This is a genomic window from Psychrobacter sp. 1U1 (genome assembly GCF_051847535.1).
Taxonomy (GTDB): domain Bacteria; phylum Pseudomonadota; class Gammaproteobacteria; order Pseudomonadales; family Moraxellaceae; genus Psychrobacter; species Psychrobacter saeujeotis.
Genome location: NZ_JBPYDD010000009.1, coordinates 1 through 57,671 on the forward strand (window position 1 = coordinate 1; position 57,671 = coordinate 57,671).

The 57,671-nt window shown below is 42.5% G+C and carries 42 protein-coding genes and 1 pseudogene (1 of these 43 running past the window's edge); 27 read left to right on the forward strand and 16 right to left on the reverse strand.

Annotated features, from left to right (window positions below):
• Positions 1–115: 115 nt before the first annotated feature.
• Both ACS8FB_RS12520 and guaA read right to left on the reverse strand, forming a co-directional pair.
• On the reverse strand, positions 116–1,228 hold the full coding sequence (locus tag ACS8FB_RS12520; protein ID WP_439263343.1) for an SH3 domain-containing protein: 1,113 nt from the start codon (positions 1,226–1,228) through the stop codon (positions 116–118).
• A gap of 252 nt (positions 1,229–1,480) precedes the next feature.
• The gene (guaA, locus tag ACS8FB_RS12525) at positions 1,481–3,100 is read right to left on the reverse strand and encodes a glutamine-hydrolyzing GMP synthase (RefSeq protein WP_439263345.1); all 1,620 of its coding nucleotides are present in this window, start codon (positions 3,098–3,100) and stop codon (positions 1,481–1,483) included.
• A 294-nt stretch (positions 3,101–3,394) separates the two neighbouring features.
• Between guaA and ACS8FB_RS12530 the strand changes: the two genes are divergently transcribed.
• Positions 3,395–3,913: a cupin domain-containing protein gene (locus ACS8FB_RS12530; protein ID WP_439263347.1), complete on the forward strand. Its 519-nt coding sequence runs from the start codon at positions 3,395–3,397 to the stop codon at positions 3,911–3,913.
• 31 nt (positions 3,914–3,944) lie between these two features.
• Positions 3,945–5,828 carry a BCCT family transporter gene (locus tag ACS8FB_RS12535; RefSeq protein WP_439263349.1) on the forward strand — a complete coding sequence of 628 codons (1,884 nt, stop codon included), beginning with the start codon at positions 3,945–3,947 and terminating at the stop codon, positions 5,826–5,828.
• 190 nt (positions 5,829–6,018) lie between these two features.
• On the opposite strand, the gene ACS8FB_RS12540 is transcribed toward ACS8FB_RS12535, so the two are convergent.
• On the reverse strand, positions 6,019–7,191 hold the full coding sequence (locus tag ACS8FB_RS12540; RefSeq protein ID WP_439263351.1) for a MalY/PatB family protein: 1,173 nt from the start codon (positions 7,189–7,191) through the stop codon (positions 6,019–6,021).
• A gap of 345 nt (positions 7,192–7,536) precedes the next feature.
• On the opposite strand from ACS8FB_RS12540, the gene ACS8FB_RS12545 reads away from it, so the two are divergent.
• Complete coding sequence (locus tag ACS8FB_RS12545) at positions 7,537–8,355, forward strand: hypothetical protein (protein WP_439263353.1); 819 nt, start codon at positions 7,537–7,539, stop codon at positions 8,353–8,355.
• Positions 8,356–8,753: 398 nt separating this feature from the next.
• On the opposite strand, the gene ACS8FB_RS12550 is transcribed toward ACS8FB_RS12545, so the two are convergent.
• Together ACS8FB_RS12550 and ACS8FB_RS12555 are read right to left on the reverse strand one after the other, a co-directional pair.
• Positions 8,754–9,701 carry an AEC family transporter gene (locus tag ACS8FB_RS12550; protein WP_439263355.1) on the reverse strand — a complete coding sequence of 316 codons (948 nt, stop codon included), beginning with the start codon at positions 9,699–9,701 and terminating at the stop codon, positions 8,754–8,756.
• A gap of 94 nt (positions 9,702–9,795) precedes the next feature.
• A complete protein-coding gene (locus ACS8FB_RS12555) occupies positions 9,796–10,599 on the reverse strand; it encodes a crotonase/enoyl-CoA hydratase family protein (RefSeq protein WP_439263357.1) in 804 nt (267 codons plus the stop codon).
• A 185-nt stretch (positions 10,600–10,784) separates the two neighbouring features.
• Between ACS8FB_RS12555 and ACS8FB_RS12560 the strand changes: the two genes are divergently transcribed.
• On the forward strand, positions 10,785–11,450 hold the full coding sequence (locus ACS8FB_RS12560; RefSeq protein ID WP_439263359.1) for a LysE family translocator: 666 nt from the start codon (positions 10,785–10,787) through the stop codon (positions 11,448–11,450).
• Between the two features lie 65 nt (positions 11,451–11,515).
• Entirely contained in the window at positions 11,516–12,538 is a 1,023-nt protein-coding gene (gene rlmF, locus ACS8FB_RS12565) for a 23S rRNA (adenine(1618)-N(6))-methyltransferase RlmF (protein ID WP_439263361.1), read from the forward strand.
• Between the two features lie 99 nt (positions 12,539–12,637).
• Here rlmF and ACS8FB_RS12570 read toward each other — a convergent pair whose 3' ends face one another.
• From ACS8FB_RS12570 to dnaA, 5 genes are all read right to left on the reverse strand, one after another.
• On the reverse strand, positions 12,638–13,246 hold the full coding sequence (locus ACS8FB_RS12570) for a manganese efflux pump MntP (RefSeq protein WP_439263363.1): 609 nt from the start codon (positions 13,244–13,246) through the stop codon (positions 12,638–12,640).
• A 146-nt stretch (positions 13,247–13,392) separates the two neighbouring features.
• Positions 13,393–15,966: a DNA topoisomerase (ATP-hydrolyzing) subunit B gene (gyrB, locus tag ACS8FB_RS12575; protein WP_439263460.1), complete on the reverse strand. Its 2,574-nt coding sequence runs from the start codon at positions 15,964–15,966 to the stop codon at positions 13,393–13,395.
• A gap of 532 nt (positions 15,967–16,498) precedes the next feature.
• The gene (gene recF, locus ACS8FB_RS12580) at positions 16,499–17,710 is read right to left on the reverse strand and encodes a DNA replication/repair protein RecF (RefSeq protein WP_439263365.1); all 1,212 of its coding nucleotides are present in this window, start codon (positions 17,708–17,710) and stop codon (positions 16,499–16,501) included.
• A 134-nt stretch (positions 17,711–17,844) separates the two neighbouring features.
• Positions 17,845–19,020, reverse strand: a complete 1,176-nt coding sequence (gene dnaN / locus ACS8FB_RS12585; RefSeq protein ID WP_439263366.1) for a DNA polymerase III subunit beta — start codon at positions 19,018–19,020, stop codon at positions 17,845–17,847.
• A 316-nt stretch (positions 19,021–19,336) separates the two neighbouring features.
• The gene (gene dnaA / locus ACS8FB_RS12590; protein ID WP_439263368.1) at positions 19,337–20,782 is read right to left on the reverse strand and encodes a chromosomal replication initiator protein DnaA; all 1,446 of its coding nucleotides are present in this window, start codon (positions 20,780–20,782) and stop codon (positions 19,337–19,339) included.
• A gap of 567 nt (positions 20,783–21,349) precedes the next feature.
• On the opposite strand from dnaA, the gene rpmH reads away from it, so the two are divergent.
• The 8 genes from rpmH (at position 21,350) to ACS8FB_RS12630 (ending at position 28,856) form a co-directional block, all read left to right on the forward strand.
• A complete protein-coding gene (gene rpmH / locus ACS8FB_RS12595) occupies positions 21,350–21,484 on the forward strand; it encodes a 50S ribosomal protein L34 (protein WP_007394757.1) in 135 nt (44 codons plus the stop codon).
• A gap of 186 nt (positions 21,485–21,670) precedes the next feature.
• Positions 21,671–22,042: a ribonuclease P protein component gene (rnpA, locus tag ACS8FB_RS12600; RefSeq protein ID WP_439263370.1), complete on the forward strand. Its 372-nt coding sequence runs from the start codon at positions 21,671–21,673 to the stop codon at positions 22,040–22,042.
• A gap of 1 nt (position 22,043) precedes the next feature.
• Positions 22,044–22,418 (forward strand): membrane protein insertion efficiency factor YidD, encoded by a 375-nt coding sequence (gene yidD / locus ACS8FB_RS12605; RefSeq protein ID WP_439263372.1) that lies wholly within the window; start codon positions 22,044–22,046, stop codon positions 22,416–22,418.
• 216 nt (positions 22,419–22,634) lie between these two features.
• Positions 22,635–24,314 (forward strand): membrane protein insertase YidC, encoded by a 1,680-nt coding sequence (yidC, locus tag ACS8FB_RS12610; protein WP_439263374.1) that lies wholly within the window; start codon positions 22,635–22,637, stop codon positions 24,312–24,314.
• Positions 24,315–24,528: 214 nt separating this feature from the next.
• Positions 24,529–25,980 carry a tRNA uridine-5-carboxymethylaminomethyl(34) synthesis GTPase MnmE gene (mnmE, locus tag ACS8FB_RS12615; RefSeq protein WP_439263376.1) on the forward strand — a complete coding sequence of 484 codons (1,452 nt, stop codon included), beginning with the start codon at positions 24,529–24,531 and terminating at the stop codon, positions 25,978–25,980.
• Between the two features lie 96 nt (positions 25,981–26,076).
• Positions 26,077–26,535 carry a transcriptional regulator NrdR gene (nrdR, locus tag ACS8FB_RS12620; protein WP_058369796.1) on the forward strand — a complete coding sequence of 153 codons (459 nt, stop codon included), beginning with the start codon at positions 26,077–26,079 and terminating at the stop codon, positions 26,533–26,535.
• Positions 26,536–26,702: 167 nt separating this feature from the next.
• Entirely contained in the window at positions 26,703–27,758 is a 1,056-nt protein-coding gene (gene ribD / locus ACS8FB_RS12625) for a bifunctional diaminohydroxyphosphoribosylaminopyrimidine deaminase/5-amino-6-(5-phosphoribosylamino)uracil reductase RibD (RefSeq protein ID WP_439263378.1), read from the forward strand.
• A gap of 423 nt (positions 27,759–28,181) precedes the next feature.
• On the forward strand, positions 28,182–28,856 hold the full coding sequence (locus ACS8FB_RS12630) for a riboflavin synthase (protein WP_439263380.1): 675 nt from the start codon (positions 28,182–28,184) through the stop codon (positions 28,854–28,856).
• A 74-nt stretch (positions 28,857–28,930) separates the two neighbouring features.
• Here the strand turns inward: ACS8FB_RS12630 and ACS8FB_RS12635 are convergent, their stop codons facing one another.
• The gene (locus tag ACS8FB_RS12635; protein WP_439263382.1) at positions 28,931–31,789 is read right to left on the reverse strand and encodes a response regulator; all 2,859 of its coding nucleotides are present in this window, start codon (positions 31,787–31,789) and stop codon (positions 28,931–28,933) included.
• Between the two features lie 490 nt (positions 31,790–32,279).
• On the opposite strand from ACS8FB_RS12635, the gene fmt reads away from it, so the two are divergent.
• The 9 genes from fmt (at position 32,280) to ACS8FB_RS12680 (ending at position 43,856) form a co-directional block, all read left to right on the forward strand.
• Positions 32,280–33,326: a methionyl-tRNA formyltransferase gene (fmt, locus tag ACS8FB_RS12640; RefSeq protein WP_439263384.1), complete on the forward strand. Its 1,047-nt coding sequence runs from the start codon at positions 32,280–32,282 to the stop codon at positions 33,324–33,326.
• A 40-nt stretch (positions 33,327–33,366) separates the two neighbouring features.
• Positions 33,367–34,947, forward strand: coding sequence for a transcription antitermination factor NusB (locus tag ACS8FB_RS12645; protein WP_439263386.1), 1,581 nt, complete (start codon positions 33,367–33,369; stop codon positions 34,945–34,947).
• Between the two features lie 187 nt (positions 34,948–35,134).
• Entirely contained in the window at positions 35,135–36,556 is a 1,422-nt protein-coding gene (thrC, locus tag ACS8FB_RS12650) for a threonine synthase (RefSeq protein ID WP_439263388.1), read from the forward strand.
• Positions 36,557–36,906: 350 nt separating this feature from the next.
• Entirely contained in the window at positions 36,907–38,004 is a 1,098-nt protein-coding gene (locus ACS8FB_RS12655) for a LysM peptidoglycan-binding domain-containing protein (RefSeq protein ID WP_439263389.1), read from the forward strand.
• Positions 38,005–38,036: 32 nt separating this feature from the next.
• A complete protein-coding gene (gene dprA / locus ACS8FB_RS12660) occupies positions 38,037–39,272 on the forward strand; it encodes a DNA-processing protein DprA (RefSeq protein WP_439263391.1) in 1,236 nt (411 codons plus the stop codon).
• 158 nt (positions 39,273–39,430) lie between these two features.
• The gene (locus tag ACS8FB_RS12665) at positions 39,431–40,078 is read left to right on the forward strand and encodes an L-threonylcarbamoyladenylate synthase (protein ID WP_439263393.1); all 648 of its coding nucleotides are present in this window, start codon (positions 39,431–39,433) and stop codon (positions 40,076–40,078) included.
• Positions 40,079–40,307: 229 nt separating this feature from the next.
• Entirely contained in the window at positions 40,308–41,270 is a 963-nt protein-coding gene (locus ACS8FB_RS12670) for a TIGR01777 family oxidoreductase (RefSeq protein WP_439263395.1), read from the forward strand.
• Positions 41,271–41,500: 230 nt separating this feature from the next.
• Positions 41,501–42,577, forward strand: a complete 1,077-nt coding sequence (locus ACS8FB_RS12675; RefSeq protein ID WP_439263397.1) for a metallophosphoesterase — start codon at positions 41,501–41,503, stop codon at positions 42,575–42,577.
• A gap of 151 nt (positions 42,578–42,728) precedes the next feature.
• Positions 42,729–43,856 carry a metallophosphoesterase gene (locus ACS8FB_RS12680; RefSeq protein WP_439263399.1) on the forward strand — a complete coding sequence of 376 codons (1,128 nt, stop codon included), beginning with the start codon at positions 42,729–42,731 and terminating at the stop codon, positions 43,854–43,856.
• On the opposite strand, the gene ACS8FB_RS12685 is transcribed toward ACS8FB_RS12680, so the two are convergent.
• The gene (locus tag ACS8FB_RS12685; RefSeq protein WP_439263401.1) at positions 43,833–45,263 is read right to left on the reverse strand and encodes an alpha/beta hydrolase; all 1,431 of its coding nucleotides are present in this window, start codon (positions 45,261–45,263) and stop codon (positions 43,833–43,835) included. The two genes, ACS8FB_RS12680 and ACS8FB_RS12685, sit on opposite strands and share 24 nt — an antisense overlap.
• 320 nt (positions 45,264–45,583) lie before the next feature.
• On the opposite strand from ACS8FB_RS12685, the gene grpE reads away from it, so the two are divergent.
• Entirely contained in the window at positions 45,584–46,189 is a 606-nt protein-coding gene (grpE, locus tag ACS8FB_RS12690) for a nucleotide exchange factor GrpE (protein WP_439263403.1), read from the forward strand.
• A gap of 282 nt (positions 46,190–46,471) precedes the next feature.
• Positions 46,472–48,412, forward strand: a complete 1,941-nt coding sequence (gene dnaK / locus ACS8FB_RS12695; protein ID WP_345832216.1) for a molecular chaperone DnaK — start codon at positions 46,472–46,474, stop codon at positions 48,410–48,412.
• A 201-nt stretch (positions 48,413–48,613) separates the two neighbouring features.
• Here the strand turns inward: dnaK and ACS8FB_RS12700 are convergent, their stop codons facing one another.
• Both ACS8FB_RS12700 and ACS8FB_RS12705 read right to left on the reverse strand, forming a co-directional pair.
• Entirely contained in the window at positions 48,614–49,417 is an 804-nt protein-coding gene (locus ACS8FB_RS12700; protein ID WP_439263405.1) for a methyltransferase domain-containing protein, read from the reverse strand.
• Between the two features lie 165 nt (positions 49,418–49,582).
• On the reverse strand, positions 49,583–50,815 hold the full coding sequence (locus tag ACS8FB_RS12705) for an aminotransferase class I/II-fold pyridoxal phosphate-dependent enzyme (protein WP_439263406.1): 1,233 nt from the start codon (positions 50,813–50,815) through the stop codon (positions 49,583–49,585).
• 291 nt (positions 50,816–51,106) lie between these two features.
• Here ACS8FB_RS12705 and ACS8FB_RS12710 point away from each other — a divergent pair, with 291 nt between their 5' ends.
• The 3 genes and pseudogenes from ACS8FB_RS12710 (at position 51,107) to ACS8FB_RS12720 (ending at position 53,504) form a co-directional block, all read left to right on the forward strand.
• Positions 51,107–51,646, forward strand: coding sequence for a porin family protein (locus ACS8FB_RS12710; RefSeq protein WP_299218895.1), 540 nt, complete (start codon positions 51,107–51,109; stop codon positions 51,644–51,646).
• A gap of 200 nt (positions 51,647–51,846) precedes the next feature.
• Positions 51,847–52,302: pseudogene (locus ACS8FB_RS12715) on the forward strand (NfeD family protein); the annotation flags it as partial.
• Positions 52,303–52,643: 341 nt separating this feature from the next.
• Positions 52,644–53,504 carry an SPFH domain-containing protein gene (locus tag ACS8FB_RS12720; protein ID WP_058369799.1) on the forward strand — a complete coding sequence of 287 codons (861 nt, stop codon included), beginning with the start codon at positions 52,644–52,646 and terminating at the stop codon, positions 53,502–53,504.
• 88 nt (positions 53,505–53,592) lie between these two features.
• Here ACS8FB_RS12720 and hemN read toward each other — a convergent pair whose 3' ends face one another.
• Positions 53,593–55,056, reverse strand: a complete 1,464-nt coding sequence (gene hemN / locus ACS8FB_RS12725) for an oxygen-independent coproporphyrinogen III oxidase (protein WP_439263462.1) — start codon at positions 55,054–55,056, stop codon at positions 53,593–53,595.
• A gap of 387 nt (positions 55,057–55,443) precedes the next feature.
• On the reverse strand, positions 55,444–57,671 hold the 3' portion of the coding sequence (locus ACS8FB_RS12730) for a penicillin acylase family protein (protein WP_439263409.1). It continues 217 nt past the right edge of the window; only the last 2,228 of its 2,445 coding nucleotides appear in the window; its start codon lies off the right edge, out of view; the stop codon is at positions 55,444–55,446.

The window sequence follows — 57,671 nt, forward strand, 5'->3', positions numbered from 1 at the left end:
GCGTTCATTTGCGTTCATTTGCGTTCATTTGCGTTCATTTGCGTTCATTTGCGTTCATTTGCGTTCATTTGCGTTCACAAAGTAAATTTTAGGAACAGCTTTGTCTATATTAAATTTATTTAAAGTAAGTCGTGTAACGTCTTAAAATCCAACCTTGTTGCACCTCATCATCAATTTCAATCTCTACAAGAAGCCATGAGCGATTAGACTTATCTATAACTTTTACGATAGTTCCAATTGGTAATATTTCAATAACATTAGAATCCATACTATGGTTTCCACGTAAGTTAAGATTATTAACCATCGTAAACCTATGACCTTTAAGTGCATTGCGATCAAATGTAATAGGTGAAGATCTTGTAAAGGACTTCACCTCCTGTTGAGTTGTCAATGTTTTTGTCTCTTCTTGAGCTTGTAAAATATAATAAGTTGTTAGACCGCTAGCTATGCCAAGTAGAAACTGTAATAAATAAATATGATAGAAATATACTAAAAAATCCTTAGCTCTATCTGAATATAAACTAAAATCCTTCCCTAGCTTTAGTTCATCACTCAATTTAGAATCAATTTCAGATATAGGCTCTCTGGAAAAGTTCTTTATATCTTCTTGCGTTAAAGTGCTATTCAAAACCTCATTTAAAGATGTGCTGTTAAAGCCAGATAGAACTTCAAACGACTTCATTTGGCTAATTTGATTAAACTGCTCGATAGCTTCCGACATTTTAAGTGTCAAATTACTCATCTCTTGAGATTGAGAGATAGCATAAAACTCTTTCGCAAATTCAGATTGTTTATAAAGATCGGCTGCAACAATTATTGATTGAGATATGTTAGCCAAAGGTTTCATTATCTCTGCCATGGGACTCGTTAACTCTGTTATGGTTTTAGCTATTTTTTGAGCGCTGTTTGAAATTAAACTATCATATGAATTTATTATCTTCATAATATCTAAAGATGGATCTTTAAAGATAACCGCTTCTTCAGCTCGTGACTGGGCAAATTTTGTTATCGCGCTTTGACTTTCAGAATAGGCAGGCATCAAACTTGATTGTTGAAAAGCCTTACTTGCGATATTAGCAGCTGAGTTCATCTGCTCATACTGTGCTACTCTCGGCAAATTATTCGATATTCTATCAGCACCAGAAAAGGGTACTGATTGTTCCTGTATTTTATTAGCAATTTCTAATGCTAAGAGTTGCTTAGATTCTTTTTTAGAATTTTCGTCCACTCAAATTTTCCTTTGATAAATATTATTTCAATACTACAAGCTAATATTGAAGATAGCACAATAGTTAATAAATTCCTTATTAGTTTGACTCTCATAAGTACAAAAAAAACACCCAACCAAGTTGAGTGTTTTTTATTTATAACAAGCTGTACATCAATCCAAAAAACTTGAGTAGCGAGGAAAATGAGTGATAGCACTACATCAAGTAGGCTGAACGAGTTTGACGACGCTAATCAGATTTTTAGTTTGATGTTATTCCCATTCAATAGTAGCCGGTGGCTTACTCGACACATCATAAGTCACCCGTGATACTTCAGCGATTTCATTCATAATACGATTCGATACCGTCTCAATCAGATCATACGGCAGATGAGCAAAGCGCGCGGTCATAAAGTCGACAGTTTCAACCGCACGTAGCGCGATGACCCACGCATAGCGGCGACCATCACCGACTACGCCGACTGATTTGATCGGTTGGAATACCGCAAATGCTTGCGCGGTTTTGTCATACCAGCCAGAACGCTCAAGCTCTTGCATAAAGATCGCATCAGCAAGACGTAAGATATCAGCGTATTCTTTTTTCACCTCACCCAAGATGCGCACGCCAAGACCTGGACCTGGGAATGGATGACGATAGATCATTTTCTCTGGTAATCCAAGAGTGATACCAAGCTTACGAACTTCATCTTTAAATAGATCACGTAATGGCTCAACCAACTCAAACGCCAAGTCATCTGGCAGACCGCCGACGTTATGATGGCTCTTAATGACATGTGCTTTGCCTTGATGTGACTTCGCTGATTCAATCACATCAGGATAAATCGTACCCTGTGCTAAGAACTCAATGACTTTGCCATCGCTTTGCTCACTCACTTCACGCGCGCTATCAGCGAAGACATCGATAAAGGTTTTACCAATGATTTTACGTTTAGCTTCTGGATCAGACTCGCCAGCTAATGCATTTAAGAATAAATCTTCGGCATCGACACGGATGACTTTGACGCCCATGTTTTCGGCGAAGATTTGCATCACTTGATCGCCTTCGTGCAGACGCAAGAGACCGGTATCGACGAACACACAAGTCAGCTGATCACCGATAGCTTTATGCAATAGCGCTGCGACGACTGAACTATCCACGCCTCCTGACAGACCAAGCAATACTTGCTTATCACCGATTTGCTTTTGCAATTGCTCAATACGCATGTCGATAATATTATCGGGCGTCCAATCACCGGCACAATCACAAATCTGATGTACAAAACGACTAAGCAACGCCTCACCTTGTAAGGTATGAGTCACTTCAGGATGGAACTGGAGACCATAATAATGGCGCGACTCATCGGCCATAATCGCAATCGGACAGCTCGGAGTGCTGGCAACAATATCGAAGCCTGCTGGCGCTTCAATCACTTTATCGCCATGACTCATCCATACATTAAGCTTGGCTGACTTGCCTTCCGTGCTGCTGTCTTCAATGCCTTCAGTCAGCTGCGAGTGACCATTGACATCAATCGTCGCTGCACCAAACTCATGGATATCACTGGCATGAACCTGCCCGCCGAAACGATCTGCCATCGCTTGCATACCGTAGCAAATGCCCAATACTGGCACGCCGAGCTCAAACACCGCATCATTGATACGCGGGCTATCCTCAGCATGTACGCTCTCAGGGCCACCCGATAAGATAATGCCTTTGGCGCCAAAGTCGTGGATGCGCTGAGCGTCGATATCGTAAGGGAACATCTCACAAAACACCCCAGAATCGCGCACACGGCGAGCGATAAGCTGGCTGTACTGTGAGCCAAAATCGAGAATGAGGATGCGGTCTTCTTTGATAGTAGGTAATGCAGGAGTGGCAGCGGCAGTGGTCATAAATCAATGTCCATCAAGAAAAAATTAGTGGCCTATTTTAACAAGTTTGCGCCCATTAATGGCTATTAGATGATGAATTATTCGCAGTTATTGACGATTATTAGCCGTTTTGCCATTTATTCGTAGTTATTTGAATTTGACGGTATTAAATGTGAGAAAAGAAAAGGCAGCAATATCGATAATAAGGAAGCTTTGCGCTTACTAATCGCATTTTATACGCAATTAAGTAAACAAAACCATGCATTTATAGCTACTATAAGGTTAAGCGCAAAATAAAAGTGACGGAGATAAACGATGACTAAGCCATTGAAAGGGTTACCCCAAGAGTTACTTCAAGAGACACTCAAAAACACCCAAGACTACATCCTAACCAAGTCTGATATCGAAAATACGCCTGAGACCAAGCATGTTCACCAGTTCAATGAGTGTGCTATTCGGCATACGGTTTCGTTGAGTGACATCACTGGTCTGACTAAATTTGGTCTGCATCTTGTGCGCGTTGAGCCGGGAGATGAGACCACGCAGCATCATTATCATGAAGAGTCAGACGAATTTGTCTATGTATTATCAGGACAGCTTTCATTGCGTTATGGCGATAACAATTATCCGTTAACTGCTGGCGACTTCGTAGGTTTCCCCGCGCATGGAGCTGCCCATTCTATGCTCAACGATAGCGATACAGACGCAGTCTATCTGATGGGCGGAAGCAGACCGCCGATTGATATTTGCAATTACCCAGACATCAATCGAAAAATGTATACTATCCACGGAAAAAAGGAATTTGTAGACTTAGAGAATCTAGGCAAGGTATAGAATTTAACAACCAATACAAAGAGAAAACAACATGGGCAACACTGATAACAGTAAAGGCAATAAAAAACCTGATAAATCTAAGTCAGGTCTCGGGCTATCAAAAGAATATCTTCCAGACTATGTAAGAGCACGATCAAAGCATCATAAGCCTCCTCATCTAGGTACCTTTGATGTAGGTATGTCCATTCCGCAGTGGCGGCCTGATCACGTACCAGATACCCGTATCGACAAGTTCACTTTTTTTATGGTGCTTGTCATACTTTTTAGTATCGCTGTGCCTTTGATACTTTTCCCCGAGCAGGGAAAAATATGGGTCGGGATAGCACGTAGCTTTGTCAGTGATAACTTTGGTTTTGCCTATTTAGCTTTTGGCGTCCTTGCCATGTTGTTCGTCATTTACATCGTGATTTCTGATATTGGCAAGATCAAACTAGGCCGTCCAGAAGAAACCGCTGAGTTCTCCGATGCCTCTTGGGCGTCGATGTTGTTCTGCGGTGGTATTGGAGCCAGTATTCTGTACTGGGGTCTGATTGAGTGGGCGTATTATTATCAAAGCCCTCCTTTTAACATAGCAGGCGGCACGCCGGATGCCATTCGCTGGGCGACTACCTACGGTATCTTTCACTGGGGGCCTGTCGCTTGGGCTATCTATTTAGTACCTGCTATACCTATCGCTTACTTTTATTATGTGCGCCAGACGCCGGTACTTAAAGTTAGCCAAACGCTTATGCCATTATTAGGCGAAAAGCTAGCTGGCAGCAATTGGGCCAAAATGCTCGATGTATTATTTGTCTTTGGGATGGTTGGCGGCGGTGCGACGACGCTAGGTCTTGCCTCTCCGCTTATCAACGAAGGCCTTTACAATTTATTTGGCTTGCCACGTAACATCACTATGCAGATTGTGGTGTTGTTAATTACCACTATGATTTTTGCTTATAGTGCGTATCAGGGGTTAAAAGGCGGGATTCAAAAACTCTCCAATATCAACTTTTATTTAGCCGTCGTTTTCTTATTATTCATTCTGATTGTCGGGCCGACCGTCTTTATTTTGAATACTGGCTTAGAAGCTATCGGGCGTTCTCTCACCGAAATGCCGCGTATGATGACTTATATAGAACCCTTCAAAGACTTCCAACAGTTCGGCTTTGAACACACCACCTTTCCGCAAGATTGGACCGTTTTTTATTGGGCATGGTGGTTGGTATTTGCACCGACTATCGGGCTGTTCATTGCCAAAATCTCGAGAGGGCGCACGATACGTAATATGGTCTTGGGGTCGATGTTCTATGGCTCGCTTGGCTGTGCGATGTTTATGATTATCTTGGGTAACTATGGTCTATATCTACAATTGACAGGCGTTGTCGATGTGGTGGCTGTCCTAAATAATGAGTCGCCCACTGCGGCCATCTTCGCTATCTTAAATAGCTTGCCGATGTCTTATGTAGTCATCGCTATCTTTACCTTTTTAGCTACTATCTTTACTGCTACTACCTTTGACTCTATCTCTTATATCTTGGCGTCCGTGGTACAACGAGAAGTCGATGATGAACCGCACCGTTGGAATCGTCTCTTTTGGGCATTCACATTGTGTTTATTGCCCGCGATTTTAATGTTCTTAGGAGACCTGCAAACCTTGCAGACTGCTTCTATTATCGCTGGTGCGCCGCTCATTATCATTCTCTCGATGATGATGGTCTCGGTCATTAAAGCTGCGCGTTATGATCTCGCTTATCAGCCTGATTACAATATAAAAACCATTCATATCGAAGAGCTGCCTGATAATGCGCCGTGGGAAGTAGGGGAAACCTCAGTATCACTTGAAGGCTCAATCATGCATCAACATGAAGAATGGGAGCAAATGCGCGAGGATACTGAAAACGCTGTGAACGCTAAAAACAACGGAAATGAGAAGTAGCTAATCGAAAGTGACTGTATTTAAGCTTTTTCTAAAAAATCAAATTAAAAGGCTGGGCTACGTTGGTAGCCCAGCCTTTTTGCTGTTTTTATCTATGATAATTAATCTACTTTAAAAATGGGCTAGCAACAGAGCTAGATATAAAGGCAAAAACAGAAACAGTGCTAATGAAACGAATTTCTTGCCAGCTTTATGAGTCCTTAACGACATCACTAAAAGCCGTATAAATACGATTCAACCCTTCTCGCAATAGCGCTTCAGGACACGCCACATTAAGGCGCATTTTAAGATACCCCTCATCGCCATATTTAATACCCGCATTGAGCTCAACTTTAGCATCGCGCAGCTTGTCATACAGCATTTGATCATCTTGCCCATATGCCGAGCAATCAAGCCAGATTAAATACGACGCCTCTGGACGCATGACCTTAATGTCAGGCAAATGACCTGCTAAAAAGTCTAGTGTTAACTCAATGTTTTTTTCAATATAAGCAAGTGCTTGTTCAAGCCACTCCTCGCCCTCTTCATAGGCGCTTTGCATCACGGTATAGGCAAATAAATTGAGCTCATACTCATCATTTAAATTCTGCTGCTGGCTGATTTGTTTGAGTAATGCCTCATCTTTAGCAAAAATCATTGAACCTTTTATACCAGCGATATTAAAGGTTTTGGTCATCGAAGTCAGGCTCACCACCTTGTGTTCATAGCCTTCTGCAAGCGTTAAAAAAGGGATAAACGTGTGACCGTTCAAAGTTAAATCTTGATGAATCTCATCGCTGACAATCGCTACATCATGCTTTTTACAAATCAAAAGTAGCGCCTCAAGCTCATCTCTCGTCCACACACGCCCGCCAGGATTGTGCGGATTACATAATAAATACAGCTTTACGTTATGCTCGACTATTTTAGCTTCGATGTCGTCCAAATCCAGATGATATTGTCCCTCGACTTCTTTTAACGCAGAGGTCACTAGCTTGCGATCGTTTTGTTCAACCTTAGCCATAAAAGGGGTATAAATAGGATCGTTGATCAGTACCGCATCGCCTATCTCGGTAAAGACGTTCATCATTAACGCTAAACTTGGCACCACGCCTGGGGAGAATAAGATATTGCTTTTGGCTAATAGTAATCCATAACGGCTACTATGCCAGTCAACAATCGCTTGATATAGCGCCTCAGTGGGTTTGGTATAGCCCAATACGCCGTGCTGAACCACGCGCTCAATGGTGTTTAAGATAGGCTTGGCAGCTTTAAAGTCCATATCTGCTACCCAGAGTGGAATGGTGTCATCGCTATAATGCCATTTAAGAGACCCTGTACCGCGTCTGTCGATTATCTCGTCAAAGTTATGTAGCACAGGCATTCTCCTTCATTAGTAAAGTAAGCGTTTAGAGTACAACAGGAATGGCAGCATCGCCAATCGCTTTATAAAAAGCCACATAGATATACAGTAAGATGATAATACACAGACCAAAACTATTTAGCGCGAGTTATCTGTTTATCGACTTAGTTGATATTTAAAATAAAATACTAGTATTATTTGGGTTATTAATATAAGTTAATAGTACGTTTGTATTTATAAATATAAATGTACATTCGGATTTATATTATTGGAGGGATGCAACACTATGAGCAGTATAAATCCTGTTACTACTTACCCAAATCACTACTGAGCCAAGTTGGCTTTTTTAACATAGGATAACTTATAATGAAAATGGATTTTTCACCAAACTTAGTACTCAAAATAAGCGCACTTACTTTAGCAATTGTAGGCGTCGCTTCATGTACGTCTGTGGCAACAGGCGCTGAGTCTCAACCAATGAGTGCAAGCAGCAGTACTGCCCTTGCTCTCGGTAATAGCGCGATGGCTGGCGGCACTAACGATACTGTCGCTATCGGTAGCCAAGCCAATGCAGGACTCAACTCAGCCACCGCTGTTGGCGGTCAAGCCAATGCCGCAGGTCTCGGCTCAACGTCGATTGGTTGGCAATCTAAAGCCACCGCCGAACGTGCGCAATCCTTCGGTCATCTAGCCAGTGCGAGCGGTGTACGCTCTACTGCGGTGGGTGAAGCGGCAACCGCTGGCGGCACCAATGATACCGTTGCCATCGGTAATAAAGCTAATGCAGGACTCAACTCAGCCACGGCTGTTGGTGGTGAGGCCAACGCTGCGGGTCTCGGCTCAACGTCTATCGGTTGGCAATCTAAAGCCACTGCCGAACGCGCTCAAGCCTTTGGTCATATCGCCAATGCGAGCGGCGTACGCTCTACCGCAGTGGGTGAGGCAGCAGCAGCACAAGGGGAAAACTCGGTCGCCGTAGGGAATAAATCTATGGCAGGCGGTATGAACAGTATCGCTATCGGCAATGGAGCAATGGCGGCAGGCAACAACCAAGTCGTCTTAGGTACTGCCGGACAAGTGCAGTCTAGTACCGAGTCACAGTCAGGTACGGTCAGAATAGTCACTATTGATGACAATGGCACGTTAGGTACGATGCTCGTTGACTATTACAAGTCAGCGCGTTAATACTAACTTGATAATATTGGCACAGCTATAACTTTCAACTCTAGACAAAATAAAGCTTTTGTTTAACGGATTAGTCTATACTGCCGGAGCTAAGTCGTTACCATCAGTATATCTATACCTGACTAAGCCAAAAAACCTCGCAATTGCGGGGTTTTTGCTATTTAAATTGAGCATATTAGCGATAGTTGTTTAGAGGGTTGGTTTGGACGGTACGAAATTTGCGGATTGTCAAATAATACAGTTTTAACTATAAAGGGAGCTTGTTACTTTTATGGTTGTAAATATGCATTTGACACCAGTACAAAATATTTGAATTACATTAAGTCACTCTTGTTAATGTAAACCTTAGATTCTACCTTCCTCTAAAACCTTTCCTTTATCTTCATGCAAAACACCCCCTAAAACCCCACCGTCATCTGCCAATAAATTAGCACCGCACTCATACTAAAGAACGAGCCGATGGTAGAGACGATGACGATAGCCGACATACGATTGACCAAGCCATAATACTGACCAATGATAGCGATGGTCGAAAATGTCGGCGCGGCAGCAAACAGCATCGCTACATATTTACCTTCTAGCGTACCGCCCGGAATTAAGGTAATAGCCAGCAGAATCATCAGCGGATGTAGTATCAGCTTACCCAAGCCGACCGTAGTGATTTTTGGTAAGTCGCCTCTAAGCTCCAGTCCATACAGGCTCATACCGATCACAAACAGTGCAACAGGAGCCGCCGCGCCAGTAAGTATTTGCGCAGTCTGAGCAACCACTTGCGGTATAGGCAGACTAAAGATAGAAAAGATCACGCTGACCACCAAAGCAATGATCAGCGGATTACGAGTGAAGTTTTTGCCAATACCGAGCAGCACACTGGCTAAAGACTTGTTGGAAGTGGGATTTATATCAGCCATGATAAATAGCATCGGCAGGATGATAAGGTTTTCGATGATGACGCCCATGGATAAATAGGCGGCAGCCTTATCAGTGCCGATGACCATAGAGGCCACCGCATAGCCAATAAAGGCGCTGTTAGAGAACGAAAGCGCCGTAGAGTTGAGTGCGGCGGAGACATTATCTTGTCGCCAAATCACTTTGGTCAGCACGACACCGACTATAAAAGCCATGACCGAGCCTAGAGCATAGGCAAACAGATAGTGCGGCAATATGACTTGTTGAAAAGGCATGTCTGCAATAGCGTTAAACATGAGTGCAGGCAAAGCAATATTTAGCACCAAACTACCCATACCTTTAGCGTGCTTAGGAGCGATGGCTTTAATACGCACGCACAAATAGCCAAGCGCAATGATGATAAAGATAGGGGCGGTGATGTTAATAATGTCTAACATAGGTGTGATTGCCCCTTGTAGGCATAGATATAATCAAGCGATTATAATCAATCAATCCTCAGATGAATATAAAATCAAACTTTGACGCCCTTTTTTAACGACCTTTAAAATCCGCCTCGCGCCTTTCAACCATCGCCATCGCACCCTCGCGAGCGTCTTCTGAATGGAACAAATGCGGCAAATAACTATGAATATTAGCCAGTGCCGCGGCGGTGCCACTACGACTGACATCTTGTGCTGAGGACAGTAGCCCTTGTACGCCAAGCGGTGCAGCTTTGCAAATCTCTTTAGCAATTGTCAATGCGCGCTCGTATTCTTTGCCATTCGGCACGACCTCACTGACCAGATTGAGTCTATCGGCGGTTTGCGCGTCAAAGGGCTTGCCAGTTAATAAATATGGCATAGCTTTTTGCCAGCCAGCCGCTGCGACAAATCTGACCGTCGCCCCGCCAAATGGCATAATACCCCGCTGCACCTCCATCTGCGCAAAGTTGCAATTTTCGCTCGCGATGACCACATCACTGTTGAGCATGAGCTCAATCCCAGCAGTAAAACAGGTGCCTTGTACCGCAACGACAATAGGCTTGGTGCGTAATTTACCACTGATGCCCCACGGATCAATCTCGTCATCGTTAAATTCAAACGCACCTTTGTCCCATTTGTCTTGTAGCTCCATGAGATCAAGACCAGCGGTAAAGTGCTCACCATGCGCAAATATCAGCGCACAACGTAAATTATCGTCATTGTCATAATGAGTCAGCGCATCAGACAATTGATTGATCATATGGCTGTCAAAGGCATTTCGCTTATCTACGCGATTTAGTCCAATAAGACAAATATAGTCTTGGACTTCATAAGTAATGCGAGTGTCTGTGTGATGATTATGTTCCGTCGTCATAGTTTCGTCCTTTTATACTTGTCTTTATTGAGAATCATAAGAAGTCGCTTTTAATATAGCCATCTATACACTATTACACAAGCAGCAAAGCCATTATCAATACTCACTGACCTGACGATAATAGTTGACCTGATTTACGATTGGTGCAACTATTATTCAAACTAAAACATTACTCAGAGCCTATTATGGAATTTTGGCATGGATTTTTACTTATCACTAGTGTGCACTTACTCGCAGCCGCCTCTCCTGGTCCTGACTTTGTGTTAGTTTCACGTGAAACTTTAACCAAAGGACGTCGTACTGGCTTGATTTGTAGTCTAGGTATTACAGTTGGTCTTGCGGTGCATATTATTTATTCCGTGTTAGGGTTAGCGGCGGTAATAGCTCATTCGCAGCCGTTATTGACTGCTATTAAATGGTTGGGTGGTAGCTATCTGATTTATTTGGGATGGCAAGGTATTCAAGCCAAACCAAAGCCTACAACTGACTTAGCACTAGATACTCCACAGCAGGAAGCGGACAAACAGGCAAAGCAAGACGTTTTAAAAGCCGATTCAACCCTTGCTACCCTGCGACGCGGTTTCTTCTGTAATGTCTTTAACCCTAAAGCGCCTGTATATTTTGTCGCAATATTTACCCTCGTATTGTCCCCCGATATCCCGCTGTGGCAGCTCTCTATCTATGGCGTATGGATGATGGTGTTACAGATGGCATGGTTTAGCGCTGTGGTGATGCTGCTCTCTATTCCTGCTATTCTGCGTCGTTTTGGGCGTATTGAGCACTGGATAAACCGTATCTTAGGTAGCGCAATGATAATATTAGGGTTAAACCTCATTTTACGTAGCCGATAAGACATTCGCTACTCGCAAAATCTGCTAAACTGAACAGTTATATTCAAACCTCAAAGCCCCATACTATGACCAGTAGACCAAACACTAATAAACACCGAAACCGCGCACCTGAGACTGCCAAAAAACTTGGCAAGCTGCACTCGCGTAATCCGCACCAAGGTCGCTACGACTTTGCGCTATTGACCCGCGCCTTACCTGAGCTTGCCAAGCATACGATCACCAATCCTAAGGGTGAGCCGACGATTAATTTTTCGGATCATCAGGCGGTACGGGTGCTCAATCAAGCGCTATTGGCCCATTATTATGGTGTCAAGTTTTGGGACATTCCAGAAGGTTATTTGTGCCCGCCCATCCCTGGACGCGCCGATTATATTCATTATATTGCCGACTTATTGGCTCAAACCACACACGTGAACGAAAACAACACACCGCCGATGGGCAAAGAAATTCATGCCCTCGATATTGGGACAGGTGCTAGCGCCATCTACCCTATTATCGGCAGTCAAAGCTATGGCTGGCGCTTTACTGCAAGCGATATTGACCCCGTTTCTGTCAATACCGCAAGCGTTATTTGTCAGGCGAACCCAAAACTAAAAGGCGCGATTAAGGTCAAACTGCAACCCGAGCCAAAATATATTTTTAAAAATATCATTGGACGTCAAGACTACTTTGATGTGGTGGTTTGTAATCCGCCCTTCCATGCCTCCTTGGATGAAGCCTTGCAAGCAAATAGCCGTAAACAACACAATCTACAAAGACACCGGGGCAAAAACGAAAGTACACAAATCAGTCGTCACTCTACAAAGTCAGGTAATGCCGCGCAAAACCTCAACTTTGGCGGTCAACATAAAGAATTATGGTCTGAAGGTGGTGAAATTGCTTTTTTGAGTAATATGATAAAAGAGAGCCAAAACTATGCTGAGCATGTTGGTTGGTTTACTAGCCTAGTCTCAAAATCTGAGAATGTAAAACCGTTACAGCAATTATTAAAAGAGCTTGGCGTCGCGCAGATGCGTATTATTGAGATGAGCCAAGGACAAAAAAACACCCGTGTCTTAGCATGGCGATTTAGTATTGACGAAGCATAATCATTGCCAAAGCGTATTAACAGAGTTTCACGTGAAACAAAAAAGCCGCTATAAAGATTTATAGCGGCTTTTTATTTGAGCATAAAATAACGTATCTATTTAGCTAAAAAACATAATTTTGAGCCCAATCAAAACCAATACGATGCCGCCGAGTGCTTCTGCTTTATCTTCAAGATACGTACCTGATTTTTTGCCCAAATAGATGCCCACTGCGCTAAAGATAGCCGTGACAATCGCGATGATCACACAAGCAAACCACGCATCAAGATCGAGTAGGTTTAAAGTAAAACCAGCCGCCATGGCATCGATACTGGTGGCAATCGCGAGGGTAAACATGGTGCGATGATTGATATATTTTTCTGCGTTATTTCTTACTGGAGTGGCATTATTACTTACATCAAGTTGTTGATCTGAGATAGCCTCCTTACTTCCCAAAAACACCTCATAGAGCATCTTGCTGCCCAGCCCAATAAGAATAAAACCTCCGATCCAAGGAGCAGCAGCGGCAAGCCAACCTAATAAAGCTGCACCCAGCAAATAACCAATAAGCGGCATTATCCCCTGTGCAATCCCAAAATATAAGGCAGCGTAGACAGCCAGGCGCCCTATATATCGACGGCTTTGTTTTTGCGATTTAGCGCCCAGTCCTATAGAGACTGCGAACGCATCCATCGCCAAAGCGATAGCCAGTAGTACCACTTCAACCATCTTATTATCCAGTTATCCATTAACTCAAAATATAGCAAAGGTATTATAAGGTGTTAAATAAAGTTTCACGTGAAACAACTCTATTGTTAAAAAATACCGCCTTGGAAGACAAGGCGGTATTTTATACTTAACGTAAAAGCTAAACCTTAAATATCAAGGTTAGAAACCGTTAATGCATTTTCCTCGATAAAGATACGACGCGGCTCGACGTGATCGCCCATCAAGCAGGTAAACATATGATCCGCTGCAATAGCGTCTTCGATGGTGACACGTAGCATGCGACGGTTTTCAGGATCCATCGTCGTGTCCCAAAGCTGATCAGCATTCATCTCCCCTAGCCCTTTATAGCGCTGAACTGCCAAACCACGACGGGCATCTAGCATCATTTGCTGCCAGAGATAGTCAAAGTCGCGCACAGGGATATCTTTGGCTGTACCTGAATTTGCTTCGCGGCGAATAAAAGCATCATCCTCAAGTAGCGTGTTCCATTCGCTTGATAAGCGAAGCAGCTTGCTATACTCACCTGAATTGATGAAACTTGCATCAAGCAAGTAATGATGTGCTAATTGATGCACATAAACGGTAATACGTGGTAACCACTGCGCTTTATTAGATATGGCTTCTACGTTTTCTACTGCTGGCTCTATATTGAGTACGTTTTCTGCTGCATCCATACTCTCAGACTGCTGTTCATGAATATTGACCAGCTCAATCTCAGGGCTTAAATCACTACCGAAGTGATTAAGCTGAGCTTGCATAGTCTCTTGCCATTCTTGCATAGCAGACTTATCATAAGTCATGTCAGTGCTAAGCTTTGGTGTATGCGTCAACGCATCCAAAATTACTGCTGGAAAACGAATCTGCAAACGGGCTTTAATCAGCTGTGTCTGGTTGTAATCATTTAGCAGTGTTTCAAGCGCTTGACCAGTAATGGCAGGAGCATCGGCACTGATATGCAACTTAGTATTATCAATCGTAGATGACAACAGATAAGCTTTGAGCGCCTCATCATCTTTTAGATACAACTCTTGGCGACCTTTTTTGACTTTATACAATGGTGGCTGCGCAATATAAATATAACCACGTTCAATCAGCTCTGGCGTTTGACGGAAAAAGAACGTTAGTAGCAAGGTACGAATGTGCGAGCCGTCGACGTCGGCATCGGTCATAATGATAATTTTATGATAGCGTACTTTGTCAGGATTGTACTCGTCAGGACCAATACCGCAGCCAAGCGCGGTAATCAAGTTACCTACTTCTGCAGACGATAGCATCTTGTCAAAACGCGCACGCTCGACATTTAGAATCTTACCTTTTAGTGGCAAAATTGCTTGCGTCTTCCGGCTACGACCTTGCTTCGCTGAGCCACCAGCAGAATCACCCTCCACGATGTATAGCTCTGATAACGAGGGATCTTTTTCTTGGCAATCAGCCAGCTTACCCGGCAGACCTGCGATATCCAAAGTAGTCTTACGACGCGTCATCTCACGCGCTTTACGCGCCGCATCACGAGCCCTTGCCGCATCGATAATCTTATTGGCAATACCTTTGGCAGCGCTTGGATTTTCAAGCAGATAATCATTAAACTTATCATGCATCGCTGACTCAACAGCAGATTTGACTTCGCTTGATACCAGCTTGTCTTTGGTCTGACTAGAGAACTTTGGATCAGGTACTTTTACTGAAACAATAGCACTTAGACCTTCTCGCGCATCATCGCCACTGACCGCGACTTTCTCTTTTTTAAACAGGTTTTCACGATCCATATAGCTGTTTAGACCACGGGTAAGCGCTGAGCGAAACCCTGATAAGTGCGTACCACCGTCGCGCTGCGGGATGTTATTTGTGAAACAAAGTACTTTTTCATTATAAGTGTCCGTCCACTGTAACGCGACTTCGACTGCGATACCATCGTCTTGTTCACTAGTAAAATGGAACACTTCATTGATGCCGTCCTTGCCTGCATTGATATAGCTTACAAACTCAGATAACCCGCCTTTGTGCTCAAACTCATGGCGCTTATCGATACGCTCGTCAGTTAAGACAATGCGCACACCTGAGTTTAAGAAGGACAGCTCACGTAAGCGTTTGGCCAAAATATCATACTCGAAGATAGTACCCGTAAATACGTCGCTACTTGGATAAAAACGGATTTGTGTACCCGTTTTATCGGTCGCTTCCATTTGCTGAATATCAGCATCTGGCACACCGTCGGTATAAGTTTGATGGTAATGATAACCTTCACGCCAGATATTCATCTCAAGCTTTTTCGATAATGCGTTAACGACTGAAACGCCAACGCCATGTAAGCCACCTGAGACTTTATAGCTGTTGTCATCAAACTTACCGCCTGCATGTAGTACGGTCATAATGACCTGCGCGGCAGACACCCCTTCTTCTGGATGAATATCAACAGGGACACCGCGACCATTGTCCATGACACTGACCGACTCATCTTCATGGATGATAATATCAATCTGATCACAGTGACCAGCTAGCGCCTCATCGATAGAGTTGTCCACTACCTCAAAGACCATATGATGCAAGCCTGTGCCATCATCTGTATCACCGATATACATACCAGGACGTACACGCACCGCTTCTAAACCGCGCAATACACGAATGTCTTTGGAGCTGTACTCAGATGGAAGTCCTTCAGAAATAGTCGCTGGCGCAATAGTCTCAACGATAGTATCTGACATCATATTGTCTGACGTCAGTTGCTCGTAATCGGTAGGTAATGAATCACTCATGTGCATTCCTTAATCTAGCCACAATCAGCCATATATCATCAACTCACCACTTTGGTGAGACTTTACAGTATTATCTTAAAATGAACGTTTTACTGTTAAAACCTTGAGCTTGTCTCATTAACCAAAGCTGCATAAAACATAATACTGACTTCGAGTCAACACATTATGTCTGCCTATAATTTCCACTTTGCATTAAGACGACCAACAATCAATAAAACAGTAAACTTATCAATTACTTACAAACTCATAAGTAATAACTAACAGTGATATGAAATCACAAGATAACTTGCTGAGAATAGGGCAAAAATAAAGCCTTATTTTAACATTTTTTTACCCGTAAGTCACTGTTTACTGGCTGTTTTAGGTCTTGGAAACAGTCGTTTTAGAGTAGTAAATATTATATAAACACCAGACAGCAGTTAGCTGGAAATATGAGAGAATAGAAAAATAATAAGGAGGTAATGAAGAAGTAAAAACAGTGATCTAATAACAGAATTTGCTAAGTCAAATAGATCTGACCATGTTTCACATGAAACGTTCTAGGATTTGACCATAATTCTTTAACTAGGGGTACAACATCATCAGTCAGACTGGTCATAAATACTTGACAAGGTAGACGCGCTAAAGTTGTTAGTAATATTTTTATCGCCCTACTGTCCAATTCTGCCGTAATATCATCTAAAAGTACGACAGGAGTCATTCTTGTTTGGATATCACTATTAGATAATTTTGTGACTACCTCATTATTAAGTAGCAAAGGCAATTGAGACAAACGCAATGCAGTAATCAAGAGCTTCTTTTCACCGCGAGATAAGACATTGGCTGCCTGTTCTTTCAAAATCGGCAATTTGTGGTTTAACTCATCTCTTAAGGCGACATCTACTTCTTTATCAGAACTTTTGGCTCCTGTAGAGTCACTAGAGCGCCAATGTACATGAATATCAGCACGATGATTGCCGATACGAGTGTACCCTAATTGCAAATCCTGCTCTAGGCGCTCATTAAGCTGCACGTCAAGTCCCACACTTGTATCGTAGCCTGCATTGTAGCTTAAGCTTAGTTGATCCGCATAGGCAGGCAGTAATTGTGCAATGCTTTTTGCAAAATAAGGCTGCCATTCGGTAAATACTTGCTCACGATAATGGTGAATAAGCGCAGCGTGGTTACCAAGCCCTTTGTCCCAGGATCTTAGCTCTGCAAGCTGAACATGTGATAAATGATTCGTCTTTTTTAACAAACTATTGCGCTGTTTTAATAGACGCTGATACGCTACCCACTGGGAGTGAAAGCCTTGTTTCATGTGAAACACCAACCAGTCTAATAACTGTCGACGACTGGCACTACCCTGCTCTAACATATCCATTGTGGAAGGGTCTATCAACAGCGTGGGCAACTGTTCGGTGAGGATGCTTTGGTTGTATACAGTGGTTTGATTAAGGCGTAATAACGTTGTCGCATCGGCCTGCTTTTGAATAGCTAATGTACTGTTATCAGTCAGCCTAGCATGTACAGTAGCACTGTCTTTATGATGCTGAATATAACGTTTGGGCTGATGATGACGAAAGCTTTTACCTCTTGATAATAAAAATATTGCTTCAAGTAGTGAAGTTTTGCCGCTACCATTGACACCGATGATGACATTACAAGCGGCAGAAGACAGGTCAACTTGAGACAAGTTACGCAAATATGAGACTTGTAGACGTTCAATCATAACAGCGGCGGCTGCCTATAAAAAACCCAAAATGGGCAAAATTTTGATTAAAAAACGATGATTTAAAAATTATTGCCTCACCTTGTAACCTATCTCAAACTAAAACAGCTGTACTAACCATAGTGGAGAAAACACTATATACGCATTGGCATAATGACATACTGATGAAAATCATCATTTAGCTGATTGACCAGTACAGAAGCGTTTGATTGGCTCATGTGCATTTGCAAATCACCTTGGATAACGCCTAGCACATCTTGTAGATAAGCGGCGTTAAATGACAACTCCATCGGGTCGCCCTGATATTTAGCTTGTATCATTTCAACCGCCTCATCTTGCTCAGCATTGTTGGCACGGACTTCTACCATACCGTCACTTGCAAAATTAAACACCACACCGCGAGATTTTTCGTTACTCAAAATTGCAACACGGCGCAGCACTTCAGTCATCTTTTCTTGATTAAACAAAGCCAGCTTGTCAGTGTTACTTGGCATAACACGGCGATAGTCAGGAAACTTACCATCGATCAAACGCGCGGTAAAAGTCACCATTAGATCTTGACTGACCTGCCCTGCACTATCTACCTCACCAAAAGGTAAACTGACTTGCAAAAACTCACGACCAAAACTCAAAGTTACTGGATTGTCTTTATCGCCCAACATTTTACCAAGCTCAGAAGCCAAACGTTCAAGCTCAATGACAGCTTTACGTGGCAATATAGCTTGCATATTCAAATCACTACTAACATCAATCACACTACGTGCTAAAGCCAATCTATGCCCATCGGTCGCAACCGTCGTCAGCTGCTGCTGTGAAACATCAAATAGCATGCCAGTTAGATAATAGCGTACGTCTTGGATTGCCATTGCAAACTGAGTCTTATGGATCAAATCAGTTAGGCGACTGCGACTGATCGTCAATGGCGTGATGTTCTCTGGGTTGCCTAAGCTTGGGTAATCTTCACTAGGCAAGGTTCCTAAAGTAAAACGGCTCTTGCCACTAGTTAGTAAGCAGCGCTCGTTTTCTTGGGTAGTAAGGTTTACCTGTGCCTGAGTGGGCAAAGACTTACAAATCTCTTTTAATTTGGTTGCCGGTAATGTCGTTGTCCCTGCTTCAACACAAGCACCTGTAGGCAATCTCAATGTCGATGTCAGCTCTACTTCTAGATCAGATGCGGTCAAAACAAGCTCAGACTCAGACAACTGCAGCTTTATATTACCTAAGATCACCATGTTATGACGCTTGTCAGCAGCCTTGGCGATTAAATTAATAGCTTTTAGTAACGACTCTCGATTAATCGATAATTGCATGCTTAGTTACTCTTATTTAAGTTACTATAGTCGATTCTACATAAAACAGATACGTTATATGCCAACGCGGAACTGGTATAAATTTTTCTGGTGTACTGTGCCTGCGCAGACAAAGGCTGCGTAAAATTTATCCCAGTCTCACTGTATCGGTTTTATACTGAACTCACTATATTTAAATGACTCTATTTTTATAAAATTCAAACGATGGTTTAATAATACCTTGTCTACTGGCTATAAACCATCAACCATCTGTGCGCTTATCCGCTCAATATTATAAACCATATCCCCCTACTAAAACATAGTGATACTAAACGATCTATGCCGCCTGTAACATTAATGCAAGTGTTTTATAGTCCTTATCAAAAGCAGGGTCAGCTGCGCGCAATTGGTTGACCTTATCACAAGCATGCATGACCGTTGTATGGTCGCGTCCACCAAATGACTGCCCAATCTCGGGAAAGCTATCACCCGTGAGCTCACGTGCTAGCGCCATAGCGATTTGACGCGGTCTTGCAATACTACGCGTACGTTTACGTCCCATGATATCTTTCACTGTAACGTCATAATATTCTGCGACCACTTTACGGATGTTGTCCATGTTGACAGATTGCACTCGCATTGCCACGATATCTTTTAGTGCATATTGCACCATCTCAAGAGTAATCGGTGCACCAGTTAAATTGGCATTAGCAAATACCTGATTTAAAGCACCTTCTAAACGCCTCACATTAGAAACCACATTTTGAGCGATAAATAGTGCGCACTCTTTAGGAAGTGTCATTCCATAAGATGCTGCCTTCTTCTGCAAGATTTGCATACGAGTATCGATTTCGGGGGGATCAACAGCTACGGTCAGCCCCCAAGAAAAGCGTGATCTAAAGCGTTCATCGAACTCCGTCATTTGTGATGGATGACGATCAGAAGCCAAAATCAGCTGCTTATCACCACTAGTAAAATCAGCAAATAACGTTAAAAACTCGTTACTACTTTTCGTTTTTCCAGCTAATACATGAATATCATCTACAATTAATAAATCAACCTTTTTTATTTTCTTTTTAAAATCCTCTATTTTATTATTTCTTAATGAATAAACTAATTGGTTAATAAATTTTTCAGAAGTAAAATAATAAAAACTTCTATTATTTTTTAAATAGCGATGAGCAACTGAATGCATTAAATGAGTTTTTCCCAATCCTGAAGGACCGTAAATGAATAAAGGATTATGACGGTTCTTTGATTGGCGCTTGCTAAGCTCATAACATGCTTTATAAGCTAAATTATTAGATTTACCAGTCACAAAAGTCTCGAAGGTAAAATCTGGATTAAGGTAACTCAACGACTTGGCGTCAGCAGAATGAACCAATTCGGTATGGCGCATATTAGCGTCAATATCTGCTTTAGCGATACGATGATGTGTGTTTTCAGAATCATAACTTGGCAGGGTAGGGGAGGGACTTTCTGCTACCAACAAGGAGTCTGGCTGTGCCTGATTACTCTCAGCTGGCTCGCGACCAGCATTATCAACACGTACAACAACTTCTTCGATACTGCCTTGGCTATGTTTAGCAACTAACTGTTGAATGTCATGCAGATGGTTTTTTTTGATGTATGTGACGAAATAATCGTTAGGCGCAAGAATTATTAGCGTTTGTGCTTCTTGCTGTGCCGATAGTGGTCTTAACCACATAGTAAAAACGTTATCTTTGACATGATAACGTAAGTCGTTCAAACACTTATCCCAAATAGCTGCTGTATCCATCATGAAAAGTAAACGCCCCATATTCTAAATTTAACAAGTACCATTTGACTCGTTGATAATAAAAACAGCCTGTAGTTACTGCTTAAAAAATGATGATATGAAACAACCGAATAATCACTCATCAAACTAAGACACAATCTAACATAAATAGCCTGTGGATAACATCATGTTTTTTGTGGATAAGATTGTGGACAGTATTGTGGATAAGTTTATATTTCAAGTTATCCATATTTTACCCACAGGTTATCCACAGGGTTAACCATAAGCTATTTCATTGATAAAAATCAATAAATCTTAGTTAACCACAGAAAATATGCTTCCCAATAACAACAATATTTATATATATTAATTAATAATTATTATAGAACCGAATAAATTCTGTGGATAACTTTTCATCTAGTACACTAGACAACACTTTTTTAGGTATTCTTTTGACAAAAAGTTTATATAAATAATCAGTTATTGGTTCAATGAATAAGACTGAATAAATTAGTTTATTGACCAAGATATAATGCAGTGGTATAATCCTGCGTTATTACGAATTTAGTCCATTATTTTGATAGGTGAGTTATGAAACGTACATTCCAACCAAGCGTGATCAAGCGTAAACGTACTCACGGTTTCCGTGCTCGTATGGCAACTAAAAAAGGTCGTCAAGTTTTAGCTCGTCGCCGTGCTAAAGGACGTCATCGCCTTACTGTATAATCAGAAGACTGCGATGAGCATGGTTTATAGTGCTTGTTGTGTTTCTATTATTTATAGATTGCGATAGTCAATCATCACAACTGACACTTAGCCATATATTAAAAGCGCCCATATCGGCGCTTTTTTTGTTTCTATACTTTGTTATTCTCTCTACTAACATCATTAGTTCTCATACAGGGTTGTACTATGTCCAATACTGTCTCAACGACGCCTAATGCCTGCTTCACTAAAGAGCAGCGTCTACTAACGCCTATAGCCTTTCGCGAGGTTTTTAATGCGCCTGAACGTAAGCTCCATCAAGCCCACTTAATGGCCTTTATACGTCCTAATACGAATGAGCAGCCACGCATAGGGATGGCCATTACTAAGCGTAAAGTACCTACAGCAGTCATGCGAAATTTAATTAAACGCCAAATTCGCGAACAGTTTCGATTAAAATATTCAAAGTTAGAAAATAAAGACATTGTTTTTATTGTTAAAAAATCTATTAAAGATTTGAGTAATAAAGAATTAAAAAATGAAATAAATAATATTTTTAAAAAAATAGAAAAAACATGAAATGAATTCTATATTAAAAAATAAAAATAAGTTTATTTATAAGCTGTTATATACTTTAATTGTTTTCTATCAAAAAGTAATAAGCCCAATATTGCCTGCCCGTTGCCGGTATTACCCAACATGTTCTAATTATGGCAAGCAAGCTCTAGAATGGCATGGGGTTCGATCTGGTAGTTGGCTACTGTTAAAACGTATTGGAAGTTGTCATCCTTTGGGTGGACATGGTGTCGATTTTGTACCGCTACCTTTATCTTCTTACTACTATCAATATGTGCCCGCTACTACCCTAGCTACCGTTAGTGTTCAGGGTATTTATGTCTATAAAGATCGTAAAAGTTATGTTTCTCGTTTAAACCATATGATGAAGCTAACGTAATTTTTGTCATCGATAGACCATCTGTGGATATCTATTTAGTTACCCACAAGTTATCCACACTCTTGGTATCATTTAGAGTGGTTTTTTAGTAAAATGATGAACATTTTATGTGATTGACTGCTGATACTGCTGCTCAAGGTATGAGTTAATACTATGCGGCGGTCATGACACATGCCTGATTTTTTATTCCCTAATTTTTTAATCTAGGAAAGGTTTATGCAAAAGATATTTCGGGTGATGATCATCATTGCGATGTTAATCACCGCTTATCTGCTAATTTTGGCATGGCGAGATGATTATGCTAATGAGCCAGCTGTAGACACGGTATCAGAAACAGCAACGTCAGTCGGTGCTGACATTCCCTCTACAAGTGGTGCAGCAGGTGACATACCGGTACAGACACTACCTGTTGATTCTGGTGCTGTGACTACGACACCTGCCAAAAATGCAGGATTAATCACAGTTACAACTGACCGCTATGACATCAAAATCAATCCAGAAGGTGGTGATATCGTTTATGCTGCTTTAAAGCAGTATGATGCCACGCTTGATAGTGATGAGCCTTTCGTACTATTAGAAAATAACGGCAATCGTGTCTATGTGGCTCAGTCTGGTCTGATTGGTCAAGATGGTATTGATACAGCTGAAGGACGTGCAACTTATAGCCATACTGCAAATAATTATGTGATGGAAGCGGGCCAACAAACCCTGTCGGTACCGCTTACTTATAAAAAAGATGGCGTGACAATCACCAAAACCTTTACTTTTACGCAAGACAAATATCCGATTGATGTTAGCTATCAGATTCAAAACGCTTCTGCTAATGCCTGGCAAGGACAGATGTTTGCGCAGTTAAAGCGTGATGACAGTAAAGATCCTGGTATGTCTGATAAGGGTGCGCTTAGCATGGCAACTTATCTAGGCGGCGCTTGGGGTACACCTGATGATCCTTACAATAAGCTAAAATTCAAGAACTTTAGTGATGAGCTGTCAGTGACTAGTGATGATGGCTGGGTCGGTATCGTGCAGCATTACTTTGTCTCTGCATGGACACCTGAGAATTTTACCGGCAAGTTCTTTAGTCGTGAAACTGGTAACGATTACTTTATCGGATTTAACAGCCAACCTGTCAATGTTGCACCGAACAAGCAAGCGACCTTGAATGCGACGTTGTATTCAGGACCAAAAGTACAATCTGAGCTTAAGGACGTAGCAGTAGGTCTCAATCAGACGGTTGATTATGGTTTGTTATGGCCAATATCAAAGATACTTTTTGCTATTTTGGATGGTATTCACAAAATTATTGGCAACTGGGGTTGGTCAATTATTGTACTGACTATCTTGGTTAAGTTTGCCTTAATGTGGTTCTCAAATAAGAGCTACTATTCAATGGCGAAGATGCGTGCCATTGCTCCAAGATTAGCGGCGCTGAAAGAAGAGCATGGCGACGATCGAATGAAAATGTCGCAAGAAATGATGGGCATTTATAAAGAAGAAAAAGTCAATCCAATGGCAGGTTGTTTGCCAATATTGATGCAAATGCCAATCTTCTTAGCTTTATATTGGGTATTGGTCGAAAGTGTTGAGCTACGTCATGCGCCATGGATACTGTGGATTCAAGATCTCTCAGCGATGGATCCTTGGTTTATCTTACCACTGCTGATGGGTGCTTCTATGTTCATACAGCAGCAGCTAAACCCACAGCCAGCGGATCCTATGCAAGCAAAAGTAATGAAATTTTTGCCGATTATCTTTACCGCTTTTATGCTATTCTTCCCAGCAGGTCTAGTATTGTATTGGACGGTGAACAACTTGTTTAGTATGACGCATCAGTATATTGTGAATAAAAAGGTAGAAGAAGAACAGAAACAGCGCACTGTTAAAGTACTTGATTAGTTTGAATAAGAGCCTTTGAATAAAAAAACCATCGTGCAAACGGTGGTTTTTTTTATAGGTAATTTGTTTATAATATTTTTTGCTGGTAGGTAAGCAGAACGCTAATACAGCGTCATAAAAGCTCAAACATGTACCCTACATTAGGATATAAAGTTTGCTTTGTCAGGCTGGGTTTAGGCGTCTATAATGGAGCTTTTAGTTAATGAGAATAACTTTGAATTCTTTACAGACGACGCAAGCCTTATCTGATTCATCTGGAAAGTCTAAGCCATCCGGTTTGGCTACGATTGCCGCGATTGCCACACCACTTGGGCGTGGCGGCGTCGGTGTGATACGGCTGTCAGGTGCGCGTGCTTATGACATTGCTTGTCAGCTCACAGGCAAGACAGCATTTACTCCGCGCATGTCCAGTTTTTGCCGGTTTTATCAGGCAGATGGCACGGTAATTGATGAAGGATTAGTGTTATATTTTAAAGGCCCGCATTCGTTCACCGGTGAAGATGTGATTGAGCTGCAAGGGCATGGTGGCATGATTTTGCAAAACCAGCTGCTTGCTCGCGTGTTTGAGCTGGGTGCCAAACAGGCCAGTGCAGGGGAGTTCTCCTACCGCGCTTTTGACAATGATAAATTAGATCTGGTGCAAGCAGAAGCGATTGCTGATGCTATTGATGCCACGAGTGCTGCGGCTGCGAGCAGTGCCATTCGTTCGCTAAGCGGGGAGTTTTCGCAAAAAATTAACCAGCTATTAGAACAGCTTATTCATCTGCGCCTGCACGTTGAAGCCGCCATCGACTTCCCTGATGAAGAGGACGTTGACTTTTTATCTGATGGCGTCATTCAAAACAAGCTTGAACAAACTCAAGATAAAATACAGCAAGTGTTGGCAACGGCAAAACAAGGTCAGCTGTTACGTGATGGGATTCATGTGGTGTTGGCAGGGCGTCCTAATGCTGGCAAATCAAGCTTACTCAATCGTCTAGCTGGGCAGGAGCGCGCTATCGTTACCAATGTGGCAGGCACCACGCGAGACACAATACAAGAAACCGTCGTCCTCAATGGCCTGACCCTGCATCTCACTGATACCGCAGGGCTGCGCGATACCGAAGACACTGTGGAGCGTATCGGTATCGAACGGGCGCGTACCGCTATTAAGCAAGCTGATATGCTACTGATGGTCTATGATGTTACTCGGGATCTTGAAGAAGATACCACACCGTTGCAACTTGCAAAGCAGCTATTTGGCGAATTACCAGCCACCAAAAAACTATTAATTATTGCCAATAAAAGTGATTTGTTGACTCATAGCAAAGATAAAATAGCGATGACGGTCTCACAAAATGAAATCACTAATCGCGGTTATGAGCAAGTAAATGTTTCATGTGAAACAGGGGCTGGCATTGATACATTAATCGAAGAATTATGTGCTAAAGTCGGCTTCCATCCACCAGAGAATAGCCTCATCGCCCGTACGCGTCATATAGATGCGCTTAGACGGACGGCTGACTATCTAGCAGAGGCGCATGAGCAGCTAACGGTCTTTCAAGCAGGAGAGTTAGTCGCTGAAAGCTTACGTCAAGCTCAGCATAGTTTGGGTGAAATCACTGGTGAATTCAGTGCTGATGACCTACTAGGTAAGATATTCGGCAGTTTTTGTATTGGTAAGTGATTAGCAAACTACTGTTTCTATCTTCGATTGCCTGATAAAAAGCTTAAACTTATCAACAACGGCTCTTGCTCTTAATGTTAAAACAAGGAAATTACTATGCACTGCCCGTACTGTAACGCGTCAGATACCAAAGTTATTGACTCGCGTCTTGCTGCGGAAGGTGCGCAAGTGCGTCGTCGTCGTTCTTGTAACAGCTGCCAAGAGCGGTTTACCACTTTTGAGATGGTAGAGGTGGTGATGCCAAGAATTATTAAGTCTAGCGGCAAAATTGAGCCTTACGATAATGAAAAACTGCGTCGCTCTATCTTATTACCCTTACAAAAACGCCCTATCACGATTGACGAGCAAGAGGCGATGATTAGTCGTATTGAGAAGCGTGTCAGACAGATGGGAGAGCGAGAAATTAGTAGTAAAGTCTTGGGCGAGATTATCATGAGTGAGCTTAAAACTTTAGATGATGTCGCTTATGTACGCTTTGCCAGTGTCTATCGCGACTTTCAAGATATCGATGCTTTTCATCAAGAGATTGCCAATATCCGTCCTAATGAAAAATAGGCTATAGTCGATACCAAATAAAATCAATACGTTGTAATGTGAGACGCAACTGGTATAAATTTTTCTTGCTTGCTGTGTCTACGCTGACAGAGGCTGCAAAAAACTTATACCAGTCTCGTTGTACCGTTTTTATAGTCAAACATTCTTTATAAATTAAGCCGATTCTTATGTCTACCTTCAACCACGCGCAAGATGCACAAGATCGCTACTTTATGATGCTGGCGATTGAGCAGGCCAAGCAAGGTTTATATACCACAAGACCCAATCCTGCTGTGGGCTGCGTCATTGTCCAAGCAGGGGTAGTGGTGGGTCAAGGGTTTCATCCCAAGGCAGGCCAGCCACATGCAGAAGTATTTGCGCTCAAAGATGCAGGTGCGTACGCGGTCGGTGCCACCGCCTATGTCACTTTAGAGCCTTGTAGCCATACAGGACGTACGCCGCCTTGTGCTTTAGGTCTGATAGAGGCAGGCGTACAGCGCGTAGTAATTGCAGGTCTAGACCCGAACCCGCAAGTAGCGGGACGCGGTGTGAGGCTATTAGAGCAGGCTGGCATTGCAGTCACGGTTGGCGTACTAACAGAACAAGCAGAAGCATTAAACCGTGGGTTTTTAAAGGCGATGCGCATTCAAATGCCCTACGTTCGGCTTAAGATTGCTGCCAGTCTCGATGGTCGCACCGCGATGGCAACAGGGGAGTCAAAATGGATTACCTCGATAGCAGCTCGCGAGGATGTACAAAAACTTCGCGCCCTAAGTGGTGCGATTGTCACTGGTAGTGAGACCGTCATTACTGATGATCCACAACTTAACGTGCGCTCTAGTCAGTTGGTTGTGCCAGCTGGGCAAGTACCAGCTCCTAAGGTTGTAGTGCTGGATAGGCGTCAACGCTTAGAACACAGTCTGCAGTCTGATTATCAGCTATGCCGCCGTTTGGATACGCTTTATTGGCGCAATGATGATTTGATTGCATTATTAAAAGATTTGGTCAGTGAATATCAATGCTATGACGTACTAGTAGAGGCGGGTGCAAGCGTCGCTAGCAGTTTTTTAAGTCAACAACTGGTAGATGAGCTTATTGTTTATCAAGCGCCTTGTTTATTAGGTGAAAAGGCACGGCCGATGGTTGCTTTTAATCCATTGTCTTTATCTGAGCAGCTGCGTTTTAGAGTAAGCTGCCATGAGCAGCTTGGCCCTGATCTTAAATTGATCTTATATCCTTTGTGAATTATAAGTTATAAACAACTTATCCACAGCTGTAGACAATTATTGTCAAAGTACAGTATTTATAATAGTCATCCAGTCAAAAAAAATGTTTCATGTGAAACTGTGCATAACTTTGTTTCACATGAAACTATAAACTGTAGCTCTTAAGATTGTATTGAAAATAATATATATATAAATCATATACTTACAGTTAGTCTGCAAGAAAAGCGATATAGTAAAGCTAAAATACTACTTTGTGGATAACTTAGTATAAAAAAGGGTTTTTGTTGGGGTGTAACTTCATTTATTCTTACTTATCCACAACTTATCCCATCATAGGATTAAAAATAATCAAATTTTTTTAAAGCTTATCTTATATAAACGTACATTAATTAAGCAAAATACGTTGTTAACGACAGCAACACGATAAAACACGAGGTCTATATGTTTACCGGAATTATAGAAAATATCGGAAAAGTAAAGTCTATGCAGCCTACAGGCGGTGATATCCGTCTAACTATAGAGTCGAACGACATGGACTTTAGTGATGTCAAGTTGGGCGACTCTATTGCGTCAAATGGGATTTGTTTAACTGTAGTAGAAGTGGGTAGTAATTCTTATTCTGTTGATGTTTCACGCGAAACAATCGCTCGAACCGCTTTAGAAGAGCTAAAAGCGGGTCATATTGTCAATTTAGAAAAAGCGATGTTACCAACTACGCGTTTTGGTGGCCATATCGTTGCCGGTCATGTCGATGGGGTCGGGCGCGTCAGTAAGCTGCAACAAGATGCGCGCTCTATCTATATTGAAATTGAGATACCTAAAGAGCTGGCGCATTATACTGCGACTAAAGGCTCTATCACCGTTGATGGTATTAGCCTGACGACCAACTTAGTACGTGACAATATCGTCTGCCTCAATATCATTCCGCATACCGCGCAAGTAACCAATATCGCCAAACACTGGCTGGTAGGTAGCAAGGTCAATATTGAGGTAGATATCGTTGCTCGCTATTTGGAGCGTCTGTTAGGCAAGTCGCAAACAGGCAGCATAGGCGCACCAAGCTCGCAAAGTCAAATTACTGAAGATTTTTTGGCTGACAATGGTTTTATGAAATAATCCGTATCGTAGCATCAGGTAACAAAGTAGAAAACAATAAAGCCTACTGACAGCTTTTGACGGTGTTAAATAACTTATTCGGTTGTCATTAGTCTTTGCAAGACTGTTTTTAACTTATCTTTATTGATAGGTTTCGCCAAAAAATCATCCATTCCCGCCTGGCGGCAAGCTTCACGATCTTCTTCTGTATTATTCGCAGTTAATGCGACAATGGGAATACTATTCCCTTGTGAGCGTATGACTTGAGTAGCTTGCAAACCATCCATGACTGGCATTCGGCAATCCATAAGGATTAATGAGATTTGTTGTCGCTGTGCATCAAGTTGTTCTAAGGCTTGTCGACCATCATCTGCCACCAAGCTAGGATAGCCCAACTTATCCAACATCTTACAAGTAATTTTTTGGTTGGTTAGATTGTCATCGACAACTAATATGGTAGGAGCGCTGGCCACCTCGACAGTGTTATTATCCATCGTTGGTTTTTTTGTACTCTCAGAGGTTTTACCAGTATCTTCGTGTTTATGCGAGACGGTTGTAGACTGTAATAAACGGATGAGCTCAGATAATAATAAGGCCACGTCTAAAGGTTTATTCAAAAACCCATCAAACTGATCCAAAAAGGAGGATGGAATACTGCGCTCAGGTTTCATGCTCAATAACAATTTTGGCAAAGAGGTAACGTTCAATAATTTATGAATAACCTGACTTTGTTCACTGTTAACAAGTCTTTGTTGATTACCTATGCTTGGATCGTCAGTAGCGCCAGTCACGGGCGCTAAGTGAGTATAGGTTTCATAATACTCATAATCCAACAACAGTATAGGTTGTAGGGTTTTTGCTTCAAGCTCTAGCTGCTTATACAGTTTTTGAGCGGTCTTGTCGTCTAAGTCCGTATAGATACTCACGGGCAATGATAAGTGGGAGCACAAATGCTGGAAAAAGGTTACGCAGATGTCTTGCTCTACAATAACGATAAAACGAATATGCATGAGACTACTATGAAAGTGATAAATAGGCTGATAAGTCGGCTGTTGACAAGGCAGGTAAAGAGCAAAATTGCTACCTACGTCAAGTTCGCTATCTAATTGGATAAACCCACCCAACAACTGAGCAAAGCTATTAGAAATGGCCAGTCCCAAGCCTGTACCGCCAAAGTTTTGGCTGATTTGCCGATTTGCTTGGTTAAAATAAGAAAACAGCTTATCTTGTTCAGACTCTGCGATACCAATGCCAGTATCCTTGACACTAAAACGCATCCACTGATGCTCGGCGCCAGTATTGGTAACGGTATTGGGTAAGCGATTGTCGGGGGCTAAATTTTGATTGCGTGCAATAGTGGTTAAGGTGCGCTTATTATCAAGGCTTGTGATAGAACGCATCTGTTCATAAGTAATAGGCTCTATAACCAGTGCTACATAACCTGATGAGGTGAATTTGGTGGCATTATCTAGTAAATTGAGAAGAATTTGACGTAAACGGTTGCCATCTGTGCTGATATAACGCGGGCTATCGGGCATAAAAAAATACAACAGATTGATACCTTGCCGACGTGCACTACCAATCATTAAATCGCTAACATGTTGTCCAAGCTTAAAGATATCAGTAGGCTCATTCACGATATCTGCTTTTCCTGCTTTTATCTTTGCCATATCGAGCATATCGTTTAGCATCGCCAGCATTGATTGGCTAGACTGGGTTAACATCGACAGCACCTCTTGCTGCCTTGGCGTTAATCGATGCGCCTCTATCAACCCTAAAGTGCCGATAATAGCGTTCAATGGTGTGCGTAGCTCATGACCAATAATAGACCTAAGCTTGGTAAACTCTTTTATCTGCAGCTGTAATTGTTGGTTTTGCAGGTGCAGGTCATCAGCTTGCGTAATGAGATTATCGATATTATTAAGTATCACTGTAAACCCATGAACTTGTCCATGAGCGCCAAACCATGGAGTAATGTGTAGCTGATAGGCTTGTCTGTCCTCTAGTCCATAAACCAATAGATTACGAGTAACGCGTAGCGTGGAGAGCTTTTGTAGCAGTTGCTGAGTCGCTTTGTCACTGCCGGTCAAAAAATCCGTCAAGCTATAATGGTTATGACGTTGAAAGGCTGTGGTAAAAACTTGCTCAAAGCGCTGGTTAAAAAAACTGATGTGACCTTGGCGCATGACCATTAACATTGGTAAAGGGGCTTGATTGACTAAGTGCTCTAAACGCTGATTGAGTATTTTGATACGGCGATGATGGTCATGAAGCTGATAACTGATGCGGCTTAGGGTATGGCCGAGGCGTAAAAACTCGGGGGTGGCTTTTTCTGTGACGAATGGGGGCGGTATATAGGCCTCTTTAGAACTTATCGTTAAACTGTCCGTATATTGTATCAATTGCTCCCAATTAGTACGGCGTTTAAGCGCATAAAGCAATGCCAAACTAAATAACATAATCGCTGTCATTAGTGGCAACCAAAATTGATAGGATATCCAGCTTATATTGAGAGGTTGATGACGCAGTACGACATATATCTGATGACCGTTTTCAAGCTTAATTCTACCAGTTAATGTGTCATTATCTATCTGATACGAGCTGTTATTTGTAGTAGATGTTGAGGTAAGCGTAGGAAAAGTCACGCTAGTAAACTCGGTTTCTTGAGGTTGTATGTGATGATAAACATACGTTTGTCCAGACGGCAGCATAAAAATCAGCTGGTAGCTTATGTCTTGAAAAAAAGGTTTGGTAACGATGTTTTCGATTTCAGTTTCTGTCGGTACGGCGTGATTAATAATCTCATGCTTCAACGCTGCAAACACAACTTGGCTATGCGTCTGGCTCTGAGTTTTGAGCGTCGAAAGCATCATGGCATAGTATAAAGCCAGCATTATTAGCAGTGTCAAAATATAAAAGAGAAGCAGACGTTTTAATGACTGAAACTGTTGCATGTGGGTATGTTCCTATACCTGCGCGACAATACAGTGCGATGGTAAGCTAAAATAATATAATCTATTCGTTGGATAGGGCGCTTTGACAGCGCTATTATCTACAAACCTTTAGGCGTAAGGTAAAGGTTGAGGTATTAGTAAAAACAGTTAGGTAAAACTTTATAGTAACAAATTTGTCCCTCTTACGGTTATGACAATTATACTAATTTAAATGTTTACTTAAGCTTTAAATTGAACATAGCGTGGCCGCTTGGTTTATCATTTAAACATACTAAACTAACTATCGACTAGTGAATACCAACTAGATAAGTACCTATAAATAGCAAAAGTCACTAGCATAATGTCAATACAGACTAAGTCAAGAGAGTCATTATAAATTAAAGACAACGATAGCTATCTGCAAATAGATAACTCAGCTCACAATTATGGCACAACGCTGTAAACTCACCTATAATGTGACGACCAATCACACAATATATAATATGGTGCTATGACCACAACTAATGCTGTTTCTAATGATAGGGTACAAACCAATCGATTGCGCGTGGTGTTTGCAGGTACACCTGAGTTTGCTGCTGCTAGCCTTGAATCACTCATCGCTCAGCAAGAGCAACTTAATATAGACATCGTTGCGGTATATACGCAGCCCGATCGCAAAGCAGGCCGTGGCCAAAAACTATCTGCCTCTGCTGTTAAGCAAGTAGCGCTCACTCATGATATTGCCATCGAGCAGCCTGCCACCTTCAAAAAATCTAACACTGAAGGCTTGGCTGCTAGACAGACATTGGCAAGCTATCAGCCTGATATCATGATTGTCGCAGCCTATGGTTTGATTTTGCCTATCGGTGTATTAGATATCCCAACTTATGGTTGTTTAAATATCCATGCTTCACTTCTACCGCGCTGGCGCGGCGCGGCGCCTATTCATCGCGCGTTATTGGCAGGGGATACCAAGACTGGCATTACCATTATGCAAATGGATAAAGGTTTGGATACTGGAGATATGCTCTACGAAGCCAGCTGTACTATCGCTGATGATGATACAGCTGCAAGCTTGCACGACAAATTAGCTGATTTAGGAGCAACGGCTATCAGCACTGTCCTACAAGATTTGTCAAATTACCAAGCAGAGGCGACTGTACAAGATGACAAGCAAGCCAATTACGCTGAAAAACTGGTAAAAACTGAGGGCGAGATTGATTGGACGCAGTCAGCTAACATTATTGAGCGTCAAATCCGCGGTTTAACGCCTTGGCCAGGCGCTTATACGTTTTTAAACGGTGCGCGCGTAAAAGTATTAAACAGCATGCCTGCAAACCCATCACAGCAAACCACAGAACCTTCTGGCACTGTTATCAGCGTGGGACGTAAAGCGATTTTAGTCGCTTGTGGTAAAGAGAGTGAAACTGAATCATCAGCCACTACTCTAGCCGTTACTCATTTGCAGTTTGCAGGTGGTAAGCCCGTTAGCGCTGAGCAAATCTGTCATGGCAACCAGCTCGATGATGGTGACCAGTTTGGCCCCGAATTCAATTAATCACTGCAGACGCTCCAATGCGTATAGGATATGAATACTAATGAGACATAACGCAATTGCGTCTAAAAGCACTAACAACCACAATAAACCGTCCAGTAACCTTAAAATGACGGGTAGCGTGCGCGTACGCGTCATTCGCAGCTTACTTGCCATTCAACAGGGTCAGTCACTCTCAAGTGTGCTTGATCCCCTACTAAATAGCTTACACGACGGTGATAAAGGCTTTGCACATGCGTTATTATTGACCACGCTGCGTCAATGGCACGCACTTGCAAGGCTACTTGATAGCTTAGCTGACAATCCTATTGATGAGATTGAGGTGCGCACTGCTATTCAAGTGGGTCTTGTACAGCTGCTTTACTTAGAGGTAGCTGACCATGCTGCTATTCATGAAACGGTAGAGGCAACCAAAGAAATTGAATTTGCGCGGGCTTCTGGTCTTGTCAATGCGATCCTACGTAAAGTCGCCAAAAACACCAATAAATTCCGTAAAAAATGCGACAAGAACCACAGTTTGCCCAACTGGCTCGCTTATCAGCTTAAACAAGATTGGAGTGATGAGTATGCAGCGTTGACGCAAGGTTTACGCCAGCCTGCGCCGATGTTTTTACGGGTAAACTCAGGGATTAGCTCAGTAGAGGATTATCAACAAACATTGGATGGGGCAGAGATAGAAGCGGATTTGATTGAGCTAACCAGTGGTTTTAACTTAACGAGTTCGTCAGATACAGCCACGCCTACCACATTATCAACCAAAGGTCTTAGGCTACATCAAAGCACTGCAGTGAACGCTTTGCCTCATTTCGCTGAAGGTGCTGCCAGCGTACAAGATATGCATGCTCAACTTGCCGCGCCACTCATTCATACCGCTTTAATGAATAAAGTTAGTGCTGATAAGTCTAATACAGATATTGATTCAGACGCTGATAATAACCAGCTGCGCATTTTAGATGCTTGCGCTGCACCCGGTGGTAAGCTTGCTCATTGGTTAGAATTAATTAGCTTAAATGAGCCATCGTTGTTTCACGTGAAACAAGAGGATACTGAAACATCACCTGTGATTGGTGACATCAAGGCAACGGCTATCGATAACGAAGCGCCTCGTATCGAACGTATTTATGAAAACTTACAGCGCTTAAACTTACAACAGCAAGATTTAGAGCAAGCTGAAAAAAACATCGCGCTCAATATTGTCTGTGCGGACGCCACGACATGGCAAGGTGCTGGTAAGAAAAAGAGCAAGCTCGTATTTGACGCTATATTACTAGACTCACCTTGTACGGCTACGGGGGTGATTCGTCGTCATCCTGATATCAGTATCCTGCGTACGGAAGAAGACGTCGAGCAAACCGCACTGTTACAAGCGGATATCTTGCACAATCTGTGGCCACAACTTAAAGTCGGTGGCTATCTATTATATGTGACTTGCTCTATCTTAAAGCAAGAAAACGTTGAACAAATGCAAGAGTTCCTCACGCACTATAACAATGCGGTAGCGATTGAATTTACCGAGGATTGTAACTGGGGCATCGCTCAAGCGATCGGTCGTCAGTGTCTACCGATAGATAGCGCTAGCGGAGATGGTTTTTATTATGCATTGCTGCAAAAGACTGCTGAATAAAATACAATATTACAGAACCTCACTCTCAGCTTTATAGATTCATTAATATAAGCTGGTTTTTTTAGCTAAGCATAAACCTTTGCGTAAGCAAAATGCTTGGTTAAAAATACTAGACTGTGGCGATTCATAAGACATTGAGATTCAGGTACTAAAGACTAACTCTAGACATTTTAAGTAGGGATGCACTATGAAATATATCAGTACCCGTGGTCAGACAGCGCCGATGGATTTTAGTGATGTGCTATTGATGGGACTGGCACCAGACGGTGGCTTGATGTTGCCTGAGCACTATCCAAATATTGATAATGCGACGCTTGATGAATGGCGCACGCTTAGCTATCCAGAGTTAGCGTTAGCTATCATGCAGCGCTTTGCTACCGATATTCCTTATGCTGATCTAAAAGATATTGTAGAGCGTACTTATACGACTGAGGTATTTGGCAGTACAGAGATTACGCCAGTACGTAAGCTTGAGGATAATCTCTATACTTTAGGATTGTCCAACGGTCCAACGCTAGCGTTCAAAGATGTGGCAATGCAGTTTTTGGGCAATGCTTTTGAGTATGTACTTAAGCAAAAAGACGCACGCATTACCATCATTGGTGCAACCAGCGGAGACACGGGTAGTGCGGCAGAATATGCACTGCGTGGTAAAGAAAATATCGAAGTCTTTATGCTGTCACCACATGGCAAGATGAGTGAATTTCAACGCGCGCAAATGTATAGCTTAACGGATGATAATATTCATAATATCGCTATCGACGGTATGTTTGATGATTGCCAAGATATTGTTAAAGCATTACAACAAGATGCAGAATTTAAAGCCGCCTATAACTTAGGCACGGTCAACTCCATCAATTGGGGTCGCATCTTGGCGCAGATTGTCTACTATTTTAAAGCTTACTTTGCAGTGACGAATAGCAATGATGAACAAGTCAGCTTTAGTATTCCTTCGGGGAACTTTGGTAATGTTTGCGCAGGTCATATTGCTCGTGAAATGGGACTACCCATAGGGCGTTTAATCGTCGCGACTAATGAAAACGATGTGCTCAATGACTTCTTTAATCAAGGCGCTTACCAGCCACGTGCGACTGACAAAACTTATGTGACCTCAAGCCCTTCTATGGATATCTCAAAAGCTTCTAACTTTGAGCGCTTTGTTTATCTATTACTAGAAAAAGACAGTGCGCGCGTTCATGAGTTATTTGAAGGTGTAAAATCAGGACAAGGTTTTGATTTATCTGATGTGCTAGAAGCCGTTAATACCCGTTATGGCTTTGCTGCGGGCAAGTCTACTCACGCCGACCGTTTACAAACGATCAAATCTTTATATGAAAAACATGGTGAATTGGTTGACCCACATACTGCTGATGGTATCAAAGTCGCCAAAGAGCTTCAGCAAGAGGGTGAGGTTATTATTTGCGCAGAGACCGCGTTGCCAGTCAAATTTGCCGATACTATCATTGAAGCTGTTGGTCAAATAGACATTGAGCGTCCTGCTCACACCGAAGGATTAGAAGAATTGCCGCAACATGTTATCGTTTTGGACAACAAAGCAGAGTTGGTCGCTAAACAGATTCGTCAACATGTAACGGCTGATTTGTCGTAGTTTTACCTTGTAGACATAAGCTTAAATATTTTGTTTCACGTGAAACTTTATATATATATATTAATATAAGCCTTACTATCCACATATCGGATAGTGAGGCTTTTTTGTACTTAGCTTACCGATATAGTTAACCCTGATTATTGAAGTATTTTAGGACTGAACAGACTGTTGTGTGACTTAAATTTTTGTAAATAGATGTCTGGTTATATGCTATTGTGTATATAATTGTAATTTTAACTGTCTCGTTACTTAATAAGCAATTCTAATAACTTGTTGGTTTCAATCTTGCAAGGATAAGTAATAAAACAAAATTCTATTTACGCTGTACTTTAAAATTTGTGGATACAATCATGAAAATGAGTCTAAACTCTATAGCAAAAGCGCTGATTGCTACTGCTTTTAGTGGTGCAATGCTGATGAATACTGCTCACGCTAATAACCCACCGCCAACTATCAAAGCCGATGCACCCAACCGCTATATCGTCAAAAAAGGCGATACATTGTGGGACATATCAGGTCGTTATCTAGATAGCCCATGGCGTTGGAAAGAGATTTGGGCCACCAATAAACAAATTAAAAACCCTAACCTAATCTATCCCAACGATGTGCTTATCTTATGTGTGATTCAAGGTAAGACGCTAATCGGTGTTGATACAGGTGAGGGCTGCGCAGGTATTGAAAGACAAGTAACAGGCAATGTAGTGGCTAATACCGTTGCAGTCACTTCGGTTGCCAATAGTATTCCGGCGATTCCACGTGCGGCGATCCAGCACTGGTTGGACAAGACAATTATCGTTAATCCAAAAGACTTTAATACCACCCCTTATGTATTAGCGTCCAAAAATCGTAACCTGATTACCGCTAGTGGCGATAAGATTTATACCAAAGGAATACCACTTATCATTGGCCAACGCTATGGGGTGTATCGTGAAGGTGAGATGTATGTCGAACCTAGAACCCAAGAGGTCATTGGCCTTGAAGTGACGCAAGTAGCCACTGGCTTGGTAACGAGTGTTGAAGAGAACGGTGTGAGCAGTCTGCAATTGACTGACTCTTATGGCAAAGAAGTACGAGAAGGCGACCGCGTGTTTGTCGAATTAGACGACTCTATTCCGCCAGTATTCTATCCTGCGCCTGCCACGGTAAACCGCGGCGGATTGATCGTTCGAGTGATGGATTCAATCAGCTCTGCGGCGAAGGGTAGTGTGGTTGCAATCAACTTGGGTAGTAACCAAGGGGCTAAACCTGGTGATGTATTGACGGTCTATCGAAAAGGCCCTTTAGTACGCGATACCATGGACAATGACACACCCGTACGCTTGCCAAGCGAGCCTGCTGGTATGGCGATGGTATTTAATACTTTTGATGATATTAGCTATGCTTATATTTTAAGCTCAGAGCTACCCCTGAATGTGGGCGATCAACTGTTGCCACCGCCTTATCTATAGACATTTATACCATTATCTAAGAGTAAGCAGTCATGATGGAACATTCGCCTTCTTTATCAACTGAACAGCGTGCAACCTTGGCACTGTGGTATGAGGTGAATGCGTCATTATCTGCTTATCATAAACTTATTACGTTTTTTAGCGATGCGCAGCTTGCTTGGCAAGCGACGGTAGAAGCATGGCGACAGTTGGGTATTCATCATACTCATCTCAAACGTCATGAGCAGCCAGATCAAACGCTCGCCAATATTGATAAAATTCAGCAGGCGTTGCTAGAAAAACGCTATAGTCTCTTATTCGCTGATCAGCCCGATTACCCCTCCCAGCTTTTACAGATATATGATCCACCACCATTGCTGTTTTATCGAGGTAATAGTGCACGTTTGCATCAAGCTCAAATCGCTATCGTCGGTAGTCGTAAGCCAACAGCACATGCGCAAAAGATTACTTTTGACATTGCACAGTACTTAGCGCAAACAGGTTACGTCGTGACAAGCGGGCTTGCAATGGGTGTAGATAAGCGGGCACATCTAGGTGCACTGTCCCAAACAGACGTTGAACTTCAAGGCCGTACAATTGGTGTTATGGGTACAGGGATTGATGTGCATTATCCCAATCATCATGACAAATTGTTCGCACAAATTATCGAGCAAGGTGGTTGTATTGTCAGTGAGTTACTGCCGCATACGCAGCCGCACAAACATACTTTTCCACGCCGCAACCGACTAGTCGCTGGACTGAGTTTGGCGACGATTGTGACCGAAGCTACCATTCAAAGTGGCTCCTTGATTACCGCGCGCCTAACCTCTGAGCAAGGCAAGCAAGTCTTTGCGATTCCAAGTCATATTGATAATAGTAATGCAGAAGGCTGTCATCATCTGATACGTGAAGGCGCAACGTTGATTTACCATCCTAAACAGGTCATAGAGGATGTCAATAGTCAGCTAGATTATGGTAGTCGCTCGCACAAAAGAGCCGCGAGAACCACATCAAATATCAGCCCCATTTTTCATTCGTCAGATCTAAACAGCCGCCTCGCTACCGCTACTCATCACTTGTCATCATCTACTCTTAAGTCTTCTGGTAACGCTATAAACGTCGCTGAACATTTACTAACGGTTTATGATCAACTTGACTGGCATGGACAGGATTTAGATGCATTGTTAGTAACCACCAAGATAGCCCCACCGCAGCTAATCGGCCAGTTGATGGAGCTTGAATTATTAGGGGTTATCAGTGTGCAAGGCGGGCGCTACTTACGCGTCTAAAACTATGTTTTAGTTACCTTAAAGTTCTTCTTTATTCCAATTATTGAGTATTTAAACCAAGAACAATTTTGGTAATTTCAAACTCTGCTATCCTAGTCTTTCTTTGTCATATGTTATTATGAGTGCTTAACCTCCTATCTCTTTGAAGCACTCAAGTCATGAAACAATCCGCGCCCTTTACTACTAATTCTGTCATTCAAGCTGCTGACTGGCTTAAAGAAGGAAAGCTACTTGCTTATCCAACAGAAAGCGTTTGGGGTATCGGCTGTGATCCATTTAACCAAATGGCAGTGCAGCAATTATTAGCTATGAAACAGCGGCCAATACACAAAGGGATGATTGTCGTCACTGACGATGTTCACCGTATAGCGCCATTGTTAGATGACCTAAACGACAGTCAACGTCAGACGGTCCTTGAGAGTTGGCGTATGCACCCAGAAGCTATCTTAAAGCAGGCTCATACTTGGTTATTACCCTTATCAAAACAGATTACTGTACCTATTCCGTCATGGATTACTGGAGAACACGATAGTGTGGCCGTACGTATTATCGCGCACCCTCTAGTCCAACAGCTATGCACGCAGATGGTTTCACCAGACAATCCTTACGGCTTTATCGTGTCGACAAGCTGTAACCCTTCAGGAAAACCTCCAGCCCTGACGTTAACTCAAGCACAAGCCTATTTTCTTAACGACAATGAACACAGTAATCTGGACCAACAAGTGCATTATCTAACAGGAGATACACTAGGTTATAAGTTGCCAAGCCAGATCGGAGATGCCTTAACAGGGAAAATAATCAGATAGTATATGAATAAAATACTGATGTTTTTTCAGCATTTTTCTACCAGTCAACTACCTATGACTTAATTACCTAAATTAAGTCTGTCTTATCCTATGCTTCTTTCTATGCGGCTGCCAAGTTACATATTCTAAATCTGTACTTAAGTAGTTACTTCTACAATTATCCTATTGTTTTTGTAGCTTATTTTTTGCCACACTAATCATATTGCTAAAAATAATTAGGGAGTAGGACATGAATATTTTGATCAGTGGTGGCTCAGGATTCTTAGGTAGTGCATTTAGTCGTGAGCTGATGACACGTTACCGCATACAAAATAAAGAGCTGCAGATTACTTGGCTTACCCGCGATAGCAGCCAAGCACACCCTGACGATATTGCTATGATGACTTATGATGAGCTTGCAAGGACTGATAAAAGCTTTGATGTGATTCTTAATTTAGCAGGTGCTGGAATAGCAGACTCGCGCTGGAGCGATACCCGTAAAGAGCAGCTAATGGCGAGCCGTGTGAAGCCTACCGAGTCACTACTTGCGTTCATTGCACGTAGCAGCGCCAAACCTAAACTGCTAGTTAGTGGTTCAGCGATTGGCTGGTATGGCACGCAAGGCGATAAACCATTGACTGAAAGCAGTGGTTTTGAGACGGATTTTGCTCATAAATTGTGTGATGATTGGGAGCAATTAGCACTCAAAGCGACTGAACATGGCGTACCGGTGGCTATTGTGCGCACTGGTGTGGTGATTCATCCTGATGGCGGTATGCTGGGTAAGCTTTTAACACCTTTTAAAATGGGCGTCGGTGGACAATTAGGTGATGGCAAGCAAATAATGAGCTGGGTTAGTCGTGAAGACTGGGTGGGGGCTGCGATATTTATTATTGAAAAGTCTCTTGCTGATCCTGCGAACACTCAAATGATAAATAATAACTCGCTAAAAACCACAAATGATACGCCAGCGCTGGTGTATAACCTTACTGCGCCTAACCCTGTAACCAATCATACTTTTACTAAGGCGCTTGGATCATGGTTAGATCGTCCAACATTTTTTACGTTACCGGAGTTTTTACTAAAGCTGATGTTCGGTGAGATGTCGACACTACTCATTGATGGGCAAAAGGTATTGCCACAAGCATTGCAGGACGCAGGTTATGAGTTTAAACAGCCAACGTTCAAGCAGGCGTTAGAAGAGCAGAATTAATAGAACTTTGAAAGTTATAGAAAATGGTATGGTTTCATGTGAAACGCAGGTAATTCAAAAAGTTATTGAGTTATGTCTGTCAAAAATGACTAAAATAACTGACTAAATTGGACGTTTGAACACTATAGAGATATAAAAATCATGAAACCTCAATGAAATAAAATATCTGTATTCAGCGCGTAAGAAACTTGGCGTAAGATAGCTGCATCTTTATTTGATCAGATATTATTATGTGGTTTTTCTTTATTGTCGTTACCCAAATATTGGCGTCAACGACTAGTATCATTTTATGGTGGCTTATCAAGCCAAGACGTTCGATTACAAAAAAAGCAATTATATCATCCGTTTTCATTATTAATAATGTGGCGCTCATTTATGGGCTTAGTGAGTTTTGGCGTGAGCGTTTTCATGTCTATTTAGTCGTCAGTATTTTACAAGGCTTTATGATCTATGCGGCGATAATTACCTCAGCTATTGCTCTGATATATTATAAGTTATTAAGAGGTCAGCGCCGACCTAAGCTCATACGTAGCTTCGGCATCATGACATATATTGGTATCGTAAGTTTAGCGGTGTTTAATGCTTACTCGCCAGTGGTACATCAGTTAACGGTTACGACAACCAAACCATTAGATGAGCCGATAGATATTGCCTTAGTATCCGATACGCATTTAGGCAGATGGTTTGGCAATCGACAGATAGATAGGTTGGTCAATCTCATCGATGCTCAAGATGCCGACATGGTGGTGCTGGCAGGTGACGTGATGAATGATACTACCGTCTACTATGACAAAACCAACATGCATGAACATTTATCAAAACTACGCGCACCGCTTGGCGTATACGCGGTTTTAGGCAACCATGATTATTTAGGGTACGAAGAAGCAATCGCTGAAGCGGTAACCAATGCAGGTATCACCGTACTTGATAATGAGAGTGTGCTGCTTAATGACACGGTGTGGTTAGTCGGACGCTCGGATGATATGGATTCTACGCGTTTATCAGCCTCTGAATTACTGTCGAAGGTCGATACCGATAAGCTAACGGTGTTTTTGGAGCATCGCCCTACAGCGCTAGAAGAGATCAGCGATACACCTGTAGATTTGCATTTATCGGGGCATACGCATGGCGGGCAGATATTCCCGTTAACGCTATTAAAGCAGTGGTTTCAACCACTGGTACACGGCACCAAAAATATAAAGGATACGCAGTTTTTGGTATCTTCAGGCTATGGATTTGGTCCTGTACCATTTAGGTTGGGAACACGGTCTGAGATATGGATGATCAGGTTACAATCTGCCCTATAAACTGTTTAAGTAAATGACATAATGCCCATACTAAAAGCCTCTACTATATACAAGCATAGTAGGGGTTTTTTATACGCTACCAAACTTCCGCTTAAACTTTCTTTGTCTGGTCTAAATCTCTTTAAATACCAAAACTACTCCGGAATTACTCATGCGCTACGCATTTTTTATCACTATTTTTGTACTGTTGCAGCTTTTTAGTTTAGGAGCTGCATTAAGCTTACAGTGGTGGTTACAGCCTTTGATAAATCCTGCGCTACAAATTTCCATATGGATTGCTATATTTATCATTACCAATAGTTTGCTGCTACTGAGTGTAAAAAGGGTGTTTGCCAATAGCTATCGCTGGGTGAGTGGTTGGATGTTATTCATGCACTTTATGGTATTAACCGCGCTGCTGACCAGCCTGTTATACGGAGGGTATTGGTTAATAGTAACCTTTACTGACTACCGTGCTCTTAATCCTTCGGTAGTGGCAACAGGGTTGCGAGTACTTGCTCTGCTTATCTTTATTGGTCTATTTATTTATGCTTTATATAGCGCCTACATACCTGTTGTGCGTAAAAAAACGATTCATATTAATAAACCGATGGTAGAGCAACTGCGTATTGCGGTGGCCAGTGATCTACATATTGGTCGACTGTTTGGTAGTGGTGCGATAGATAGGCTACATCGCCTTGTCGTCCAGTCTGAAGCGGATATATTGCTGATGCCAGGCGATATTATGGATGACAATACCGACGCATTTATTGCCTACGATATGCAGGCGAACTTAACTGAACTATGTGCCAGCCTACCTTACGGGGTTTATGCGACGTTAGGCAACCATGACTTATACGGGTACGAGCAGCCCATTAGTCACTCACTGCGTAGTGCTGGCGTGCAATTATTGAACGATGAGGTTCATTGCCTAACGCATCAAGGGCAACCGATTTGGTTGGTTGGCCGTTTTGATAATCATAAACGTGCGCGCGTAGCGACGACAGAATTACTGGCGCAAGTAAATATAGATGAGCCCATTATATTACTAGACCATCGCCCTAGCGATATCGTTGAACATAGCCAGCTACCGATTGATTTACAAGTGTCAGGACATACTCATAATGGTCAAGTATTTCCCGCTAATTTTATCGTCAATGCGATTAACCGTCTAGGTTATGGTTATGAAGCGATTGGTCATGGACACTTTGTGGTGTCCTCCGGTTATGGCTTTTGGGGTATTCCATTCCGCTTGGGTTCGCGCTCAGAGATTTGGTTAATCGCTCTTAGTGGTAAGTAGTTGGCGGACAAAGCTGGCAAACTTGTCAATAATATTAGCTGCCTCATGACCAACACCCTTATGAATACTCATTAAATGAATAAAACCGTGCGGCGCGCCTAGCACAGTGTAGGTCTTAGTCGCGATGCGACTATCTTGTAATTGGTCAGCGTAAACGAGAGCCTCATCACGTAAGATATCTAGCTCAGCCGCCACAATATAGCTTGGACAAATGTGCGCATTATGACCATACATGGGTGAAGTAAGCGGATGTGAGCCTGTCAAAGTACTATGTTGCATGTAGGCGGTGTCAAACACTTCGACATCGTTGTAATCAAGTAGCAAGTCTTTACCATATAATGCCCAGCTAGGGTAAGTTGCCTCAATATCGGTGACAGGATAAAGAGGTAGCTGGGCAAGTGGACTAGGCAAGTCTTGCAACTTACTAATGATATCTTCTGCATCTAATCCTAGATTGAGCCATTGCGTAGCGTCTGGCGCAGTGATCTGCTGGGCGACCAAGATGGCCAAGCAACCGCCAGCACTATCCCCTGATAATACGATACGCGATGGCAATGCATCCAAAGTATGGCAGTGCTCAGCTAACCATTCATAAGCAGCTAGACAGTCTCTAAGAGCGGTTGGGGCAACATACTCTGGCGCCAATCGATAGTCGACACTGACCACAGACCAGCCTGTTCGTCTGCAAACTGTATGACAAAACTCATGATGAGTATCAATATCGCCAATACAAAACCCGCCACCATGAAAGAACAACATAACTGTTTTGTCGATGTTCGTTTCATCATTACCTTGCTTATGCTGTTGGTAGCAACGCACCGTCATATCATCGCCGTCAGCGTTCGCTATTATGTCATCTTGCCAGCGCACCACTGCACCAGTTTTTGCCTTACCTTGTGTACGAGTTTTCGCGTTGTTTTTTGCGTTGATTTCTGCATTATCTTTAATCAGCGACTTTGATTGGTTATCGAACTGTTGCCAGACGTCTGGCGCTTGCATAGCGACTGCATCGGCTGCAAATTTGTGACGCAGTGTCGGCAAACTATCCAAGCTTAACGGACGTTTAAGCTTATTGTTTAACGCTATAATCAGGCGCATGTGAGTATCAGTATGTGGATATTTCTGAATATCTGCACCATTAACAAGTGCATTTAACTTATCAAGTAAGGGCGTTGGTAGATAGCCAAGACTTTTTAGCATGTGGTGTAAGGCATGCTTTTGATAGCGTGCTGGTAAATGGAGAGTATCGCTAGAGTGGCGATGGTTTAGACGACTAAATGACAGATGACTGTTATTTAGTAAGCCGCCTTTTGGCGCCTCACTGTTTGCTCGATTGCGCAGCACTTTTATAATAGTAGCAATGTTATTCACCAGTACATTGACAGATGGCGTTGGTAAAACAGGCATAGTATTCCTTAGCGAATTTAGTAAAAAGAAAAACAACTTATAGCAGGTAGCTTGGTTGTAGTTAACAAACCTATGATGTCACGCACCTGTTTGCTGCTGGTTTTTAACGTCCTTTACGCGAGTCTTTATCTATGAAAACTCATTATTTCATCAAAAGCCAAAAATTCATCTCATTTAGGCTTGAAATTTATGCTTAGGGTCTTTATCAAGCAGCTATCAGAATACAATTGTATTGAACGTTTATTTATAAGAAATCTAGATTTTACGGTTTTATTTTATATTAAGTTTAAGCACCATTACTAAAATCATAAGGAGCTATTATGACTGAACAAGCACCCAATCATGAGTTTGATACCAATGATCCAAAGGCGGCTCAGAGTAATATTGAGCGTGAAGAAAGCCTTTTAGAGGAAACCATGAACGAATTTGATCCAGAAAACAACTCAGGCGCAGAAAGTACGGTTAAAAACGATATTGATATCGATGCTTTTCATGCACGTATTGCTGAGCTTGAAGGCGAGGTAAAACAAGCCAAAGAAGGAACGGCTCGTGCCAATGCTGAAGCTTACAATGCGCAAAAGCGTATGGAGCAAGAAACTGATAAAAGTAAAAAATTCGCCCTACAAAAATTTGCCAAAGATCTACTAGAGATCGTCGATAATTTAGAGCGCGCTATCGAGAGCGCTACTGATAACGACCCAGTGACTGAAGGTGTGCAGTTGACTCATAAAGCGCTACTTGCGGTCCTTAATAGACATGGCGTAGAGGTGGTCGATCCACAAGGCGAAAAGTTCAATGCAGACTTTCATGAGGCAGTCGGTATAGATGCTGACGCTGAAGCGGACACCGTTGGTACAGTATTGCAAAAAGGCTATAGCTTGAATGGCCGTTTATTACGTCCAGCTATGGTACGTGTTGGTCAATAAGTAAAGTGAGAATGAGAGTAAGCCTTATTAGAAGTAAGGATATTCACAAAACTTCACACAAAACCAAGTTAATGTACTGTCATTGACTTGAAAAAACACAAACACAAACCGATATAAAGCAACAAGTGACCACTTAAGGTCTGATACTCAAGCTTAGTGGCTTATATTAATAACTTGGTCTATTACTAAAACCAGTAATATCGTCCAGTTATTTAAAAGACTAGCGTGGGTAAGCAACAATCTTATAAACAGTAATTTAGAATAAATTTGGAGTAATTAATTATGGGTAAAGTAATTGGTATTGATTTAGGTACAACTAACTCATGTGTAGCCGTAATGGAAGGCGATTCGGTCAAAATTATCGAGAACGCTGAGGGTACACGTACAACGCCATCTATCGTCGCTTATAAAGATGACGAAACGCTTGTTGGTCAATCAGCCAAGCGTCAGGCAGTGACCAATCCAAGCAACACTTTGTTTGCAATCAAGCGTTTGATTGGTCGTCGTTTCGATGACAAAGTGGTGCAAAAAGACATCGGTATGGTGCCATACAAAATCGCTAAAGCTGACAATGGCGATGCTTGGGTTGAAGTGAATGGTAAAAAACTAGCGCCGCCACAGGTTTCTGCTGAAATCTTGAAAAAAATGAAAAAAACCGCTGAAGACTACTTGGGTGAGAGCGTGAGTGAGGCGGTTATTACTGTACCAGCATACTTTAACGACTCACAGCGCCAAGCGACCAAAGATGCGGGTAAAATCGCTGGTCTTGATGTTAAGCGTATTATCAACGAGCCAACCGCTGCTGCACTTGCTTATGGTATGGATAAAAAACAAGGCGATAGCACCGTTGCTGTTTATGACTTGGGCGGTGGTACCTTTGACGTATCAATCATCGAAATCGCTGATGTCGATGGCGAGCAGCAGTTTGAAGTACTAGCAACCAATGGTGATACATTCCTTGGTGGTGAAGACTTTGACTCAGCATTGATCGAATACCTAGTCGCTGAATTCAAAAAAGAGCAAGACGTGAACCTAAAAGGTGATTCTCTTGCAATGCAGCGTCTAAAAGAAGCAGCAGAGAAAGCAAAAATTGAGCTATCAAGCGCGCAAAGCACTGAAGTAAACTTACCATACATTACTGCTGATAGCAGTGGTCCTAAGCATTTGGTAGTGACCATCAGTCGCTCAAAACTTGAAAGCCTAACTGAAGAGCTGGTTCAGCGTACCATGGGTCCTTGTAAGATTTCTCTTGAAGATGCCGGTATCAAAATTGGCGATATCGACGATGTAATCTTAGTCGGTGGTCAGACACGTATGCCACTAGTACAGAAAAAAGTACAAGAGTTCTTTGGTCAAGAGCCACGTAAAGATGTTAACCCTGACGAAGCGGTAGCTGCAGGTGCTGCTATTCAAGGTGCCGTATTGTCTGGCGACAAAACTGACGTCCTATTACTTGATGTGACACCATTGACACTTGGTATCGAAACGATGGGCGGTGTGATGACGCCAATCATTGAGAAGAACACGATGATTCCGACTAAGAAATCACAAGTATTCTCAACAGCTGAAGACAATCAGCCAGCAGTAACGATTCAGGTCTATCAAGGTGAGCGTAAAATCGCTAATCAAAACAAACAGCTTGGCCGTTTTGATTTAACAGACATTCCACCAGCACCACGTGGTTTGCCGCAAATCGAAGTTACCTTTGATATCAACGCCGACGGTATCATGAATATCTCAGCGACTGATAAAGGTACTGGTAAAGCACAAAGTATTCAGATCAAAGCGGATTCTGGTTTGTCTGATGAAGAAGTCGAACAAATGGTACAAGACGCAGAAGCAAATGCTGCTGAAGACGAGAAGTTTGCCAACTTGGCACAAGTACGTAATGAAGCTGATGGTCGTATCCATGCGGTTCAAAAAGCATTGAAAGAAGCAGAAGATAAAGTCACTGACGAAGAAAAATCATCAGTAGAAGCGGCTATCTCTGAGCTTGAAACGGCGACCAAAGAAGATGATCATGATGACATCAAAGCCAAGCTTGAAGCGTTAGACAATGCTTTCTTGCCAATCAGCCAAAAGATCTACGGTGAGGCTGGCGCAGGTGCAGAAGGTATGGACCCAGGTCAGTTCCAGCAAGAAACTGAATCAGCGGATGCAAGCCAAGCCAATGATGATGTAGTCGATGCTGAGTTTACTGAAGTAGACGAAGACAAAAAATAATACCAAACCCAAAAACGCGATTAGCCGTCAAACTCGCTTAGTCTACTCAATGTAGTACTTATGCTCGTTATCTTTGCTATTCAAGTTTTTGAAAATGGTAGAATCGATACAAATTGATAAATCGTTAAATGAAAAAACGCATCCTTCGGGGTGCGTTTTTTTATGACCATGATTTTAGTGTTACTACTGTATATTATAAGGTTATGGTCTAAAAGCACTCACGATCAGTACTTCATAAGTCAAGCTGACACAAGGCTGGCCCTCTTCATCTGTTGCCGAAAAATGCTGCCAATAGTCTCGCTCAAATTGTTGCAAACGCGCTTTTGTCCACTTAAAAGGTTGAGCGTTGACTGATTGCGTTTGGTTGGTCGACACTCCTGTCAGTTTCATGTGTTTTAATACTGCATAAGGGGTTGTAAACAGTAGATCAAAACGCTGAGTTGATAGTACGACTCTCTCAAAGCCAGCATGAGTTAATGCTAGCTGCCACTCGCTCGTTTCTGGATAGTGAAGCCCTTGGTTGGTGAGCGTCTTGATTTGCAAAAAGTTATTGGCGGTAAAAGTGCTAAACAGCAACTGGCCGCCAACTTTTAATCGAGGTGCCGATTGCATGACAAAGCTCAATGGATTATCGAACCATTGCACCGCATTGGCACTAATTATCAAGCTATGAGCTCCTTCAAAATCTAAGGTTTCGGCATCGCCAATAGCAATCTGAGCGGTGGGTAGGATTGATTGCAAGGTCGCTGTCTGCTCAGAACATAACTCGTTGATTAGCCAATGCTGGCTTTGAATGTAGGCAGCTAGTAGGCGTGTCATTTGGCCAGTACCTGCCCCAACCTCTAATACACTGTCTTGCTTATCATGAGCAATATTAGCTAGTAAAGCTCGGCATGCTTGCTGCTGAATATGAGCATGCTGGTCATAGTCATATGCGTTGCCAAAATGGCGAGCGATGGTTTGTTTTCTGCTGCTAAAACGAGAAGGCGTGGCAAGTATTTCCATATGGCTTAGTACATCCAATTCAGTCAATTGTTGCTTGATATAGTCAATCTTATAAAAATCAGCTACGGTTTGAGCATACTTTTACTGGCCTCTCTTGTCATCAAATTATTTTGAACCAGCTGGAGTAGAGGCTCTGTCAAACATCAGTTCTCAGTATCTTCTCAATCATAATTGTTGTATTAGCCGCTCACAGTCTTCACTTGTCAGTTTGGCATTCATAACCAGACGAATACGAGCGGTGTTGGCAGGAACCGTAGGCGGTCTGATAGGCAGCGCATAAAATCCTGTTGCTTGTAACTGCTGTGCTTTGGCAATCGTGCGCGCGTTGTCCCCTAATAGGTAAGGCACAATAGGTGACTCATAGGTTACATTTTGACGGATAGGCGTTGTTTGCTGTGACTGATTGATGGCTTTGCTAATTTTTGTAGATAACTTGGCTAAGTGGTTGCGTTGGTCATTAAGTGTTGGCATTTTTGCTAAAATAAAGCGTGTCCATGCATGGTTGATTGGGGGTAGGGCGGTGCTAAATATTAGAGGACGCATATGGTTGATCAGCCATTGTTTGACAATATCATCACACATAATATAAGCCCCAACTGAGGCAAAGGCTTTGCCAAAGGTACCAACCAAGTAATCAATGTCTGCTAATGTTTTCGTCTCTTCTGCTAGCCCTAAGCCCGTCTCACCTAACACACCGATAGCGTGCGCCTCATCGACATATAGCTCAATGCGTGCATCTTTAGCCTTTAGTTGTACCAACTGAGGCAAATCCGCACGGTCACCATCCATACTAAAAACGCTTTCAGTAACGATAATGATGCGCTCAACATCAGACCCTGCTTGTTCAATGAATTTGGCTAAATGTTCATAATCATTATGGCGGTAGCGGCGATAGCCGACAAGTTTGTTTTGGCTTAAACGTAGACCGTCAATGATGCTCGCGTGTACCAGTTTGTCTGCCAACACAAGCGTGTTGACGGGTAGAGTGGTCAATGCTGGCAAGATCCCAATATTGGCATGATAACCACTGTTCAATACCAATACAGACCTTGGTATGGGCATATCTTGGCGACACACGGCAGTGTGATACCACGCTTGCATTTCAGACTCCAATGCTTGCAACTGGGTATCATTTCCTGTGAGTAACCGTGACGAAGTCGCACTCATCTTAGGCAGTTGTACTGTTGATAGTGCTTCTAATTGTCTAAAAAATTCAGCTTGCATCTCACCATCACTGCCCAACCCAAGATAGTCATTACTGGCGATATTAAGCAGCGTATGACCATTGTGTATAACGTAGCGTCCCCGATGCTCTAGGTTTGGCAGATGTCGATATTGCTGTTGAGACTTCAGATGCGTTAGTGTGTCACGCAATTGCTCTATGATAGAACTTGTCATATACGGTTGTTCCTTTGCTCTGCCTCTGATTTTCTGACTTTTTTATTCAAGTAATGAGTAAGAATTATTGCACAAAAACGTTAGTTGTAACAAAAAATTTCATATAACGGGGTTTGTAACCCAGATGATGACAAACACTTTCAAATCTTAACTCTCGTACCGTTAAACACTGACAGAGTGTAAGAAATAGTTTGTTACTATATCTTCATCGTTAGCAAACAAGGCGATATGGCTATAACAGCCAACACTAATAACTAACTTGTTTGTCAATTTTGTTCGAAGGAGATAATAATGAAAGCCTTACAAAAAACATTACTTGCACTAGCAGCTGGTTCTTTATTAAGCGTAAGTGCACAAGCTGCCGTGTCGTATGGCAATGGTTATACTGGTCAACCGTATGTCGGTGTAAAAGTTGGTCAATTTGATCTAGACGTCAATGGTGCTGATGATCCTACCGCATATGGTGTCTACGGTGGTTACAACTTTGATCCTAACTTTGGTATTGAAGCTGAGTATGTAGGTTCAGATGACGCTGATTATAGAAACGGCGACATTGATGCCAAAACCTATGGCGCTTATGGTACTTACCGCTATGCTTTCCCAAATACTGCCTTATATGCCAAAGGTAAAGTAGGTATCGCTAAAACAGAAGTAGAAGGCGATTATACAACTGCAGGAGTACGTCGTTCTTTCTCAGATGATGACACCAGTCTTGCAGGTGGCGTAGGTCTAGGCTATGCAATCAACCAAGATTTTAACGTTGAAGCTGAATATGCCGTCACTGGTAGTGATGCTGACCTTATGACAGTAGGCGCACATTTAAAGTTCTAATGCATGTTTAAGTTACTACTATAAAAATAAAAAACGATCACTTTATGTGGTCGTTTTTTTTGGCTATAACTTTTATCATAAAATTATGTTTGGTACACTATCTATAATCATAACTAATGGTATCATATTGATTTTTAAGAGATTATTTATCATCAAAGTGTGCTACATTAAAAGTCAGAACTGCAAAGGAGGATACGCTGATGATTGAGACTATTTGGATGATTGAACCTTGGCACTGGCTGGTATTGGGCTTTTTGTTGATGATTGCCGAGATATTTATTCCCACCTTTGCAAGCCTTTGGTTTGGGGCTGCTGCCGTTATCGTTGCTGCCTTATCATGGCTGCTACCTGTCCCATTAATATTACAAGTTATCATCTGGTTAGCGTTATCAGTATTGTTCATGTTTGCATGGGTTAAGTATATTAAGCCATTGTCAGTAGACCGTACCAAAGCCGGATTAGGCGGCGGGGTTATCATCGGTGAAACTGGTATGATTATAGTCAAACCGCAAGCAGGAAAGTTAGGTGTGGTACGATTTAATGTACCGATTGTAGGGGCAGATGAATGGGCGTGCCGAGTCAATGATGATTCTGTTGAAGTGGGTGATCGGGTTGTGGTGACAGATATAAGCGGTAATGAGCTGATTGTTGCACCAACTAGGCGCATAGAAGCTCAAGCGGTCAATCGCCCCAACATCGCTCCTACTGTTGAGAGTCCTTCTGTTGCAGCCAAAGCAAAGGTTGGTAGGCTAAACCTTAATAAACCCGGTCTTGATAGAGATCGCTTGAAAAAAAAGTTTATGGATAAATAATTTATCGGACGGTTTGATTATTCACATTTAATTAGTAGCATAGAATGCTATCTCCTTTTTATCATAGTCATTATTTGTCATACCATACGATACACTAGCGTTGTAAATATTAAATAAAAAGGACATTGCTGCTCCATTTATAGCAATGGTTCAAGGAGAGTGTTATGAACAGTATCATAAACAGTATGAATGGTCTTAGTATTGTGATGGTTGTATTAATTGCCCTAGTCATTTTTACCGTTTTCAAAAGCGTGTGTATCGTACCGCAGGGGTACAAGTGGGTGGTGCAGCGTTTGGGTAAGTACCAGCAAACGCTAGAGCCTGGCTTTAGTCTCATTATCCCCTTTGTGGATAGAATTGCTTATAAGGTCACGACTAAAGACATTGTGCTTGATATTCCCTCACAAGAAGTGATTACTCGCGATAACGTGGTCATCATCGCAAACGCGGTGGCCTATATCAATATCATGCGCCCAGACAAGGCGGTCTACGGTATCGAAGATTATGAGCATGGTATCCGTAATTTGGTACAGACTTCCTTACGTTCGATCATCGGTGAGATGGATTTAGACAATGCGTTATCTAGTCGTGATGAGATCAAAGCACTACTCAAGCAAGCGATCTCAGAAGACATTGCCGACTGGGGTATTACCCTAAAGACAGTTGAGATCCAAGACATCAATCCTTCCTCGACCATGCAAGCATCGATGGAAGAGCAAGCAGCGGCAGAGCGTCTACGCCGTGCAACAGTGACCCGTGCTGATGGTCAAAAGCAAGCAGCTATCCTAGAAGCCGACGGCCGCCTAGAAGCGTCACGCCGTGATGCTGAAGCGCAAGTCGTGCTTGCTAAAGGTTCAGAGGAATCTATTCGTCTTATCACCGCTGCTATGGGTGATGAAGAGATGCCCATTGTCTACTTACTTGGTGAGCAATATATCAAGTCGATTCGTCAGCTGGCTGAATCTGACAACTCAAAAATGGTGGTATTGCCAGCAGATATCTTAAGTACCGTAAAAGGTATGGTTGGTGATAAGTTAAAAGTGTAACAGACGATAGCCGACTATAAACGTACATAAAAAAGACCTCGAGTGAGGTCTTTTTTATAACTGATAACTGGCTCTATGTTTCATGAGCCTAGATGACTTTAGAGAAGCGATCTTTATGTTTTGTCTCAAGATATTCATCAAATACCATGGCTACGTTACGTCCTAACAAGCGACCTTTTGGTAATACACGAATGCCAGCGGCGTCCATATCAACAAGCCTATCTTTTTGCATCTCACCCAATTGTTGAATTTCCTCAATAAAGTAAGTAATAGCATCGATGCCAAATTTCTGATTGACGTCTTTAAAGTCGATATAATCGTGACAGAGTAAATTCATAATCACATATTCACGCAAGCGATCTTTGATAGAAGTCTTGATGACTTTTACCGCTGGCATGATAGCAGGGTTGATCTGCGCCGCCTCGATACTGGCTTGATAGGCTTGTAGATCGGTATCGTTTTGTAGGATGTAGCGGGTATTGGCATTGGCAATTTGACTGATGGATGAGACACCAAAGCCTAGCAAGTCACAGTCGCCCATGATGGTGTAACCTTGGAAGTTACGATGCAGCTTGCCTTCGCGCTGTGCGACAGCCAACTCGTCATCAGGCTTGGCAAAGTGGTCGATACCGATATATTGATAGCCCGCCTCAGTCAGTGTATTGATGGTATTGCCAAGCATAGTGAGCTTAGCCGCTGGATCTGGCAGGTCTTCGTCTTTAATTTGACGCTGAGCTTTAAAGCGCTCTGGCAGGTGCGCATAGTTAAATACCGACAGACGATCTGGTGACATCTCGATGATACGGCGTACCGTTGTGTCCAAGGTAGCAGGCGTTTGATGCGGCAGACCATAAATTAGATCAATATTAATAGAGTGAAAACCCAATTCACGCGCTTCAGTGAGTACGTTTTCAATCAATTCTGCTGAATGCACACGATTGACCGCGATTTGTACGGTCTCGTCTAAATCTTGTACGCCTAAGCTGACTCGGTTAAAACCAAGGCTGCGCAATACTTTTAAGGTCTCGCCACTCAACTCACGTGGGTCAATCTCGATAGAGTAGTCGCCTTCATCTTCAGGTAAAAACTCAAACTGGGTCTGCAAAAACTCCCACAATTGTACCATCTCTTTGTCACTTAGGAAGGTTGGCGTACCACCGCCTAAATGTAGTTGCTTAACCAGTGGTTTATCACTACCATCTGGCACAGCCAATAAGCGACGTTTATGTTTAATCTCTTTGATGAGGTATTGTAGATAATCACCTGAGTCGCTATTTTTTTTGGTGATAATTTTATTACAGGCGCAGTAGTAGCAAAGATGACGACAAAATGGAATATGAAAATATAGGGATAATGGAGCACGAGCTTCACGGTTTTGCAAAATTTTTGTTTCAAGACCCTCTGGCATCGGTGAGAACTCTAACGCGGTCGGGTAAGAAGTATAGCGTGGCCCTGAGCGATTGTATTTATTGATCATCGCTTCATCGAATGCTGGTAGCTGTTTGCTGGTAATGCTGCCGCGCGTACTGGCGTACGGATTATCTGGCTGCATGACAGGGCGTACTGTAGTCGGCTGCTCGTTAGCATGATTATAAGGCTGCTGGATATTTTGTTTTGAATGATCCGTCATGCGACACTCCTCGTTTTGACTATAGTATGGTTAACTGTTGTAGAGTTAACCGCTAACGACGCAAACATCGATTAGTAATTTATTTTAGTAGCACGTTTTGTACTCATTTTATCCAAAACGACGATAGATAAAAGGATTGTTTATCGCGTTATTTACAGATAAGTGGACAGTCGCTAGTATAACAAATCCTTACTCGCAGTGGGGAGCTTAATGGATTTTTTAGTATGTTAAATATTGCTTATTTTTTTTGATAAAAAAACCCTAGAATTCATCTAAGGTCTTTTTTATTCGGTTAAATTTGGGTGATATTTATTCTCTTAATTGAATCGCATTACCTACGGCCTGATTGTTGATCTCAGTTTTGCTAAAAGGCATGCGTATCCAGTCCTTAGCAGAGTAACGACGCGTTTGATCACGATGATAAGGTCGCGTCGTATCTGAAGCTTGTGAATAACCTAATAGCGCCTCTACAACGGGACCTTTACTATCAAAGGTTACCGCTTGCATATAAGTGGGGCCGTGGGTGATTGGCCCATATGTGCCATCGTCGTTTTGACTTGAGCTTGCGACATTGAAGATGCCTTCGCCTCCGAAGCCACCATGCATTGAGATTTTCTCACCGTTTGTGCCTTCATCAATGACGAACTGTAAATCGGCAAGCGTGGCATCAAGTGCAATATTTTTACTATTGTAATAGTTGATAGCGTCGCCTAGAGCAGTACGCGTTTTGTCATTGATGATTAAATCACGAGGGGTATTGATAGGATCATTTTTATCAAATGGAGTGTTAAATCCTGCATAACTATTAAACCCAAAGTTGGTCCAGAATTTTCTGAAAACATGAGCGCCTTGGCTATCAAGGTTATTACGACGATCCCAGTTACTCAAGATAGTACAAGCTTGAGTAGCATCGATGGTACCACCACCAGTTAGAGGCAAGGTCGGAGCAGCTTGACAATCGTCTAAAACATCATCCAGTACCAATTCAGCACCATAACTGCGATTGCCGTAGACAACTTCTTGCATATTATCAAGATTGAAAGTAGTGCCGCCTAGACCATCCGTATTATCCAATCGATCGAATATTTGAGTAAAGGCCATACGAGTACGTGGAGACAATGGCGAGGCATCTTCAGAGAGAGGTAATAACTCACGTCTCAATAACGGTGAAAATCCTGTTAGGGGCTTATCTGCATTACTCAGCCAATAAGAATCGTTTGAGTTAAGCACATAGTCATCACGAATTAAGAACGGTAAATTTGAGCCGCCAAAGATACCTGCTTGCGGTGAATCTGCATCATTACCCCATTCACAAGCGGCAGTACTACCATTGAGCGCAGGTAAGTTTGATGCTATTAAAGCGCCAAGAGCGGGACCAGCATTAGCACTACAGGTTGCTAGTTTTTCTGCGGTCACATTAGGCACGGTTGAGATATCTGCATACAGTGCTTTACCGTAACGGTCGGTTGCGATGGTATTAACAAACCCCAGGCCTAGAATGTTTTGCATTCTATCTTTTAAGTCCTCAACGCTAGTTGCCATATTCATACTACGCCACTGATTGAGCGCGCGGGGATTTTCAGAAGCTGCATCGCGAATAGTATAGGCGACGTTGCTTGCGTCCCCCCAACCAGGCAGTTGACCGTTTAGCGCTTTGGCATTCAACATAGGTCCATAGTGAGACACATATAACGATTCAACGCGTTCCCCGCCATCTGGCAACTTAACGGTTACCTCAACTTCTTCGATATCACGCTGCTCAAGCATACCGTCGCTATTTAGATAGTTATACTTCATCGGGTCACCGTTTACCAAGCTTAGCTGATAAAGGGTAAAGCGTTTGGCGGTAGAAACCGTGTGACTCCATGCCACATCCTTGTTAAAACCGATATTGATAAAGGGCTGACCTTGTTGGGCCGCCCCCATCACATCCAGCTTACCTGGCATAGTCAGATGAAACTCATAGAAGCGCTGAACACCGCTCCATGGTTCATGCGGGTTACCATAAAGAATACCCTTGTCGGTACCAGTCACATCGCTACCAAAGGCATAAGCATTACTACCGCCATTTAAGACGTTGATCGTTGTCATATCGAATTCAGGCACGGATTCGGCTACTGGGTTTGTCGCAGCGCTGCTCATTCTTGAGCTGCCCATCACTACATTTTGCGCTGGCGGTGCAGCTGCTGCGATAGCACCGACAAAATTAGAGAGTCCACCGCGCAGGTTGGCTTTGCCATAAACTGTCAATAAATCATCGGTAGTGATTTCTCGGACCCATTCAGCATTGGCACAAGCGGGGTCGATATTGGCAGCTCCTGTATCGCGTAAGTACCTGCTATATCCTGCCGCATAACCTGTTACCGCATCGATAGTTTCAGGATCTTGAGCCGCTAGGAATTCAGCACGTCGCTCAGGAGAGTTGTACCACGTATAAAATACATCGTTGGCTAAGTTGCCTTGATCACCTAGGTACCGCATACTCTCACCGCTAGCGACCACCAGTTCATGTGCTAGGGAGCAGAGGTTGTCCTCGG

Excerpts from the sequence above, each read along its gene's own strand:
- ACS8FB_RS12635 (WP_439263382.1), bottom strand. The coding sequence starts at position 31,789 with ATGCAACAGTTTCAGTCATTAAAACGTCTGCTTCTCTTTTATATTTTG.
- recF (WP_439263365.1), bottom strand. The coding sequence starts at position 17,710 with ATGATTGAACGTCTACAAGTCTCATATTTGCGTAACTTGTCTCAAGTT.
- ACS8FB_RS12560 (WP_439263359.1), top strand. The coding sequence starts at position 10,785 with ATGGAATTTTGGCATGGATTTTTACTTATCACTAGTGTGCACTTACTC.
- ACS8FB_RS12685 (WP_439263401.1), bottom strand. The coding sequence starts at position 45,263 with ATGCCTGTTTTACCAACGCCATCTGTCAATGTACTGGTGAATAACATT.
- ACS8FB_RS12720 (WP_058369799.1), top strand. The coding sequence starts at position 52,644 with ATGAATGGTCTTAGTATTGTGATGGTTGTATTAATTGCCCTAGTCATT.
- nrdR (WP_058369796.1), top strand. The coding sequence starts at position 26,077 with ATGCACTGCCCGTACTGTAACGCGTCAGATACCAAAGTTATTGACTCG.
- dnaK (WP_345832216.1), top strand. The coding sequence starts at position 46,472 with ATGGGTAAAGTAATTGGTATTGATTTAGGTACAACTAACTCATGTGTA.
- rlmF (WP_439263361.1), top strand. The coding sequence starts at position 11,516 with ATGACCAGTAGACCAAACACTAATAAACACCGAAACCGCGCACCTGAG.
- ACS8FB_RS12570 (WP_439263363.1), bottom strand. The coding sequence starts at position 13,246 with ATGGTTGAAGTGGTACTACTGGCTATCGCTTTGGCGATGGATGCGTTC.
- dprA (WP_439263391.1), top strand. The coding sequence starts at position 38,037 with ATGATGGAACATTCGCCTTCTTTATCAACTGAACAGCGTGCAACCTTG.
- ACS8FB_RS12550 (WP_439263355.1), bottom strand. The coding sequence starts at position 9,701 with ATGTTAGACATTATTAACATCACCGCCCCTATCTTTATCATCATTGCG.
- ACS8FB_RS12655 (WP_439263389.1), top strand. The coding sequence starts at position 36,907 with ATGAAAATGAGTCTAAACTCTATAGCAAAAGCGCTGATTGCTACTGCT.
- ACS8FB_RS12700 (WP_439263405.1), bottom strand. The coding sequence starts at position 49,417 with ATGGAAATACTTGCCACGCCTTCTCGTTTTAGCAGCAGAAAACAAACC.
- ACS8FB_RS12645 (WP_439263386.1), top strand. The coding sequence starts at position 33,367 with ATGAGACATAACGCAATTGCGTCTAAAAGCACTAACAACCACAATAAA.
- ACS8FB_RS12555 (WP_439263357.1), bottom strand. The coding sequence starts at position 10,599 with ATGACGACGGAACATAATCATCACACAGACACTCGCATTACTTATGAA.
- ACS8FB_RS12680 (WP_439263399.1), top strand. The coding sequence starts at position 42,729 with ATGCGCTACGCATTTTTTATCACTATTTTTGTACTGTTGCAGCTTTTT.
- ACS8FB_RS12530 (WP_439263347.1), top strand. The coding sequence starts at position 3,395 with ATGACTAAGCCATTGAAAGGGTTACCCCAAGAGTTACTTCAAGAGACA.
- rpmH (WP_007394757.1), top strand. The coding sequence starts at position 21,350 with ATGAAACGTACATTCCAACCAAGCGTGATCAAGCGTAAACGTACTCAC.
- fmt (WP_439263384.1), top strand. The coding sequence starts at position 32,280 with ATGACCACAACTAATGCTGTTTCTAATGATAGGGTACAAACCAATCGA.
- ACS8FB_RS12710 (WP_299218895.1), top strand. The coding sequence starts at position 51,107 with ATGAAAGCCTTACAAAAAACATTACTTGCACTAGCAGCTGGTTCTTTA.
- dnaA (WP_439263368.1), bottom strand. The coding sequence starts at position 20,782 with ATGATGGATACAGCAGCTATTTGGGATAAGTGTTTGAACGACTTACGT.
- grpE (WP_439263403.1), top strand. The coding sequence starts at position 45,584 with ATGACTGAACAAGCACCCAATCATGAGTTTGATACCAATGATCCAAAG.
- dnaN (WP_439263366.1), bottom strand. The coding sequence starts at position 19,020 with ATGCAATTATCGATTAATCGAGAGTCGTTACTAAAAGCTATTAATTTA.
- ACS8FB_RS12705 (WP_439263406.1), bottom strand. The coding sequence starts at position 50,815 with ATGACAAGTTCTATCATAGAGCAATTGCGTGACACACTAACGCATCTG.
- ACS8FB_RS12665 (WP_439263393.1), top strand. The coding sequence starts at position 39,431 with ATGAAACAATCCGCGCCCTTTACTACTAATTCTGTCATTCAAGCTGCT.
- ACS8FB_RS12545 (WP_439263353.1), top strand. The coding sequence starts at position 7,537 with ATGAAAATGGATTTTTCACCAAACTTAGTACTCAAAATAAGCGCACTT.
- ACS8FB_RS12670 (WP_439263395.1), top strand. The coding sequence starts at position 40,308 with ATGAATATTTTGATCAGTGGTGGCTCAGGATTCTTAGGTAGTGCATTT.
- ACS8FB_RS12675 (WP_439263397.1), top strand. The coding sequence starts at position 41,501 with ATGTGGTTTTTCTTTATTGTCGTTACCCAAATATTGGCGTCAACGACT.
- ACS8FB_RS12540 (WP_439263351.1), bottom strand. The coding sequence starts at position 7,191 with ATGCCTGTGCTACATAACTTTGACGAGATAATCGACAGACGCGGTACA.
- rnpA (WP_439263370.1), top strand. The coding sequence starts at position 21,671 with ATGTCCAATACTGTCTCAACGACGCCTAATGCCTGCTTCACTAAAGAG.
- guaA (WP_439263345.1), bottom strand. The coding sequence starts at position 3,100 with ATGACCACTGCCGCTGCCACTCCTGCATTACCTACTATCAAAGAAGAC.
- yidC (WP_439263374.1), top strand. The coding sequence starts at position 22,635 with ATGCAAAAGATATTTCGGGTGATGATCATCATTGCGATGTTAATCACC.
- ACS8FB_RS12630 (WP_439263380.1), top strand. The coding sequence starts at position 28,182 with ATGTTTACCGGAATTATAGAAAATATCGGAAAAGTAAAGTCTATGCAG.
- yidD (WP_439263372.1), top strand. The coding sequence starts at position 22,044 with ATGAATTCTATATTAAAAAATAAAAATAAGTTTATTTATAAGCTGTTA.
- thrC (WP_439263388.1), top strand. The coding sequence starts at position 35,135 with ATGAAATATATCAGTACCCGTGGTCAGACAGCGCCGATGGATTTTAGT.
- ACS8FB_RS12535 (WP_439263349.1), top strand. The coding sequence starts at position 3,945 with ATGGGCAACACTGATAACAGTAAAGGCAATAAAAAACCTGATAAATCT.
- hemN (WP_439263462.1), bottom strand. The coding sequence starts at position 55,056 with ATGCAGCCAGATAATCCGTACGCCAGTACGCGCGGCAGCATTACCAGC.
- ribD (WP_439263378.1), top strand. The coding sequence starts at position 26,703 with ATGTCTACCTTCAACCACGCGCAAGATGCACAAGATCGCTACTTTATG.